The following is a 57,671-nucleotide window of genomic DNA, read 5'->3' on the forward strand; positions in this document are numbered from 1 at the left end:
CATTGCCGGCCGTGCGATGGATGCCCATGTGGCATATATCTATGTACGCGGTGAGTTCATGCGCGAGCGGCATCGGCTCGAAGCGGCCGTGCAGCAGGCCTATGACGCCAGGCTGATCGGCAAGAACAACATCCACGGCTGGGACTTCGATATCGTCGTCCACCACGGGGCAGGGGCCTATATCTGCGGCGAGGAGACGGCGTTGCTGGAATCCCTCGAAGGGAAGAAGGGCCAGCCGCGTCTGAAGCCGCCATTTCCGGCCGGCATGGGCCTTTACGGCTGCCCGACCACGGTCAACAATGTTGAATCCATTGCCGTCGTGCCTGAAATCCTTCGGCGCGGCGCGTCTTGGTTCGCCGGGCTTGGCCGAGAAAACAACACCGGCACCAAACTTTTCTGCGTCTCCGGGCACGTCAACAACCCCGCGACTTTTGAAGAAGAAATGGGCACCCCTTTCGATGTCCTGATCGAAAAGCACTGCGGGGGCATCCGTGGCGGCTGGGACAACCTACTCGCCGTGATCCCTGGCGGGTCCTCGGTGCCTTGCGTGACGGGGCAGAATATCAAGTCGGCGCACATGGACTTCGACGGCCTGCGCGAGGTCGGCTCCTCGCTCGGCACAGCGGCCGTGATCGTCATGGACAAATCCACCGACATCATCCGCGCGATCTGGCGCCTTTCGGCCTTCTACAAGCACGAGAGCTGTGGCCAGTGCACGCCGTGCCGCGAAGGCACCGGTTGGATGATGCGTGTTATGGAACGCATGGTGCGCGGCGAAGCCCAGAAACGTGAAATCGATATGCTCTTTGCCGTCACCAAGCAGGTCGAAGGCCATACCATCTGTGCGCTCGGCGACGCGGCGGCCTGGCCCATCCAGGGCTTGATCAAGAACTTCCGTCACGTGATCGAAGAGCGGATCGACGCATACACCTACAAGTCCACCTCGGATGGCGCCGTGCCGTCCGTCGCGGCGGAGTAAGAACGAATGGCGCAAATCAAGGTCGATGGCGAACTGATTGAGGTTCCCGATCACTTCACGCTGATGCAGGCCGCGGAAGCCGCCGGCGCGGAAATCCCGCGCTTCTGCTATCATGAGCGCCTGTCGGTGGCGGGCAACTGCCGCATGTGTCTGGTGGAAGTGAAGGGCGGGCCTCCTAAGCCGCAGGCAAGCTGCGCCATGAGCGTGCGCGACCTGCGCCCCGGCCCCAACGGAGAGCCGCCGGAAATGTTCACCAACACGCCGATGGTCAAGAAGGCCCGCGAAGGCGTGATGGAATTCCTGCTTATCAACCACCCGCTCGATTGCCCCATCTGCGACCAGGGCGGCGAGTGCGATCTGCAGGACCAGGCGATGGCCTATGGCGTGGATTCCTCACGGTTCCACGAGAACAAGCGCGCCGTCGAGGACAAATATATCGGCCCGCTGGTCAAGACGATCATGACCCGCTGCATCCTCTGCACCCGCTGCGTCCGCTTTACGACCGAAGTGGCTGGCGTGTCAGAAATGGGACTGCTCGGTCGTGGCGAAGACGCCGAGATTACTTCATATCTCGAGCGCGCGCTGACCAGCGAGCTGCAGGGCAACGTCATCGATCTCTGCCCTGTTGGCGCATTGACCTCCAAACCTTACGCCTTCCAGGCGCGCCCCTGGGAGCTCAACAAGACCCAGTCCATCGACGTGATGGACGCCGTCGGCTCAAACATCCGTGTCGATAGCCGCGGCAAGGAAGTGCTACGCATCCTTCCGCGCCTCCACGAAGAGGTGAATGAGGAATGGATTTCCGACAAGACCCGGTTCGTCTGGGACGGGCTGCGCACCCAGCGGCTTGACCGCCCATACGTCAGGAAGGGCAAGAAGCTGCAAGCCGCGAGTTGGAACGAGGCTTTCGCCGCCGTCGCCGATGCGGTCAAGAAGGCCGATGGCAAGCGCATCGGTGCCATCGCGGGAGGTCTCGCCGGTGTCGAGGAGATGTATGCCCTGAAGCTTCTTCTGGCTTCACTCGGCTCGCCCAACATCGATGCGCGCCCGGCAGGGTCGGCGCTCGATCCCAAGGCAGGCCGCGCGTCTTACATTTTCAATCCCACCATTGCGGGTATCGAACAGGCCGACGCCATTCTGTTGATCGGTACCAATCCGCGCCGCGAGGCAGCGGTGCTCAATGCCCGTATCCGCAAGGCATGGCGCAATGGCGACGTACAAATCGGTGTCGTCGGAGAAGCCGTCGACCTCACCTACGACTATGCCCATCTGGGTACCGGCATCGACTCCCTCGTTGATCTTGCAGCCGGCAAGGGCAACTTCGCCAAGGTGTTGAAGAAGGCCGCGCGTCCCATTGTTATCGTTGGGGAAGGGGCCCTCACCGGAGCCTCCGGCAAGGACGTTCTCGCCCTCGGTTCAGCCGTCGCCAAGGCCAATGGCGCGCTCAACGCCGATTGGAACGGTTTTGCCGTGCTGCATAACGCGGCCTCCCGCGTCGGCGCGCTCGATATCGGTTTTGTCCCCGGCCGGGGCGGCCTCGATACCGCCGGCATGATAAAGGCAGCGGGCGCAGGCAAGCTCGATGTCCTGTTCCTTTTGGGCGCCGACGAAATCGATATGTCCGCCCTCGGCGATACGACGGTCATCTATATCGGAACGCACGGGGATGCCGGCGCGCACCGGGCCGACATTATCCTGCCGGCGGCTGCCTATACCGAAAAATCCGCGACCTACGTAAACACTGAAGGTCGGGTCCAGATGGCCAACCGCGCGATCTTTGCGCCGGGCGAGGCCCGCGAGGACTGGGCAATCCTGCGCGCGCTCTCGGGCGTTCTTGGCCACACTCTGCCATTCGACTCCCTGCAATCCCTGCGGGCCAAACTTTATGCGGACCACCCGCATATGGCCCATATCGACGGCATCGCGGCAGGCAAGGCGGCTGACGTTGCAGCACTCGCAGGGACTGCAGCACCGCAAAAGACCTATACGCTGGTCTCGCCGGTCAGCGATTTCTACCTCACGAACCCCATCGCGCGGGCGTCTGCCGTCATGGCCGAATGCTCGCAGTTGATGGCGGGCCTCAAGCAGGCAGCGGAGTAAGGCAGCGATATGGACTGGATTTTGTTCGCGCTCGACTATCTGTTTGGTGCCCCCATCCTCGGGCTGGGCACGATGGTTGGCTTTGTCTGGAAAGCGCTGCTGCTGCTAGTGACGTTGCTGATCTTCACGGCTTACGTGTTGCTGGCCGACCGCAAGATCTGGGCCGCAGTCCAGATCCGCCGCGGCCCCAATGTCGTCGGCGCGTTTGGCCTGCTCCAGAGCTTTGCGGACCTTTTGAAGTTTGTTTTCAAGGAGCCGCTGATACCGGCCGGCGCCGACAAGGCCGTCTTCCTGCTTGCCCCGCTGGTCACTGTGCTCCTTGCACTTTCAGCCTGGGCCGTGGTGCCGGTCGCCGAAGGCTGGGTGCTGGCCGATATCAATGTCGGTATCCTCTATATCTTCGCGATTTCCTCGCTCGGTGTTTACGGCATCATCATGGGTGGCTGGGCGTCCAACTCGAAATACCCGTTCCTCGGCGCACTCCGCTCCGCCGCGCAGATGGTGAGCTATGAAGTCTCGATCGGCTTCGTCATCATCACGGTTTTGCTGTGCGTCGGTTCGCTCAACCTCACGCAGATTGTGCTCGCCCAGCGTGACATGGGCCTTGCCCACGCGCTCGGTGTGCCGTGGCTGACGTTCCTTAACTGGTTCTGGCTGCCGCTGTTTCCGATGTTCATCGTCTTTTTCATCTCGGCGCTGGCCGAGACCAACCGGCCACCCTTCGACCTGCCGGAAGCGGAATCCGAGCTCGTTGCCGGCTTCATGGTCGAATACGGCTCGACTCCCTACATGATGTTCATGCTGGGCGAGTACGTCGCCATCATCCTGATGTGCGCACTGACCACGATCCTGTTCCTCGGTGGTTGGACCTCGCCCATCGATTTGCCGCCCTTTACCTGGATTCCCGGTGTCGTGTGGTTCGTTCTGAAACTCTCGGCGGTCTTTTTCATGTTTGCCATGGTCAAGGCCTTCGTTCCCCGTTACCGCTACGACCAGTTGATGCGCCTGGGCTGGAAGGTCTTCCTGCCGCTTTCGCTGTTCATGGTCGTCGCCGTCGCCGCCATTCTCCAGCTTACGGGCTGGGGCTGGCATGGCGGCGTGGCATAAGGAGAGAATGCGATGAGTGCTCTACGCTTTCTCGACGCGCTTTTGCTGAGGGAGTTTGTATCGACCTTCTTTTTGTCGATGCGCTACTTCTTCGCGCCCAAGCCCACTATTAACTACCCCTTTGAAAAAGGTCCGATCTCTCCGCGCTTCCGCGGCGAGCATGCCCTGCGCCGTTATCCCAACGGCGAAGAGCGCTGCATTGCCTGCAAGCTCTGTGAGGCCATCTGCCCAGCGCAGGCGATTACCATCGAGGCAGGCCCGCGCCAGAACGACGGCACCCGCCGCACGGTGCGCTATGACATCGACATGGTCAAATGTATCTATTGCGGCTTCTGCCAGGAAGCCTGCCCGGTGGATGCGATCGTCGAAGGCCCCAATTTCGAATTCGCGACCGAGACTCGTGAGGAGCTCTACTTCTCAAAGGAACGCCTGCTCGCCAATGGCGACAGGTGGGAGCGCGAACTGGCCCAGAACATCGCGCTCGACGCGCCGTACCGCTAGGAGCCGGATGTGACGCTGCCGCTTTTCTTCTTTTATCTCTTCTCGGCCATCGTGGTCGCGTCGGCGATCATGGTGATTTCGTCCCGCAACCCGGTTCATTCGGTGTTGTTCCTTATCCTCGCCTTCGTCAACGCGGCGGGCATCTTCATGCTTGCAGGCGCCGAGTTCCTGGCGCTCATCCTGATCGTCGTTTATGTCGGCGCGGTCGCCGTGCTGTTCCTGTTCGTCGTCATGATGCTTGACGTGGACTTCGGCGAACTGCGCAAGGGCATCCTGCAATACGCCCCGGTGGGCATTGTAGTCGGGATCATCCTGCTGCTCGAACTCCTGCTTGTGGCGGGCTCGGCATTTCTCGTGCCGGAGGCAGCAGGGACGGGTGTTCTGCCCATTGACAGGGGCGTGGAAAACACGCGTGCGCTGGGGCAGGTGCTTTATACGAATTACATTTATCTCTTCCAGGCCTGCGGACTCGTGCTGCTCGTGGCGATGATCGGGGCAATCGTCCTGACCCTGCGCCACAAGCCGAACGTCAAGCGCCAGGATATCGCAAAACAGGTGGCGCGGACTAAGGCGGGCATTGAGGTCGTCAAGGTCGAGAGCGGAAAAGGGCTGTAAAGGGGGCTATGATGACACCAGTTATCGGGCTCGGTCATTTCCTGACCGTAGCGGCCATTCTGTTCACCATCGGGGTGTTCGGTATCTTCCTCAACCGGAAGAATATCATCGTCATCCTGATGTCGGTCGAGCTGATCCTGCTCGCGGTGAACATCAATTTCGTGGCCTTTTCCAACCATCTCGGCGATCTCGTCGGGCAGGTCTTCGCGCTGCTGATCCTGACGGTCGCTGCAGCTGAGGCGGCCATCGGTCTCGCGATTCTGGTGATCTTCTTCCGCAACCGTGGCTCCATCGCGGTTGACGACGTCAATATGATGAAGGGCTAGCGGGAATGATCCAGGCTATCGTCTTCCTGCCGCTGATTGGTTCGCTCATCGCCGGCTTTTTCGGGAGCATTATCGGGCACCGCCCGGCAGAAATCGTCACGACCGCATTGCTGATCGTCTCGGCGGTACTCTCCTGGGTTGTGTTCCTGCCGTTTTTTCTTGGCGACGGTCACGCCTATTCGGTCGAAGTCATGCGCTGGATCGAGGTCGGCGATCTTGATCTGCGCTGGGTGCTGCGCGTCGATACGCTGACCGCCGTCATGCTGGTCGTGGTCAACACCGTCTCCTCGCTCGTGCACCTTTATTCGATCGGCTACATGAACGAAGACCCGCACCGTGCCCGGTTCTTCGCCTATCTGTCGCTCTTTACCTTCGCAATGCTGATGCTGGTGACGGCCGACAACTTCCTCCAGATGTTTTTCGGCTGGGAAGGCGTGGGCCTCGCCTCCTACCTGCTCATCGGGTTCTGGTACAAGAAAGAGTCTGCGCGCGCTGCCGCGATGAAGGCCTTCGTGGTCAACCGCGTAGGCGATTTCGGCTTTGCTCTCGGTATCTTTGCGACCTTTTTCATGCTCGGCACGCTCGGTTTCGATGAGACCTTCGCCGCGTTGCCGAACCTGGAGGGGGCGACCATCTGGTTCTTCGGGGCGCATTTCGACGCGATCACGGTGATCTGCCTGTTGCTGTTCATGGGCGCGATGGGCAAGTCTGCCCAGTTCCTGCTCCACACATGGTTGCCGGACGCGATGGAAGGCCCGACGCCGGTGTCGGCGCTGATCCACGCCGCCACTATGGTGACCGCCGGCGTCTTCATGGTCGCGCGCCTCTCCCCGATGTATGAGATGAGCGAAACGGCAACCCTGGTCGTCATCTATATCGGCGCGATCACTGCGTTCTTTGCTGCCACGGTTGGTCTCGTCCAGAACGACATCAAGCGCGTCATCGCCTATTCGACCTGCTCGCAGCTTGGCTATATGTTCGTCGCGCTTGGCGTAGGGGCCTATTCGGCGGGCATTTTCCATCTTTTCACCCACGCCTTCTTCAAGGCGCTGCTGTTCCTTGGCGCCGGTTCGGTGATCCATGCCATGCACCATGAACAGGACATGCGGAACATGGGCGGCCTGCGGACCAAGATCCCCGTTACCTACTGGATGATGATGATCGGCACGCTGGCGCTCACCGGCGTCGGCATTCCCGGCACCATGTTCGGCTTTGCCGGGTTTTTCTCGAAAGATTCCATCATCGAATCCGCTTACGCCTTCGGGGGCAGCGTCGGTACGCTCGCCTTCTGGCTGCTGGTCCTCGCGGCACTTATGACGAGCTTCTACTCCTGGCGGCTGGTCCATCTGACCTTCCACGGCTCACCACGCGATCCGGCCCATGACGAAACGGCGCATCCCGACCCGGCTCATGCGGCTCTCGAGAGCCACGACGAACCGCTTGACGGCCACCATCATCACGGCAGTGCTCACGACAATGCGCATGAGAGCCCTCAGGTCATGCTGATCCCGCTCTACCTGCTGGCCATCGGCGCGGTCCTGTCGGGCGTGGTCTTCTACGATGCCTTCTTCGGCCATGCCGAACATGTCGAGCACTTCTTCCATGGCTCGCTGGTTGTCGACGCAGCGATCATCGACGCAGCCCACTACGTCCCCACCTGGGTCAAGTGGTCCGCAACCGTCGCAATGCTGATCGGCTTCGTTCTGGCCTGGTATATGTATATCCGCAACCCCGAGGCACCCAAGCGCCTCGCAGCGGAGCACCGCGGGCTCTACCAGTTCCTGTTGAACAAGTGGTACTTCGACGAGCTCTACGATCGCATCTTCGTGCGGCCGGCCCGGTGGCTGGGCACCGCGCTCTGGAAGGGCTTTGACGACTGGCTCGTGGATCAGACCGTCGTCGAGGGACTCGGCCGTCGGGTGAAGGATGTCACCGCGCAGGTCGTCCGGCTCCAGTCCGGCTATCTCTATCACTATGCTTTTGCCATGATTATCGGCGTGGCCGCGCTCATTACATGGGCTATCGCCGCCGGGGGACTTCTGGGATGAACCTCGACAACACCATCCTGACCATCGTCACTTTTCTGCCGCTGGTCGGGGCGCTCCTCATTCTGCTGACTCCCGGTCGCGACGCGTCCGCGATCCGCAACGTCAAGTGGATCGCGCTCATAACCACGCTCGTGACGTTCGGCTTCTCGTTGCTGATGTGGTCGATGTTCGATCCATCGACACCAGCTTTTCAGTTCGTCGTGAACTATGCCTGGCTGGGCGACGTCATTGGCTACCGCATGGGCGTCGACGGCATCTCGATACTGTTCGTCGTTCTGACCGGCCTTCTGATGCCCATGTGCATTCTTGCGAGCTGGGAGTCGATCGATCACCGTCAGCGCGAGTACATGGTGCTGTTCCTCGTGCTCGAAACGCTGATGATCGGCGTATTTACGACGCTCGATCTGGCCATGTTCTACGTCTTCTTCGAGGGCAGTCTGATCCCGATGTTCCTCATCATCGGGATTTGGGGCGGCAAGCGCCGTATCCAGGCAAGTTACAAGTTCTTCTTCTATACCTTCGTCGGCTCGGTGCTGATGCTCATCGCGATCATGGCGATGTTCTGGTACGCTGGTACGCTCGATATCGCACGCCTCCTGCGCGTCGAATTCCCCGAGGAAATGCAGTTCTGGCTATGGCTGGCCTTCTTTGCCTCGCTCGCGGTCAAGATGCCCATGTGGCCGTTCCACCGCTGGCTACCAGAAGCGCACGTGGAAGCGCCGACAGCCGGTTCGGTTATCCTGGCTGCAATCCTCCTGAAGCTGGGCGGCTATGGCTTCCTGCGCTTTTCGCTGCCGATGTTTCCGGATGCCTCGGCCTATTTTGCCAATTTCGTCTTCTTCCTTTCGGTCGCCGCGATCATCATCACCTCGCTGGTGGCTTTGGTGCAGACCGATATCAAGAAGCTGATCGCCTACTCCTCTGTCGCTCATATGGGTTTCGTGACGATGGGGATATTCGCGGGCAACGTCTATGGCCTGCAGGGCGCAATCTTCCAGATGATCTCGCACGGCATCGTGTCGGGAGCGCTCTTCCTTTCGGTGGGTGTCATCTACGACCGGATGCACACACGAGACATCGAGGCCTATGGCGGCCTTGTAGAGCGGATGCCCAAATACGCCTTCGCGTTCATGGTCTTCACCATGGCCAATGTCGGCCTGCCGGGGACTTCGGGCTTCGTCGGCGAGTTCCTGACGCTACTGGCTATCTTCCAGGTCAATACCTGGTTCGCAATCTTTGCGACGACCGGCGTAATCCTTTCCGCGTGCTACGCGCTCTGGCTCTACCGCAAGGTCATTTTCGGAGCACTGGAAAAGGAGAGTCTCAAGGGCATACTTGATCTTAACACCCGCGAGATGCTGACCATCGTGCCGTTGATCATCCTGACTATTCTTTTCGGCTTCTACCCGGCGCCTATTCTCGATGCGACTTATGCATCGGCCGCCGCGCTTGCCGATCACTATTTGACGACCAGCGGGCTTGCGGATGCCGCCGCGCAGGCCGGGACTATGGTTCCGGTCGAGCACGCCGCGCCGGCTGCTACGGGCCACTAGGAGATGACGATGACGTCCGAATTTGCCGGTTTCGCCTCTCTGGCCCCCGCCTATCCCGAGATGCTGCTTGCCGTCGGCGCCTTGGCGCTGCTGATGATCGGTGTTTTCGTCCGCTTCGAGGCTTCGCGCCTTGTTACCATTCTGGCCGTCGGCCTTTTGGCCGTAGCCGGAGCGATGATCCTTATTTCGAGCGAAGGCACGATTTTCTCGGGTGGCTTCATCAATGACGGCTTCGCCCGTTTCATGAAGACGCTTATCATCGCCGGTTCTGTCTTTGCGCTGATCCTCACCTTCTCAACTGCCGCCGACAAGGGGCTCAACAAGTTCGAGTACCCGGTTCTCGTCATTCTCGCCACGTTGGGCATGATGATGATGGTCTCGGCAAACGACCTCATGAGCCTTTACGTCGGTCTCGAGCTTCAGTCGCTCTCGCTCTATGTCGTCGCTGCCTTCAGACGCGACAGCGGCAAGGCGACCGAGGCGGGCCTCAAATACTTTGTGCTCGGCGCGTTGTCCTCTGGAATGCTGCTGTACGGCGCCTCGCTCGTCTATGGCTTCACCGGACACACCCAGCTTGACCGTATCGCCGAAGCCGTGGCGCTCGGGGAACGCAATGTCGGCGTGATCTTTGGCCTTGTGTTCCTGCTCGCGGGCATTGCCTTCAAGATCTCTGCCGTGCCGTTCCACATGTGGACCCCCGACGTTTACGAGGGCGCGCCGACGCCGGTTACCGCTTTCTTTGCCTCCGCTCCCAAGGTCGCCGCGATCGCGCTTCTGATCCGCGTCGTTTTTGATGCCTTTGAGCCGATCGCGCGCGATTGGCAGCAGGTGGTGATCTTCCTTTCCATCGCCTCGATGGTACTGGCCTCCTTTGCAGCCATTGGGCAAAACAACCTGAAGCGCCTATTGGCCTATTCCTCGATCGGCCACGTCGGCTTCGCCCTTGTCGGCCTCTCGGCGGGCAGCCTGACGGGTGTGGAGGGTGTCGCCATCTACATGGCCGTCTATCTCACCATGACAGTGGGAACTTTCGCCTGTGTTCTCGCCCTGAAGAACGAGAACGGCTACGTCCAGACCATCGAGGATCTGGCCGGGCTTTCTCGAAACAGGCCGTTCGTTGCCGGCATGCTGGCAATGTTCATGTTCTCGCTGGTTGGATTGCCGCCGCTCGCCGGGTTCTTCGCCAAGTGGTACGTATTCCTCGCTGCAGTTGAGGCGCAGCTCTTCGTGCTCGCCGTCATCGGCATGCTGGCAAGTGCCGTGAGTGCGTTCTATTACCTGCGCGTCATCAAGGTTATGTACTTCGATGAGCCGACCCAAGGCTATGCGGTGCCGGCAATTGAGCTGCGCGTCGTCATTGCGCTGACCGGCTTCCTCGTGCTTTCCTACTATTTCACGGTCGGCGCGCCCTTGGCGGAATATGCTCACAACGCGGCGGGTAGCCTGTTCTAGCGTGCCCGCGTTTCCTCTTTCTCCACTTGCGGTCGAAGCCGGCTACCGAGTCCTCGGCTTCGACAGTATCGGGTCTACCAACGCCGCAGCGTTGCTCGCGGCCAAGAGGGGGGAAAGCAGCGGTATCTGGTATGCCGCGCTGCAACAAACCGAGGGGCGCGGACGGCGGGGCAGGGCCTGGGAGAGTCCCCACGGCAACCTTGCCGCAAGCCTGATGATTGTACCCGACGCTGAGACGGCCAGCCTTGGCTCACTCGGCTTCGTCGCTGGCGTTGCGCTCAACAAGGCGCTCGGGCGCATCCTGCCTGCCGCCCGCCTACGTACCGGCCTGGATGGGGCAGACGCCGCCCCAGGACAATCGGCCAAGCGCCTTGCGCTCAAATGGCCAAATGACGTTCTCGCCGATGGGCACAAGCTTGCCGGCATTCTCCTCGAGGCACAAAAGCGCGACGATGGGCGCACGGCCACCGTCATTGGCTTTGGCGTGAACGTCGTGGCCGCACCCCAGGGTCTGCCATACCCGGCGACTTCGCTCCGCGATCTTGGCTCGCCCGCGAACGCCGAAACTGTGTTCGAGGCTCTGGCCGAAAGCTGGGTAGAGGCCTATACCCTTTGGGACAACGGAATCGGGTTGCCCGCCATTCTGGCCCTCTGGCGCGAAAATGCCGCCGGAATCGGAGCTGAAGTTGCGGTGCAGCGCAACAACGACGTCCTGCGCGGCGTTTTTGAAACGATTGATGATGCGGGCAGGCTGATTGTCCGCGACAATGAAGGGCACCGCACCGCTATCACCGCGGGCGACGTCCATTTCGGCACCACGGCGACACTGCGTCAGTAGTCTTCGCCGCACATGATTGAAAAAGATTGCTGGTTCGGCTCGCCCGAACCAGTCTATTGGGATTTGTTATGGCGAAAAAGAAAGTGACTGGCCACGAACTGGTCTTCGTGCCGCTGGGGGGCGTCGGTGAAATTGGCAGGAATATGGGGCTTTACGGTTTCGGCCCGGCCGATGAGCGGAAATGGCTGGTCGTCGATTGCGGGGTCAGCTTCGGTGGTCCTGAAACGCCGGGCATCGAACTCATAATGCCCGATCCGACCTTCCTCGAAGAGGAGGCCGAAAACGTTGTTGGACTTGTCCTCACACACGCCCATGAAGATCATTACGGCGCCGTGCTCGACCTTTGGCCCGGTTTCGACAAACCAGTCTTCGCTACCCCCTTCGCCGCCGCGATGCTGCGGGCGAAACGTATATCCAACGCCATCGATGAGGACGTCGATGTCGAGATATTCACGCCTGGCGTCCCCTTCCACCTCGGTCCGTTCCACATCGAAGCGATTGCCGTTTCCCACTCGATTCCCGAAAGCTGCGCGCTGCTGATCGATACACCGGCCGGCCGCGTGCTGCACACCGGCGACTGGAAGATCGATATCTCGCCCGTCGGTACACCGCAAACCGATATCGAGCGCCTGCGTGCCATAGGCAACGAGGGAAGGCCCCTTGCGCTCGTCTGCGATAGCACCAACGCAATGAAGGGCGGCGTTAGCCCCTCGGAAACCGAAGTTGCGATCCACCTCGAACGCCTTATCGCCACGGCGAAACACCGGGTTGCCGTAACGATATTTGCTTCCAACCTTGGCAGGATGATCTCTATTGCCCGCGCTGCCGCCAAGGCCGACCGGCAGGTGGTTGCGACGGGCAGGGCAGTCCATCGCGTGGCCGGAATTGCGCGCGAACTGGGATTGATGGAGGGCGTACCTGATTTTCTCGATCAGGACGCCTACGGCTATCTCCCGCGCGAAAAGGTCGTACTCATCTGCACCGGCAGCCAGGGCGAGGCCCGCGCCGCGATGGCGCGCATCGCAGCTGGTGAGCACCCGGTGATCGATCTTTCGCCGGGCGATATGGCCATCTTCTCTTCATGGGCGATCCCCGGCAACGAAAAGGCTGTCATCGACATCCAGAACCAGCTCATCGATCGCGGGGTCGAAGTTGTCACGGCACGCGAGGAGATGGTCCACGTCTCCGGTCATCCGCGCCGTAATGAGCTTGCCCAGCTTTACGAATGGACAAAGCCGAGCCTGCTCGTCCCGGTTCACGGGGAGCCGATGCACCTCGAGGCGCACGTTAAATTCGGTCGTGAGCACGGCATCAAGACCGCTTATTCCGTGCGCAACGGTGATATGGTCCGCCTCTTCCCCGAGCCCGCCCATTTCCCCGGAGAGGTCCCCACCGGCGTGCTTTATCTCGACGGCAATATCCTTTGCACGCCCGAGGAAAGCCGCGTCCGCGACCGTCGCCGGCTGGCTTTCGGCGGGTTGGTGGTTGTCAGTCTCGCCGTCAATGGTAAGGGACAGATCGTCTCAGGCCCGGTTATCGAACTCGACGGATTACCCGAAGTCGAGGATGATGATTACGCGCTTGCCGATGTTGTCCGCTCCGCCGCTCAGGGTACGATCAAAAGCTTCCCTGAAAAGCGCCGCGCCGATACCGGGCGTTTCGCCGAGGCAATCCGCCGCGCGGTGCGCTCGGAGGTCAACGCAGTCTGGGGGCGCAAGCCCATAGTCAAAGTCATTATACACAAGGTTTGATGCAGCCGTTCACCTACATCGCGATCTACTTCATCGTCTGGTGGATCTGCCTTTTCGTAACGCTTCCCTTCGGAGTCAAAGGGCAGCACGAGGACGGGCCAGTCACGGACGGAACCGAGCCGGGCGCGCCCATCAATCCGCTCATGTGGCAAAAGGTCGTGGCCACGACCTTCATTGCCGCTGTCGTCACGGCGCTCATCTTCTGGGGGCTTTCCAACCCCACTCTACAAGCCTATTGGAACCGATGATCGCGCCGCCCGCGATACCTCGCGCAAGACAAAAAAAAGCAGGGACAAAGCCCTGCAAATAAATGAGTTTCGCGACAATCCACTGGTCTTACGCGCACACATTGGGGCGGCCAGTTCTCCTCCCTTGACGTTGTCGGCGTCAGGCGGATTTGGCCCCGCCTTTCGTTTTATAGGGGCGGACCCTACCAAGGAGAATTTCCGCTGCCAAGCAAAATTTGCGGTCTTTTGTCACAACCGGAGAGAAAAATGCAGGCGCCACGCAAATACCGCCTTACCCTTGCCAGGAACGGGTGGTTTGCGCTTGATAGTGCGGCCCGAACAACCCGCTGAGTCGATCCCGGCACCGGAGTTTAAATGCGTCTATCGAGATACTTCCTGCCCGTCCTCAAAGAGACCCCGAAAGAAGCCGAGATCGTCTCCCACAGGCTGATGCTGCGTGCCGGCATGATCTCCCAACAGGCGGCAGGCATGTATGCCTGGCTGCCGTTCGGTTACAAGGTGCTGCGCAAGGTCCAGGACATCATCGAGCAGGAACAGAACCGTGCCGGCGCCATCGAATTGCTGATGCCCACGCTGCAATCGGCAGACCTCTGGCGCGAGAGCGGGCGGTATGAGGACTACGGCAAGGAAATGCTGCGCATGCAGGACCGCCACGAGCGCGACATGCTTTACGGGCCAACGAACGAAGAGATGATCACTTCGATCTTCAGGTCCTATGTGCAGTCATACAAGGACCTGCCGCTCAACCTCTATCATATCCAGTGGAAGTTTCGCGACGAGATCCGCCCCCGCTTCGGCACCATGCGCAGCCGCGAGTTCCTCATGAAGGACGCCTATTCCTTCGATCTTTCCAAGGCTGACGCCGTCAAGGCGTATAACCGCATGTTCGTCGCCTATCTGCGTACCTTCTACCGGATGGGTTTGACCGCAATTCCGATGCGTGCGGAGACCGGCCCCATCGGAGGTGACCTCAGCCACGAGTTCATCGTGCTCGCCGATACTGGCGAGAGTGGAGTCTTCTGTCACGCCGATATGCTCGACAAGCCCATCCCCAAGGTCGACACCGATTTCCTTGGCGATCTGTCGCCGATCGTCGCGGACTGGACCTCGCTCTACGCGGCGACCGAGGACATGCACGACGAGGCCGAGTTCGCGTCCAAGGTGCCCGAGGAAAAGCGTATAGCGGCGCGCGGGATCGAGGTAGGGCAGGTCTTCTATTTCGGGGAAAAATACTCCGCTCCTATGGGCGCGCAAGTGCAGGGGCCGGACGGCAAGCCCGTCACCGTACATATGGGCTCTTACGGCATCGGGTTGACCCGTGTCGTGCCGGCGATAATCGAAGCCAGCCACGATGATGACGGCATCATCTGGCCGGTCTCGGTCGCGCCTTTCGAAGTGGTGGTGATCAACGCGAAATCCGGCGATGCCCAATGCGATGCGGCAAGCGACAAACTCTACGATCAACTTCGCGCAGCCGGCATCGACGCCCTCTATGACGATCGCCAGACTGGGGCAGGCGGCAAGTTCGCAACTGCAGACCTGATCGGCATTCCCTACCAGATCATTGCCGGTCCGCGAGGCCTCGCGGCCGGTGAGGTCGAAATAAAGCACCGCAGGGGTGGCGAGCGCGAAACACTCTCCATCGACCAGGCCGCTGCGCGGCTCAAGTCGCTCGTCGAACCCGCGCGCAGGGATACGGTGTGACCGCGACCGCGCCGGCCCGGCTGGAGAAGGGTACAGGACCATTCACCCGCTTCGAGCGGCTGGTCGCGGGCAGATATCTGCGTGCGCGCCGAAAAGATACCTTCATCTCGGTCATTTCGGCTCTGACCATGGTGGGGATCGCCCTTGGCGTTGCGACGCTGATCGTGGTCATGAGTGTCATGAACGGCTTTCGCGACGAGCTCTTGAGCAAGATTCTTGGCCTCAACGGCCATTTTACGGCCTTTCCGATTGAAGAGACTTTCCACGATTACGAGGCAGTCAAGGATCGCATCGAGCAGGTGCCTGGCGTCTTGGGCGTCGTGGCGTTCGTCGAAGGGCAGGCGCTCGCCACAGGCCACTACAATTCAGCCGGTGTCGCCGTGCGCGGCATGTCATACGAGGACATCTCCAAGCTCCCGCTCCTCAACCGGAGCGCCGTTCTCGGCGGGTGGGAGGATTGGGATGATCTGGGCGGCGTCGCCATCGGCATCCGCATGGCCAACCAACTCGGACTGACGCTGGGCGATGCCATCACAATCGTCAGTCCGCGCGGCATCCAGACCCCTTTTGGCTCGACTCCGCAGATCCGCTCCTATCCGGTCAACGTCATCTTCGATGTCGGCATGGTCGAGTTCGACAGCTTCTTTGTCTTCATGCCCATCCGGTCCGCGCAGGATTATTTCCGGCTCTATTCCGACCGGCTGCGCGACGGCGTCGAACAGCCTGGCCTGATGGCGACCGACGAGGAAATCGATGCTGCCTATGAGCGCGTCTACAACGCTACCGCCATCGAGGTTTTCCTCGCAAATCCGGACGGGACGCGCGCCATCCAGACTGACCTCGAGATCGCAGCTGGCCGTCCGATGCTTTTCACCGACTGGCAGCGGCGCAATGAAACCTTCTTCTCGGCGCTGCAGGTCGAGCGTGTCGTGATGTTTGTCATCCTCTCGATGATCGTTCTGGTCGCCGCCTTCAACATCATCTCGAGCCTCGTGATGCTGGTCAAAGACAAGGCAGGGGATATCGCCATCCTGCGCACGATGGGGGCAACCCGAGCCTCGATCATGCGCATTTTCTGCATGACGGGCACGGCGATCGGCTTCATCGGAACGTTTGCCGGCTTTTTGCTGGGGCTCGTCCTTGCAATCAACGCTGAATCCATCCGCGCCTGGGTGTCCGATCTCCTGGGCATCGCCCTGTTCCCGCCGGAGGTTTTCCTGCTCTCAGCGCTCCCTTCGCGCGTCGATGCTGTGGAAGTAACGGTGGTTCTTGTGATGGCGCTTGGGCTTTCTTTCCTCGCTACCCTCTATCCCGCTTGGCGCGCCGCGCAATACGATCCCGTTGAGGCGTTGCGTTATGAGTGATTTCCTTCTCGAGCTCAAAGACGTGCGCCAGAGCTACGGCGATGGCGACGGAGCGGTGCATGTCCTCAAGGGCGCTGGTCTTGCCGTATCTCGCGGCGAACTCGTGGCGCTGGTCGCACCCTCCGGTGCAGGAAAATCTACCCTTCTACATATCTGCGGTTTGCTTGAACGCCCGAGGGGAGGAGAGGTGGCGATCCTCGGACAGTCCACTGCAAGGTTGTCGGACCGTCAGCGTACGCTGATGCGCCGCCATTCAATCGGCTATGTCTATCAGTTCCATCACCTGCTGCCCGAGTTTAGCGCAATCGAGAATGTGGTAATGCCCCAGCTCATCGCGGGCAAATCCGACCGCGCCGCAAAGGAGCGGAGCATGGAACTTCTCGAGGTCATGGGCATTGGTCACCGCGCCGAACACCGCCCGGCGGAGCTTTCGGGCGGCGAGCAGCAACGTGTCGCCATCGCCCGCGCCACGGCCAACAACCCGAGCTTGGTGCTCGCTGACGAGCCCACTGGCAATCTCGACCCCGCGACCTCCGAACGCGTCTTCGCCGCCCTTTCCCAACTGATCCGCGAACACGACGCTGGCTGCATCATTGCGACCCACAACCACGATCTCGCCCGCCGCGCCGACCGCATCGTGACGATTGCGGATGGCCACATTGAGCCGATGACGCTGTAGGGCGTAACGCTTGCACCGAAGGGATACTGGTCGCAGGCAATGAGCCAGCGCGGGGATTGCGCTGACAGCACCGAGCTCAGGCCTGCACTGCCGGCATTCCGTGCAAATGCCGGAATTCCAACCTTCTCCCATCATGCTTCCGTTCCCGTGCCGATACGCTCGGTCGCGGTGCGTTAATAATTTGTTTATTACTTTCCGTTGTGGCCAGCGCGCGATATGGACAGGAACAAACAATGAACATATAAGAACAAAGACGAAACACCATAGTAGGAGGCTTTAATGCTGAACATTGTGAAGGACTTCATGGCCCTGGCATCGTTGACCGCGTTTGGCGGTGTGCTCCTCGCTTACATGGACATGCTGGCTTATCTTGGCTGACCCTTGTGCATAAACCGCCCTCGCGGTTGGCGCGACGGGCTCGGGGTGGCACAAAGGGCAGTTGCCAGGAGAGAATCGTAAGCTATGTCCGGTCCCGGTTTCGTTCACCTGCACGTGCATTCGTCCTATTCTTTGCTGGAAGGGGCGCTGCCGCTCGGCAAGATTCTCGACCTCGCCGCAAAGGACGGACAGCCCGCGATTGGCATTGCGGACACCAACAATCTCTTCGGCGCGCTCGAATTTTCCGAAAAAGCCGCGGGCAAGGGCATCCAGCCGATCACCGGGTGTGAACTCGCCATCGATTTTGGCAGCGATGAGGATAACAAGCCCAACGAACGCGCCAACCTGGGAAAGGGCACCATCGTCCTGATCGCAGCGACGGAGCAGGGCTTCGCAAACCTCTCCACTATTGTGTCACGCGCCTATCTCGAGGGCAGCGACGGCAAGACCGCCGCGCATATCGATTGGCTCGAAGCTGCTGCCGAAGGGTTGATTTGTCTGACGGGCGGACCGGAAGGAGCAATCGATCCCTATCTTGCTGCCGGAGTTGACGCTGCGGCCGAAATGCGGCTCCTCAAGCTCCATGGGCTGTTCGGCGACCGCCTCTATGTCGAAATCCAGCGTCATGACCGTCCGATCGAGAACGCCGTCGAGCCGCGCCTAATCGATCTTGCTTATCGCCACGGACTGCCGCTGGTCGCCACCAACGAACCTTATTTCCCGGGACAGGACGATTTCGATTCTCATGACGCGCTTCTGGCCATAGCGGCAGGCTCGGTCGTCGCCCAGACGGAGCGGCGGCGGCTATCCGACCAGCATTGGTTCAAGTCGCGCGCCGAGATGATCGCGCTTTTTTCAGACCTTCCCGAAGCGGTTGAGAGCACGGTGGAGATCGCCCGTCGCGTAAGCTACCGCCCACGCACGCTCGATCCGATCCTCCCTAAGTTCGCAGCCGATCCCGGGCAGAGCGACGCCGAGGCCGTAGCGGCGGAGGCCGATGAATTGACCCGGCAGGCGGAAGAAGGGCTGGAAAAGCGCATCGAGATTTTCGGCATCGCCCCGGACACCACGCCCGAACAATACCGCGAACGTCTCGCCTTCGAGCTGAAGGTCATCCGGGATATGAAATTTCCCGGCTATTTCCTTATTGTTGCTGACTTTATCAAGTGGGCGAAGGCCCACGATATTCCCGTGGGCCCCGGACGCGGATCGGGCGCTGGATCTCTGGTCGCTTATGCTCTCACCATCACCGACTTGGACCCGCTCCGCTATAATCTCCTGTTCGAGCGCTTCCTCAATCCCGAACGCGTATCGATGCCAGACTTCGATATCGACTTCTGCCAGGAGCGTCGTGAGGAGGTCATCGACTACGTTCAGAAAAAGTACGGCGCCGATCAGGTCGCGCAGATCATCACCTTTGGAACGCTGCAACCGCGCGCTGCGCTGCGCGATGTAGGCCGCGTGCTTCAGATGCCTTATGGGCAGGTGGACCGCATCTGCAAGCTCGTACCCAACAATCCGGCGAACCCCGTCACGCTTGCCCAGGCGATCAACGACGAACCGCGCCTCCAAATGATGCGCGACGAGGACGAAACGGTCGCCGAACTCCTGCGTATCGCAGGAAAGCTCGAGGGGCTTTATCGTCACGCCTCGACTCATGCGGCCGGCATCGTCATCGGCGACCGCCCTCTGCATGAGTTGCTGCCGCTTTACCGCGATCCGCGCTCGGACATGCCCGTCACCCAGTACAACCTCAAATGGGTGGAACCAGCCGGCCTCGTGAAGTTCGACTTCCTTGGGTTGAAGACGCTGACCACGATCCGCTATGCGGTCGAGATGGTCAAATCCAAGGGCATCGATCTTGATATTGATGCCATTCCACTCGACGATGCGCCGACCTACCGGCTCTACGCCGATGGCGACACTTACGGCATCTTCCAGTTTGAAAGTCCGGGGATGCGGCGGGCGCTGGTCGATTTGAAGCCTGACCGCATTGAAGACCTGATCGCCATGAACGCCCTCTACCGCCCTGGGCCGATGGACAATATCCCGAGCTTCATCAACAGAAAGCACGGGCGGGAAAAGGTCGAGTACCCCCACGAATCCCTCTCCGCGGTGCTCGATGAAACCTATGGGATCATCGTCTATCAGGAGCAGGTTATGCAGATTGCCCAGCTCCTGTCCGGCTATTCGCTCGGTGAAGCTGACATGCTGCGCCGTGCGATGGGCAAGAAGATCAAGGCCGAGATGGACAAGCAGCGCGAGCGTTTCCGCGAAGGGGCGCTCCGGAACGGACTCAAGGAAGCGCTGGCCGACAACATCTTCGATCTGCTCGCCAAGTTCGCCAATTATGGCTTCAACAAGAGCCACGCGGCGGCCTATGCATGGGTGTCGTACCAAACGGCGTGGCTCAAGACTCATTATCCGCATGAGTTTTATGCCGCCTCGATGACCCTCGACATGGGCCAGACGGACAAGCTGGCCGATTTCCGCCGGGAGGCCGAAAAGAAGGGTATCGCGATTGTCCCGCCCTGCATTAACCGCTCCGAGGTCAATTTCTCGGTGCATGACGGGCGCGTCCACTATTCGCTTTGCGCGGTAAAGGGGGTCGGGCGGCAGGTCGCAGAACATATCGTCGAGGTTCGTGGGAGCCAGCCTTTCATCGACCTTTCCGACTTTGCCCGCCGCATCGACCCGAGAGTTATCAACAAGCGCACGCTCGAGACGCTCATCAATGCTGGAGCGTTTGATAGCCTCGTCAAGCGCCGCGAACAGGTGATCGCCGTCGCCGATGCCATTGTCAGCACCGCCCAACGCGAAACATCGGGCCGTGCCGACGGCATCGAGGACATGTTCGCCACCAGCCAGCCAGATGCGATCATGCTGCCCGAGCATGTCGAACCCTGGAGCCTCACCGAACGGCTCGCCCGAGAGCACGCTGCCATCGGCTTTTATCTCTCGGCACATCCCCTCGACGATTATTCCGAACTCTTTGAAAAACTCCGCGTCCAGCGTTGGGCGACATTCGAGCGCGCCGCCCATGCAGGCGCCGTAGCTGGGCGGCTCGCAGGTACGGTGATTTCGCGACAGGATCGCAAGACCCGGAAGGGATCGACCATGACGATCCTGATGCTTTCGGATCCCAGCGGGTCGTTTGAATGCGTCGCCTTTTCCGAGCAGATGTCCGATTACGGCCATCTGCTCGAACAGGGCAGGTCGGTTGTCATGGAGGTCGGGGCCGACGCCCGTCCCGACGGCGTACGCCTGCGCCTGCTTAAGGCCGAGGCCATCGATGCTTCTGTTGAAAAGCTTGGTCGCCGGATGACGATCTTTGCGGGCAGCGAATCGTGCATTGCACCGATCAAGTCCCAACTCCAGCCGGGCGGGGAAGGGGTGGTGAGCCTCATCCTTCTGCGCGACCAGGGGGAACGCGAATATGAGATCGAACTTCCGGGCCAGTTCCGCCTGAGCCCGCAGCTTGCCGGCGGCCTCAAGGCCATCAGCGGAGTCGTCGACGTACGGTTGAACTAGTCCGGGCTTGCCTTGTCGCAAGCCCTCCTGTATAGCCCGCAGCGTTAAATCCACATGCAAAGGCTGGTTCCGTGACCGAACGGGGCCGATCCGGTGGCGGGAAACCGTCCATGCGCCCTTTGCAGAGGCAAAACCGGAAAGGAATACGCAATGGCATTGCCAGATTTTTCCATGCGCCAGCTTCTTGAAGCCGGTGTCCACTTCGGCCACCAGAAGCACCGCTGGAACCCCAAGATGGAACGCTTCATTTTCGGCGTTCGTAACGATATCCATATCATTGACCTGAGCCAGACCGTGCCCGCGCTGTATCGCGCGCTGCAACTCGTCTCCGATACGGTCGCCGAAGGTGGCCGCGTGCTGTTCGTCGGCACCAAGCGCCAGGCCGCCCCGCTTGTCGCCGAAGCTGCCCGCCAGTCCGCTCAGTATTATGTCAATTCCCGCTGGCTCGGCGGTATGCTGACCAACTGGCAGACGATTTCCCACTCGATCGCCCGCCTTCGTGAGCTTGAAGCTCTCGAAGCCGAAGGCGCTTCGGGCCTCACCAAGCGCGAACGCCTGCAGCGCAGCCGCGAGCAGGAACGCCTCGAGCGCGATCTCGGCGGCATCAAGGATATGGGCAATGTGCCCAACCTGCTGTTCGTGATCGATACGAATAAGGAGGCCAACGCGATCAAGGAAGCCCGTCGTCTCGGCATCCCGGTCGTTGCCATCGTGGACACCAACTGTGATCCGGACATCGTTGATTTCCCGATTCCGGGCAATGATGACGCGGCGCGCGCCCTTGAGCTTTACCTGTCGCTCATTTCCAAGGCTGCAATTGACGGCATTTCGCGCTCCTCATCGTCAATGGGCCGCGATCTTGGTGCTTCCACCGAGGTGCTCGAAGAGCCCGCCCTGGCTGCCGAAACGCCAGAAAGCGAAGCCGTTCAGGCTTAAGGGTCCGTCATCGGACCGACACGCAACGCACGATATGAAACCGCAAGGTCCGAGCCTGCTCGGGCCTTGCGGCCGATAAAGAGGTAATCCAGATGTCAATTAGTGCTGCAGACGTAAAAACCCTCCGCGAAATGACCGGCGTGGGCATGATGGACTGCAAGAAGGCGCTCACCGAAACCAACGGCGACATCGAAGCGGCCGTTGATTGGTTGCGTTCCAAGGGCCTTGCCAAGGCAGCCAAGAAAGCCGATCGCGTCGCTGCAGAAGGTCTCGTCGGCATTGCCTCCGAGGGCAACCGTGCCGCTATCGTCGAGATCAACTCCGAAACCGACTTCGTGGCCCGCAACGAGCAGTTCCAGTCTATCGTCGCCAATGCTGCCAAGCTCGCGCTCGGGGTAAACGGAGACGTTGCCGCGCTTGCCGCTGCAGCCTATCCGGGCACCGGCCGCACGGTTTCCGAAGAGCTCACAGAAGCCATCGCCAAGATCGGCGAGAACATGACCCTGCGTCGCTCGTCCGTGCTCGAGGTCTCACAGGGCGTCGTCGGCACCTATGTGCACTCGGCGATTGCTGAAGGACTCGGCCGTATCGGCATTCTCGTGGGTCTCGAATCGTCGGGCGACAAGGGCGTGCTCGTAACGCTCGGCAAGCAGATCGCCATGCACATCGCGGCAACCAATCCGCTTTCGCTGTCCTCCGAGGATCTCGATCCCGCTGCGGTCGAGCGTGAGCGTTCAGTGTTCGTCGAACAGGCCAAGGCTTCGGGCAAGCCCGACAACATCATCGAAAAGATGGTCGAGGGACGGATCCGCAAGTACTACGAGGAAGTGACGCTTCTCGCGCAGGTCTTCGTCATCGACGGCGAGAACACCGTGGCCCAGGCCGTCGCCAACGCCGAGAAGGATGCTGGCGCGCCGATCAAGGTCACCGGCTTTGTTCGCTATGCGTTGGGCGAAGGCATTGAAAAGCAGGAAGCCGATTTCGCTGCCGAGGTTGCCGCCGCTGCTAGCTCCCAGTAACGTAGCCCGGATTTACTTCGGGATTCGTTGTTTGTGGTTGTCTAGAGCGGGGCAGGCATGTCCAAAACCGGCTATACACGCGTACTTTTGAAGGTCTCCGGCGAAGCCCTCGCCGGAGACCAGTCATATGGAATAGAGCCCCAGTTCCTTAATGACGTCGCCCGGCAGATTGTCGACGTCGCCCGCATGGGCGTTCAGGTGGCGATCGTTATTGGCGGCGGCAACATCTTCCGCGGCATGGCCGTGGCCGCAAAGGGCGGCGATCGCGTGATCGGCGACCACATGGGCATGCTGGGCACGGTGATCAATTCGCTCGCTTTAGGCGATGCGGTGCGCCGGGCAGGGGGACGTTCCCACGTTTTCTCGTCGGTGACGATGCCATCAATCGCGGACACCTTCACGCAACGCGGTGCCATCGCTGCGCTCGAGGGTGGCGCCGTGGTCATCTGTGCCGGCGGCACCGGCAATCCGTTCTTTACGACCGACACTGCCGCGGCGCTCAAGGCCATTGAACTGCGCTGCGACGTGCTCTTGAAGGGCACCAAGGTCGATGGTGTTTATTCCGCCGACCCCGAAAAGGATTCGCAGGCGGAGCGCTTCGAGACGATATCCCACGAGGAAGTCATTTCCCGAGATCTGCGTGTCATGGACACCGCAGCCTTTGCGTTGGCACGTGACAACCAATTGCCGATCATCGTTTATGCGCTTTCCACCCCCGAAGGACTTGCTGGCGTTCTCGATGGCCGTGCCCCCAGTACGCGGGTCGGTTAGTAGTATGTCTGGCGCACAAAGAGCTTTTGCGCCTGGTCCGAAGCCGTTATTGGGTGGATCTGGCGGTCGATATCAGAAGTCCCGTTCAGAGCCCTCCTGGCGCGGCGGGACAATATAAGGGAGAAGCACATGTCTGAAGCGTTCTCACTCGAAAACCTGCGCACTCGCATGAAGAAGTCGATCGACTCCATGAAGGGCGATCTCGCGGGACTCAGAACGGGCCGAGCTAGTGCCAGCCTGCTTGAACCCATCATGGTCGATGCTTATGGCTCGGCAATGCCGCTCAATCAGGTCGCGACGGTTTCGGTTCCGGAATCGCGCATGCTCAGTGTTCAGGTCTGGGACCGTTCGATGGCAGGCGCTGTCGAGAAAGCCATTCGGGAGTCCAATCTGGGCCTCAACCCGATGGCCGAAGGCGCCACCATCCGGGTCCCGTTGCCTGAATTGAACGAAGAGCGTCGCCGCGAATTGTCCAAAGTTGCGCACCAATATGCCGAGCAGGCGCGCGTTGCTGTGCGCCATGTACGCCGCGACGGCATAGAGTTGCTGCGCAAACTCGAAAAGGATGGCGAAATGGGGCAGGATGAGGCCCGCGTCAATTCCGACAAAGTGCAGAAAGCGACCGACGAGGCAATTGCTGAAATTGATACTCTCGTCGCCGCCAAGGAACAGGAAATCATGCAAGTCTAGCGGAGCTGTCTATCGGCTCTAAGACTGCGCAGGGGACGCCATGTCAATCAATCCGGCTATCGCTTCGGTCGAGACGGAAAGGTCTAACCTTAAGATTCCGGCACATATCGGCGTCATCATGGATGGTAATGGACGCTGGGCCCAAAAGCGCGGCCTGAGCCGGATGGAGGGCCACAAAGCGGGCGTTGAAGCCGTTCGGCGAGCGGTCGAGTTGTCCATCGACTATGGTGTCGATTACCTGACACTCTTCGCCTTTTCGTCCGAAAATTGGCGCCGCCCGCCCGACGAGATCAAGTATCTCTTCGGTCTGCTTCGTCGGTTCGTCGCTTCCGATCTCGCCCGGTTGATCCGCCAGAACGTACGCGTACGCATCATAGGCGACAGAGCGAGTCTCGAGTCCGGTCTGCGCAGTATCATAGAGGATGTCGAGGTTAAGACCGCAGCCAATACCGGGCTAAATCTCCTCATTGCCTTCAATTACGGTGCCAAGTCCGAAATCACTGCTGCCGTGAGGGCCCTGGCCGTCAAGGTCGCCTCGGGCGAACTCGACCCGGGAAGCATTGATGAAATCGCCTTAGGCAGCCACCTATCGACGGCTGGCCTGCCGGACCCCGATCTCATCCTTCGGACCAGCGGCGAAATGCGGCTGTCTAACTTCTTGCTTTGGCAGTCAGCTTATGCCGAACTGGTGTTCGTGGAGGAGAACTGGCCCGATTTCGACGAATCGGTATTCGTCCGGGCTTTGAAAGCCTTCACGGAGCGGGATCGAAGGTTTGGCGGAATAGGGACGTGAAGGACAAGCGGAGCAAGACGCGGACGAAAAAGCGCTCGATTTGGCCTTTCGGTCCCGATCTGCTCCCGCGATTGCTGTCGGCGATCGTTCTCATTCCTCTGACTGCAATTGCTCTTGTAGCGGGATGGATTCCCTTTGCGTTAGTGGTCGGCCTCGTTATGGCCGGAGCGTATCGCGAGTGGGAAAAGATGATTTCCGGCCGGGAAGCGGGCTGGCCAGGTACCTTCTTTATCGGGCTGCTGTCGATTGTAGCCTTGGCGCATCCCATGAATGGCGCTTGGGCCAGTGCGGTCGTCGTATCGGTGGCCGTGCTTGCCGCGCTGCTGATCAAGGCGCCAAACCGGCACTGGCGACTCGCCGGAGTGCTGTTTTTCGGGACAGTCGCCATCGCTTTCCTCGCGATCAGAGGCAGTTCGGCTGCCGGTATCTGGGCAGGGATTTTCCTTGTAACCGTGGTGTGGCTTACCGATACGGGCGCCTATTTCGCCGGCCGCCTTATCGGCGGCACCAAGCTCTCGCCAGACGTATCGCCGTCCAAGACGTGGTCGGGCGCTGCTGGGGGATTGGCCCTCGGCACGGCGGGCGGGATGGTGGTCTGGTGGTTGGCCGGATACACACTGGGCTCGCAATCGTCGGCCGCCATAGGTCTCCTGATCGCCGTGGTGGTTTCGATATCGGGCCAGTTGGGCGATCTTGCCGAAAGTGCCGTGAAGCGCCGGTTTGCGGTGAAGGACAGCGGAAACATCATTCCCGGGCATGGCGGGCTGATGGATCGTATCGACAGTCTTGCAGTCGCTGCTGTCGTCTTATGGCTGATCGGACTTGCCAACCGTGGTCTGGGTGCGGTTCCGCAGGGCATTCTCTTTTGGTAGGCGGTCACCTGAGGGCGCATTTGCACCATATTCTCGGCGCAGACGTTCGGCGGCATTCACCATGAAGGCATCGCGATGATCGGGTCTCTCCCCTTCTTTCTCAACTACATAATCCCGTTTCTCGGCGTACTCACCGTCATCGTGTTCGTCCACGAAATGGGGCACTATCTCGTCGCCCGCTGGAACGGAATTGCCGTGGATGCCTTCTCGATCGGCTTCGGACCGGAGCTTCTCGGCTGGACCGACCGGCGCGGTACACGCTGGAAGCTTTCGGCCATTCCGCTCGGCGGGTATGTCCGGTTTACCGGCGACATGAACGTTGCCAGCGTTCCCGATCCTGATGTGAACGATAAATACGACGAGCAGACGGCCAGGACACTCTTTGCCAACAAGAACGTCTGGCAGCGCATGGCCGTGGTCGTGGCAGGCCCGGCAGCGAATGTAATCTTCACGTTCCTGATTCTCTACGCCATGCTGCTCGGATACGGGAGGCTGACGCTCGATCCCGTCATTTCCGGTGTCGTTCCGGATTCGCCAGCCGCCATCGCCGGCTTCGAGTCCGGTGACCGGGTGCTATTTGTCGATGGCTTCAAGGTTCGCGGGTTCGAGGATTTCCAGCGGCTCGTCGCGACGGCACCCGAGCGGCAGGTCACCGTCGTGATCGAGCGGGCAAGCGAGGTGATGAACATTGTCGTCGTTCCTGCGAGCGAAACGACGACCACGCGATTTGGCCGCGACCTGAAGGTGGGACGCATTGGTGTGACACGGGACGTGGGGGAGAACGACATTGTCCTCTATCATCCCAGCCCAATCGAAGCGGTCGGCATGACCTTCGAGGAGATTCGTTTCATTATTGATCGCACTCTGGCGTTTTTCGGCGATCTTTTTGTCGGACGTGGGGATCTGGACCAGATTGCCGGGCCAGTCGGCATGGCCCAGGTCTCGGGCGAAGTAGCGACTCTGGGCCTGTTAGCATTGGTTAACCTAACTGCACTTTTATCGCTAAACATCGGCCTGATTAACCTGTTGCCAGTACCGATGTTGGATGGTGGTCACCTGGTATATTACGCCATCGAAGCCGTGCGCGGGCGCCCACTGAGCCAGCGGATTCAGGAAGTGGGATATCGTATCGGTTTTGCGCTGGTATGTACGCTGATGGTCTTTACGCTGGTCAACGATCTGATTTAGCTCGGACTGTCAATCAAGGGGTTAGCGGTGTTGCATGATTACATGCTCTCCAATCTTTTCCGCCTCCGGGCAGGGTCTTGTCCTTGCTCTGGCTGCAAAAAAGGGTAAAACAACTCCTCGGAGTATCGGGGGAATCCGTGCCTTTGTGCGATTCCCGGGACTGTCCCACAAGGCAAAGCAAGAATAATCATGACCAAATCGTACCAGCTTTTGCGCAGCACCCTTCTCGCTCTGGCGCTCGTTTCCGTTGCGCCGCTTACGGGGCAGGCGGTGCCGTTGTTCGGAACTACCCAGGCGCAAGCCCAGACGGTCAATCAGATTTCGGTCACGGGCAATGTCCGCGTCGATGAAGCGACCATCCTTTCTTACCTGGCAGTTCGCGCGGGCCAGCAGGCAACGCCGGCGAACATCGAGGCTTCGCGCCAGGCGCTTGTTGCCAGTGGGCTCTTCCAGAGCGTTACGGTGGCGATGTCGGGTTCGACTCTCAACGTTCGGGTCGTCGAAAGCAGCGCAGTTTCTTCGGTCGCCTTCCAGGGTAATCGCCGGTTCACCACGGCTCAGCTGAACACCATGGTCGATGTGGCGACCCGGCGCGTTTATACCCAGGAGGGTATCGCCGGCGATATTCAGACCATTCAGGCCGCCTACGACCAGGCAGGCTATACGAACGTTTCCGTTACCACGCGCACAGAAACGGCAGCCGATGGCCGTCTGCGCGTTGTGTTCGTCATCAACGAGGGTGATCGCGCCGGCGTGGCTGCGATCAACTTCACGGGCAACAACGCCATGGGCGCCAACCAGCTCAAGTCGGCGATTCTTACAAAGGAATCCCATCTTCTGAGCTGGCTGACCCGCGACGATCTTTACGACGAAGACCGCTTGGCGGTCGATCGCGAGTTGATTCGTCTTTATTACGCCGACCGTGGCTTCCCCGACGCCCGCGTTCTCTCTGCAGTTGCCGAGTTCGATGCCACGCGTAACGCCTATTTCATCAACTTCACGATCGAAGAAGGCGAGCGGTACCAGTTCGGTAATATCGCCATTGAAACCTCTATCCCGGGCATCAATGCCGATGCGTTGCGGGGCGGTATCCGCACCAACCGGGGAGACCGGTATTCGCTCTCCGATCTCAACAAGTCGGCGGAAGCTATCGCCGTCCGCGCGACCCAGCAGGGCTTCGCTTTCGCCGAGGTGCGTCCGCGCCTTGATCGCGACATCGCCACCGGCACCTTTAACGTGACCTATCTGGTGGACGAAGGCGCGCGCGTCTATGTGGAACGCATCAATATCGTGGGCAACACGCGGACGCGCGATTTCGTCATCCGCCGCGAGTTCGACTTTGCTGAAGGCGATCCTTTCAACCGCACGATGGTCACCCGTGGCCGTGCGGCCATCGAGGCGCTTGGCTTCTTCGAATCGGTGCAGGTCACTGCAGGCCCCGGCAGTGCCCCTGACAAGGTCGTGCTGAATGTCGCCGTCGTCGAACGCAGCACAGGTGATTATGGTATCGGCGGCGGGTATTCCACGACCGACGGCATCTTCGGCGAAATCTCTCTTACAGAACGCAATTTCCTTGGCCGGGGTCAGTACCTCCGCTTGGCCGTGGGGCGTTCGGAAACCGGCGAGACGTACGACTTCTCGTTCACCGAACCACGCTTCATGGGTCTCAGGATTTCGGCGGGCGTCGATGCCTATCGCCGCGTCGTCAGCGAAGAAACCCTCTATAGCTACGGGATCGAGACCACCGGCGCGCGCCTGCGGTTCGGCTTGCCCATCGTCGAGAATGTGACCCTCACTACGCACATCGGATATGAGCAGAAATATTTCACGGACGTGCGCACCAACCCGGCCGATCCGGTTGTAGAGAATCGCGGGCAGCCCGCGCCGCCGTACATCACCGACGGCATGACTCTCGACAAGCTAATGGTCGGCTATACGCTCGCCTACAACACGGTGGACAATCAGCGGCGTCCGACTGAGGGCATGGTGTTGTCCTTCTCGCAGGAATATGCCGGGCTTAGCCATAACTTCCTCAAGTCTGAGGTTCGTGCCCGCGCCTACTACCCGCTTTGGGAAGAAATGGGCGTCGTGGGCAGCATCCGTGGACAGGCCGGTGCAATCACCGACCTTGATGGTGCCGGTATCCATCCGTCCGAAGCCTTCATGCTCGGGCCCAATCTTGTGCGCGGCTTTGCTGGCGCCGGCATGGGTGCCCGGCTTTCGGGTGCAGGTCGCGACCCTGTGGGTGTGTTGGCGTATGCCGGCCTGTCAGCTGAGATCGACTTCCCGATCCCGATGCTGCCGGAGTCTTGGGGCATTCGCGGCGCAGTCTGGGGCGACGTTGCCTGGCTCGATAGCGCGCTTCCCAACGTTGCCGGGGCTCCGGTTGATGCTGTCAGCAATCCGATCAAGTCGTCAGTTGGCGCGTCGCTGATCTGGGATTCGCCGATGGGGCCGCTGCGTGGCGATTTCGCTCACGTCATCGACAAGGATACGCATGACCGCACGCAGGTCTTCCAGTTGACCATGTCGACTCTTTTCTAGCAGTCGGCAACGATAGACAGCTTCGAAACCGCGGTGCACGATGCCCCGCGGTTTCTTTTTCATCCATCGGGCCGAAATGATCGACACCCGCTTCCATCACTGCATCGATCCCCTTCCGCTTGCGCTTCTGTGTGAGAAAGCCGGTCACGCTGGTCTCCTCGAGACGCGTGCCGGGGAAATTCTTGTGCACGGGGCAAGCGACCTCGACGATGCAAGCGAGGCCTCGGTCTCGTTCGCAGCGAGCGAAGCCTATCGCGGACGTCTCGGCCGCACCGTCGCGGCGGCCGTCGTCGTCAAGGAAGGGTTGGTCGATGCTGTGCCCGCGGGAACGGTGCCTATCGTGGCCGCTGATCCATATGGCGTCTTCGTTGACATTCTCAACGTCCTCTACCCGGACGATACTGCCCGGGTCGCGGCTGGCACCGCCATCCAAAGCGTGCGCAAGCCAATGGTGGAGGAGGGTGTGGTCATCGGCACTGGGGCGGTACTCGGAGCGGGGAGTGAAATCGGCTCAGGAACGATCATTGGCGCCAATACGGTTGTCGGCGCCGGCGTAACCATCGGCCGCGATTGCGTGATCGGGGCGGGCGTCGTCATCGAATGCGCACACCTTGGCAACGGCGTTGTGCTTCAGCCGGGTGTCACCATTGGCGCGGAAGGTTTCGGCTTTCAGATGGGCCGTGACATCCACAAGAAAATCCCGCAGTTGGGTCGGGTCATCATCCAGGATCGCGTGGAAATCGGAGCCAACACCACGGTCGATCGCGGCACGCTTGGCGACACGACCATCGGCGAGGGGACCAAGATCGACAATCTCGTTCAGGTGGGCCATAACTGCCGAATAGGTCGAAACTGCGTGATTTCAGGCATGTGCGGCCTCAGTGGCTCGACCATCCTTGAGGACGGGGTCGTCATGGGCGGCGGCGCTGGAACTGCCGGGCACTTGACCATTGGTGCCCGTACTGTGGTAATGGCGCGTTCCGGCGTTACCCACGATATTGCTCCCGGCTCAACCGTCGGCGGAGCGCCTGCGCAGGACGTAAGAATGTGGAAACGCGAGATCGCTGCGATTCGGCGATTGGCAAAAGGGGACAAGACGTGAGCTTGGTGGGCGAAGAACGCGAGAACGAGTTGGCGCAGCTCTCAACGATGGAGATCGACGCGATACTGGCGGCGTTGCCGCATCGCTATCCCTTCCTGATGATCGACAGGATCATCGATATCGACGGCGATGAGTCTGCGGTCGGTATCAAGAATGTCACCTTCAATGAGCCGCAATTCCAGGGTCATTTCCCTGGCGAGCCGATTTTCCCTGGCGTGCTCATCATCGAAGGGATGGCCCAGACGGCAGGGGCCATCGTCATCAATCTTGAGAATCGGGCGGGCGGCAAGCACATCGTTTATCTGCTCACCATCGACAATGTGAAATTCCGCAAGCCCGCCAAACCGGGCGACAAGCTTGAATATCACATCAAGAAAATTCACCGCCGCAAGACTGTGGGCCGTTACGAGGCCAAGGCTATCGTAGATGGCGTGGTTTATGCCGAGGCCGAAATCGGGGCGATGATCGTTAAGGCTGAATCGTGACAGCCTCCATTCATCCAACCGCCATCGTCAGCCCCTCGGCAGTGCTCGGCGATGACGTGGTCATCGGTCCATACTGCATCATCGGAGACAATGTGGCGCTGGGAGACGGGGTCCATCTCCTGTCGCATGTGTGCATCGAGGGCCGCACGAATATAGGTGCGGGAACCAAACTCTATCCGTTCTCGTCCATCGGCCAGCAACCGCAGGATCTCAAATATGAGGGCGAGGAAAGCGTCGTCCTGATCGGAGAGAATTGTGTCCTCCGCGAATACGTGACGATAAATCCCGGTACGACCGGCGGCGGCATGGAAACCAGGGTCGGTAACGATTGCCTGCTCATGGTCGGCGTCCATATCGCCCACGACTGCCGCGTGGGCAATAATGTCGTCATGGCCAATCAGGCGAGCTTGGCCGGCCATTGCGTCGTCGACGACTATGTGCGCTTCGGTGGGATGTGCGGCGTCCACCAGTTCGTGCGCATCGGCGCCCATGCCTTTGTCGGTGCCATGAGCTTTGTCGACAACGACGTTATTCCCTATGGTTCGGTCCTGGGCAACCGGGCATATCTCGGCGGCCTCAATCTGGTAGGCCTCAAGCGCGCCAGGTTCGATCGGGAGTCGATCCACACCCTGCGCGCCGCCTATCGCATGATCTTCTCCAACGAAGGCACCTTGCGCGAGCGCGTCGAGGACGCTGCGGAGATTTTCAAGGGCGAAAAGCTCGTGGAGGACGTCATCACCTTCATCCGCAAACCGTCCGAACGCGCCCTTTGTATGCCGCGAAACGGTTCCGGCCTAGAGGAATGATCGGAGAACGACGTCTCGCACTGGTTGCGGGTTCTGGCGCGCTTCCCTTGCGCGCCATTGCGGCTGCCCGTGAGGCGGGCTGGCAGGTCCGCGTTCTCACGCTTCATCCGCGCGACGATCTGGCGGAGGAAAATCCCTTTCAGATCAAAGTCTCGCGTCCCGATCTGGTCCTTAGGGAAATCCGGGCCTTCAGGGCGACCCATGTCTGCGCTGTGGGCGGAATGCATCTGGGCGACAAGGATAGGGAAAACCTTGCCACGTTTGCGGGTGACGACAGTCGGGAGAACAGGGGCGACAGCAAGCTGTCCCAACTCGGCGCGCAACTTCTCAAGATGCTCGGCATCCCATTCATCGGCGTGCACGAGATCGTGGCGGACCTTCTGGCTGAGGAGGGTGTGCTCGGAACCATCGTTCCGGATGAATATCTTCTTGCTGCAATGCGCCACGCCTTTGCTGCAGCCCGGCGTGCAGGGGAGCTCGATCTCGGACAGGCTCTCGTGACATCGGGGTCACGCGTTCTGGCTCTCGAGGACATCGCGGGCACCGACGCGCTGATCGCACGCATCCGCATGTTTCGCGCGTCGGGGCTCGTTGGAGACGGCGCTGCGCGCCTCGTGCTTGCCAAAACCTCCAAACCCGGCCAACCCGTTCATATCGACTTGCCCGCTATTGGGCCCGATACCATTGCCGGTGCAGCGGAGGCGGGTATCGCGGGCATTGTCGTTGAGGCTGGGCGTACGCTGATGATCGAACGCGAGGATCTCATAGCCGCGGCGAACCGCGCCAATATAGCGATCGTCGGCCTCAGGGAATCCCATGACTAGTGCCTTCATTCTGGCGGGCGAAGCTTCAGGGGACCGCATAGGGGCCGAACTGATCGCCGGGTTGCGCAAGCGTGCCGATATCCGCTTTTCCGGCGTGGGCGGGGAAGCCATGACTCGCCAGGGGCTGGACTCGCTGTTCCCGATCGACGACCTCGCGGTCATGGGCTACGCCGACGTCATCGCTCGTCTCCCGCTCCTCCTGTGGCGCGCGCGCCAAGTTGTTCGCTTCATCGAACGGAATAGGCCCGACATTGTTATTTTGATCGATGCGCAGGTCTTCTCACAGGTGGTCGCCAGCCGGCTGCGCAAGCACGGCTATCGCGGGCGCATCTTTCTTTACGTCGCGCCTGCAGTATGGGCTTGGAAGCCCGAGCGGGCGAAAAAGATCGCCTCTTTATACGATGAGGTCTTCAGTGTCCTCCCGTTCGAGCCGCAAGCCATGCAAAGGCTCGCCGGCCCGCCCACTGTGTATGTCGGCCATCCAGCGCTCGCGCGGTTTCCTTTCCGCACCTATCAGCCCGAACGCGGGCCGCTGCTTCTGCTGCCGGGCAGCCGTCGCGGTGAACTCCGCCGCCACCTCCCGCTTATGCGCGAACTCGCCACGGGGCTGAGCCAGCACCCGGCGATAACGCGCTTCGTCATCCCCACGCTATCCTCGCTGCACGCAAAGCTCGTGCGCGAAGTTGCCGAATGGCCCGCGGATGTCGAGGTCGTCAGCAGCGAAACGGCACGGCTGCAGGCGCTTTCCGAGGCCGTAGCGGCCTTCGCAGTCAGTGGCACTGCAACGCTCGAACTCGCCCTTGCAGGCGTACCCCACATCCTGACCTATGTAGCCGAGCCCGCCCAGGTCCGCATGTTTGAAAAGGCCGATACAAACCATATTGGCCTGCCCAATATCATCGCAGGTCGCGAGGTGACCCCGGAAATTCTGTTCGTCAAAAAGGGCGACCCGGCCCGCGCCAAGGCCGCCATCGAGCAACTTCTGGACGACACCGCGGCGCGCGCGGGGCAGGTTGCAGCCTTCGCCGCCATTCGGACGCTCATGGAAAAAGGGGCGCCGGAGGCACCCCTTCATGATCCGGTAGAACGAATTTTGTCGTACCTTTAACGCGCGCTGATCGATACGTAATCCCGGCTCGTCGCGCCGTTGTAGAGCTGGCGCGGACGTCCGATCTTCTTTTGCGGATCGCCGATCATTTCTTTCCACTGGGCAATCCAGCCCACGGTCCGGCTAAGGGCAAAAATGGCCGTGAACATCGAGGTCGGGAACCCGATGGCGTCGAGAATGATGCCCGAATAGAAATCGACATTCGGATATAGCTTGCGCTCGACGAAATAGGGGTCTTCCAGCGCGATCTTTTCAAGAGCCTGCGCGACCTGGAGCGTAGGGTTGTTCTCGACACCCATAAGGCTCAGCACTTCCCGAGCCGATTCCTGCATGACGGCGGCACGGGGGTCGTAATTCTTGTAGACGCGGTGCCCGAAGCCCATTAGCCGGAACGGGTCGTTCTTGTCCTTGGCGCGTGCGATGAATTCCGGGATGCGATCCACGGTGCCGATTTCGCGCAGCATGTTGAGCGCGGCCTCGTTCGCGCCGCCATGTGCGGGCCCCCAAAGGCACGCCACACCCGCGGCGATACACGCAAACGGATTGGCATCCGAGGAGCCTGAAAGCCGCACCGTCGAGGTAGAGGCGTTCTGCTCATGATCTGCATGCAGCGTGAAGATGCGGTCCATCGCCTTGGCGATGACGGGATCGACCTTGTAGTCCTCCGCCGGCACGGCGAAGCACATGTGGAGGAAGTTCGCCGCGTAATCGAGATCGTTGCGCGGATAAACGAACGGCTGCCCGACGGAGTATTTGTAAGCCATGGCGGCGAGCGTCGGAATCTTGGCGATCATGCGGATCGAGGCGATCTCGCGCTGCACCGGGTCGGAGATGTCGGTGGAGTCATGATAGAATGCCGCCATTGCGCCGACCACCCCGGTCAGCACTGCCATCGGGTGCGCGTCACGCCGGAAGCCGCGGAAGAAATAGTGCATCTGCTCATGCACCATCGTATGCCGGGTCACGCGGTTTTCGAAATCGGCTAGCTCGGCCTTGGTGGGCAGTTCGCCGTAAAGCAGGAGATAGCAGACTTCGAGATAGGAGCTTTTTTCAGCAAGCTGGTCGATCGGATACCCGCGATAAAGAAGCTCGCCCACATCGCCGTCGATATAGGTAATCGCGCTGTCGCAGGCTGCGGTCGAAGTGAAGCCGGGATCGTAGGTGAAGAGGCCGGTTTTGGCATAGAGCGAGCGAATGTCGATGACATCAGGGCCGACCGTTCCACTGAGAACCGGGAACTCGTAGGTCTGGTCGCCCAAGGTGAGTTTCGCTGTTTTATCGCCCATGCAATATCTCCCGAGTTATGCGCTGCCCGCATTGCGCATAATAGCGCGCCGGCCCGCAATGAGCACGTTTCTCAACACTTTGAAATGTCGCTCCTCGGTAGCCGATTTAGCATGGCCGCGCAACTGCGTCACTATACTTGACGTATAGGTAAGACCAAAGGATAAGCGCGGAGACGCGAGCTTATCCTTTGTCGGTAACGTCGGCGATACGCGCCAGGCTCTCGGCCTTTCCGATCAGCACCATGACCTCGAAAATGCCCGGGCTTATCGTGCGCCCGGTAAGCGCTGCCCGCAAGGGTTGGGCAATTTTGCCCAGCTTGGCGCCGACACTTTCGGCATAGGCCCGCACGTCGGCGTCGATTGCCGCAACCGACCATTCGGATAGCGCGGCGAACCGGCCTCGAAGGGTTTCCAGATGCGCGATCGATTCAGGGGTGAGGAGTTCGCTTGCCTTCTCCTCGATGGCCAGGGGTCGCGAAGCGTAGATGAACTGCGCGAGATCGATCAGTTCGAGCACCGTTTTGGCGCGCGGCTGCAATTCGGGGATCGCAGCGATCGCTGTATCCTTGTTGTTGAGAAGTCCTGCATAATCGGCGTTCCGGCCCAATTCCGAGGCGGCATCCACCATGACCTCATAAAGCCGCACCGGCTCGGCGGCACGGATATAGTGGGCGTTGAGGCTGTCGAGCTTTGCGAAATCGAAGCGCGAGGCGCCCTTGTTGAGCGCCTTGAGCGAGAACCACTCGACCATTTGTTCCGTGGAGAAAATTTCGTTATCCCCATGAGCCCAGCCCAGGCGTGCCAGATAATTGCGCAGCGCTTCGGGCAGATAGCCCATCTGCCGGTAGGCCTCTACGCCCAGTGCTCCATGGCGCTTGGAGAGCTTGGCACCGTCCGGGCCGTGAATCAGGGGAATATGCGCCATCTCGGGCACATCCCAACCCATTGCCTGGTAGATGACGATCTGCCGGGCGGCATTGGTCAGATGATCGTCGCCGCGGATAATGTGGGTGACACCCATGTCGTGATCGTCGACCACGACCGCATGCATATAGGTCGGCGTACCGTCCGAGCGCAGGATGATGAAATCGTCGAGATTCTCGGCCTTGAACACCACCTCGCCCTGGACGTGGTCATGGACCACGATCTCGCCCGACTCCGGGGCTTTGATACGAATGACAGGATTGACGCCGGAAGGTGCATCGGAGGGATCGCGGTCGCGCCAACGCCCGTCATAGCGCGGCGGGCGGCCCTCGGCGCGCGCCTTTTCGCGCATCTCAGTCAGCTCGTCGGGCGTACAATAGCAACGATAGGCCATGCCTTTATCGAGAAGCGCATGGGCGATCTCGGCATGCCTGTCGGCGCGCGCGAACTGGGAAATTGGTTCGCCATCCCAGGTGAGCCCCAACCAGCTCAGCCCGTCGAGAATTGCCGCTACAGCAGCATCGGTTGAACGTTCGCGATCAGTATCCTCGATGCGCAGCAGCATCTTGCCACCCGTGTTTTTCGCATAGGCCCAGTTGAACAGGGCCGTGCGCGCGCCGCCGATGTGGAGAAAACCGGTGGGCGAGGGGGCGAAGCGTGTGACGACAGGCTTGGACATCCGATGATAACCGCTTGGATAAAATATCGGCCCGTGTGTACCATAGCGTCCGGCAAGCGCAAGGGCAGGGCGGCATGACCGAGGGGGCGGCACCGCGGCGGATCGCGTTCGGGCGGAAAGTTCCCCCCGACGGGCACCGCTGGCTGCCTGCTTTGGCAAGTCGTGTACAATATTTAGCCTCGGCGTTTTGGACCGCGACGAACGACGCGGCCGGCCAACGGCGCACGTTCAATCTGATTCCGTTCGCCATCGTGGCGGGGATCGTTGCTTTCCGGCTTCTGCCATTCGAACCCGACCTGTTCGTGCTTGCCTGTGGCGCCGGCATTGCTGTCGCCGCAATTTATTTCGTGCGCCGGACGCACTGGGCAGTCATGGGCCTTGCGGCGCTCGTGGGTTTCAATGCCTTGCCTTTTCATGGCGCCGTGTTCGGTACACCCATGCTCGCTGCGCCGAAATACGGCCAGTATACGATGCGGATCGATGCCGTCATTTTCGACGATGGCGAGGCGCAACGATGGCTGGTTTCAGGAATTGACGCCGAAGACCCGAGGGACGATCCCGGTGTGCGCCGCGCGCGCGTCGCTGTTCCCGGCAATCTGGCGGTGCAACCGGGTGACCGGGTCCATGCCCGCGTGCGGTTTTATCCCATTCCTGCGCCAGTTGCCCCAGGCAGCTACGATGCCCAATTTACCGGATATTTCGATGGCATTGGCGCCTATGGCGCGGTCCTCGATACGTCGGGGATAATCGCCAGCGGGGAGGGTGAGCTATTCCGGTTCACTGAGAGGCTCCGACGCGCCATCGCCGAACGGATATTGACTGTTCTCGACCCTGATAATGCTGGGATTGCGATCGCGCTCATCACCGGCGATCAGAGCCGGTTATCTGAGGATGATCGCACCCTTATGGCATCGGTCGGCCTCGCACACGTGCTGGCGATTTCCGGACTGCACCTTACGCTCGTGGCTGGAACGGCGTTTTTCGCATTGCGAGCGGCACTAAGCCTCTCATGGCAGGCAGCCCAGCAGCTTCCGGTCAAGCGCATCGCGGCCCTGGGAGGGATTTCGGTCGCAGTCGCCTATCTCGTTATTTCCGGCATGGGTATCGCTGCCATCCGCGCAACCATCATGCTGACGCTGATCTTTGCCGCCATTGTCTTCGGACGGCAGGCGCTGACCATGCGCAATGTGGCGCTTGCGGGCCTCATCATTGCGCTCACCGATCCTGCGAGCATTTTCCGCGCCAGTTTCCAGCTTTCCTTCGCTGCCGTCATTGCGCTCATCGCGGCCTATGAAATGGCCCGCGAGAACCGGGAGCGCCGCGCGCAGCAAGGCAACGCAGTTCTAAGACTCTTTCTCGATATAGCGATGACCAGCATCATCGCGGGGCTCGCAACGCTGGCCTTCACTGCCTACCATTTCCAGCAGACCGCGCCGTTCGGCCTGCTCGGCAATCTATTGGCCATGCCCATCGTCACCTTCATCGTGATGCCCTCGGCGCTTTTTGCGACGCTTCTCATTCCAGTCGGGCTCGACGAGCCATGCTTCCGAGTGATGGGTCTGGGTATCCAGGCAATGTTATGGTGCGCGCAAATGGTACGCGCCTTCAGCGGCGGCTTTGATCCCAGCCCGCTCCTCGCGCCCTCCGCGTTGATTGTCTGCTTCGCCGCGCTCGGCTGGCTCGGTTTTTACCGAACTCGAATTCGCCTGCTGGGACCACTGGTCGCGGTGCCCGTCATCTTTCTCTTCTGCGCTGAACAGGCCCCGGATGTCCTCGTCGCCGATTCTACGCAGGCCGTGGCGGTGCGTCATGACGGGCAACTCGCTTTGGTGGCTGGACGCGTGGGCACCTTTGCAGTGAATGTCTGGTCCGAACGCTATATGGAAACCATCCTGCCGAGTCACGAGCAGACGGGCTGCGATGCGCTGGGCTGCATCATAGACACCTCGCTGGGCTTCGCCCTGGCTCTTGCGAAGGACCCTGCCGCATTCGCGGAAGATTGTGATCTTGCCGATCTCGTCATCACCCGCATGCCCGCGCCTGCAGGGTGCAGCCAGTCAGCGACCGTAATCGACGCCGCAAGCCTTGAGCGTTACGGCACTCACGCGCTCTATTGGAACGAAAGCGCCCACCAGTTCGCCGTCAAAACGTCCATAAGTGACCCCGCCCGTCACTGGCGCATTCGCTACAGTGACGCGACACATCAGTAACGGCGCAAGAGGCCGACCAGACGACCCTGCACCTTCACACGGTCAGGCCCGAAAATGCGCGTTTCATAAGCCGGGTTTGCGGCCTCCAGGGCCACGGCGTTACCTTTGCGGCGCAACCGCTTGAGCGTCGCTTCCTCGTCATCGACCAGCGCGACTACAATCTCGCCATTTCCGGCGGTATCCTGCTTCTTGATCAGCACGGTATCGCCGTCGAAAATGCCCGCATCGATCATCGAATCCCCGCGCACTTCCAACGCGAAATGCTCGCCTCCGCCCAGCATTTCGGGCGGCACAGAAATGGTATGCGAATGGGTCTGGATGGCTTCGATGGGCACGCCGGCCGCAATCCGCCCCATGACCGGTATGGAAACCGGCTGGCCGGCATCGTTGTCCGCCGTCACAGCGGGGCGAGGAGGCACCTTGCCGAGATTACCTTCGATAACGCTCGGCTCGAAGCGAGACTTGCGCCCACCAAGCGAGGGGTTCATGGAATCCGGGAGCTTCATCACTTCGAGCGCGCGCGCTCGGTTCGGTAGCCGACGGATAAACCCGCGTTCCTCGAGCGCCGTAATCAGCCTGTGGATGCCCGACTTCGACTTCAGGTCCAGGGCGTCCTTCATTTCATCGAACGAAGGGGGAATCCCACTTTCCTTCATGCGTTCATGAATGAACATCAGGAGATCGTGCTGCTTGCGCGTGAGCATAGGTGGGTTCCCTTCCTCTTGGAGAGAATCTTCGGAACAAAGGCTGAACTCTTATACGTGTTCTTTAAATGTTCCGCAAGCGATTCCGCTGCTAGAGCAGGGTCACCTCCACGATTTCGCCCGCGTTTTTGCCTGTGTCGTGTTCAAGCTGGACGATAAGGCAGTCCGACCTTGCAAGCGAAGTAAGGTGCCCGCTGTCGGTTTCCCCCACTGGCGCGACGCCCGTCATCCCGCTTGCGTCCACCCTGCGGCAAGCCCTGATGAAGTGCCGCCTTGGTCCATTCGGAGCAAGAGATTCGGCGAGAGGGAGCATGAGCGGGGCAGGCGGCGTTTCGCCCAACAACGCCCGGATGGCCGGCATGACGAACACCGTGGCCGTCACCAACGCAGAGACCGGATTGCCCGGCAGGCCGAAGACCGTTGTATTGCCCTTGCGGCCCAGCATCAGCGGTTTGCCCGGCCGCATCGCGATCCGCCAGAAGTCGATTTCAACCCCATTTGCCTTGAGCGCCGCCTGGACGAGATCATGCTCGCCCACGCTCGCTCCGCCGGTGGTAACGAGGATATCGGGTGTGTCCTCAAGCGCACCACCGATGGCGTTGACCAGTATCTCCATATCGTCGGGGACAATCCCGAAATCGGCAATCCCTCCGGCGTGTGGCGAAAAGAGCGCGCGCAGCCCGAAGCTGTTGGAGCCTACGATCTTGCCAGGCGGGACGGGAGATCCGGGTGGCACCAGTTCCTCACCCGTCGCCATGATCGCAATTTTCGGCGCCTGGGTCACCGTGGCGAATGGTTGATTCGCCGCTGCAATGAGCGCGATATGGGCCGGTGCAAGCCGCGTCCCGATCGGGATCAGTGCATCACCATTGCAAAAATCATGGCCCTGGGTTCGGACATTCCGGCCAGGAGCGGTATCGGCGAGAAAGGTGATCGCATCCCCATGGGCTGTGGTCTGCTCCTGCATGACGACGGCGTCGGCCCCGGTGGGAATAGGTGCGCCGGTAAATATCCGAACGCAGGTGCCAGCTTCAACCTGACCCGTAAAGCCCTTTCCGGCTTGCGAGACGCCGCTCTGTATCAGCGTGACACCTTCGCGCACCTCGTCTGCGCGAACTGCATATCCGTCCATGGCGCTGGCGTCGAACGGGGGGTTATCCAACGTGGCCAGCACAGGAGCGGCCAGTACCCTGCCTACCGCTCGGTCCAGCGTGATGGTCTCGGCTTGCTTGGGTACGAGTGGAGAGACGATGCGCTGGAGCGCCTCATCGACAGAAAGAAGCATCAGGCCTCCCGCCGGAAATCGCCAGATTTCCCGCCTGATTTCTCGATAAGTTGCACATTGGTGATGGTCATCGATTTATCCAGCGCCTTGCCCATGTCGTAAAGCGTCAACCCGGTGACCGAAGCTGCCGTGAGTGCTTCCATTTCAACACCTGTGGGACCGGTGGTCTCCACTCGAGCACGGATAACGATCACATGCGGGTCTCGCCCCCGTTCGATATCGACCGAAACCTTCGAAATCGCGATCGGGTGGCAAAGCGGGATCAGGTCTGACGTTTTCTTGGCGGCCATGATCCCCGCCACCCGCGCCACGGCTACCGCGTCACCTTTCTTGAGCGCGCCGCCCAAAACGGCCGCAACGATTTCCGGAGTTGCATGAAGCTCGGCCTGCGCTACGGCGACCCGTTTGGTGTCGGGCTTGCCCGAAATGTCGACGATCCGCGCCGCGCCTTTCTCGTCGAGATGGGTCAGCCGCTCAGCCATGGCCAAAGAGCAGCGTTCTGGTCGCCGTCGTCACGTCCGGCTGCCGCATAAGGCTCTCGCCGACAAGGAACGTCCCCACCCCGGCTTCCGCCTCCAGGTGCTTGAGATCATCGTAGGTGAAGATCCCGCTTTCAGACACCAGCAGCCGATCCTCGGGCACCATTTTGGCGAGCGCGATCGTCGTGTCGAGCGTGACTTCGAAACTGCGCAAGTTGCGATTGTTGATGCCGATGAACTCGGCGCCCAGTTCCAGCGCGCGTTCCATTTCCGGCGCGTCATGGACCTCGACCAATGCATCCATGCCCCATTCACGTGCGGCGTCGAGCAGATAGCGCGCCGCTTCGTCGTCGACCGAGGCGAGGATGATGAGAATGCAGTCCGCTCCCCAGGCACGCGCCTCGGCAACCTGATAGGTTTCGAAAAGGAAATCCTTGCGCAGCACGGGAAGGTTCGTAGCGTCGCGCGCTTGCCCCAGATATTCCGGGCGCCCCTGAAACGAGGGTATGTCCGTGAGGACCGAAAGACAGGCCGCGCCACCGGCTTCATAAGCCTTGGCCAATACCGGCGGATTGAAATCCTCGCGGATCAGCCCCTTTGAGGGACTCGCCTTCTTGATCTCGGCGATAAGTCCATACTTGTTTTCGCTGCGCTTGGCCCTGAGGGCATCGGCAAACCCGCGGGGAGGAGCCTGCTCGTGGGCGGCAGCGACGATCTCGGCCCAGGGCCGCGCGGATTTCGCCGCCTCGATCTCCTCCCGCTTGTATGCCTCGATCTTTCGCAGGATATCGGTCATGCCGCGGCCTGCGAAGTTGCGACGAGCTTTTCGAGCGTTGCCTTGGCCTTGCCGCTGTCGATGGTTTCCGCGCCGAGCGCGACGCCTTCCTTGAGCGTTTCCGCCTTGTCGGCGACTACGAATGCGGCCGCTGCGTTGAGCAATACGATGTCCCGATACGGGCTCTTGGCGCCGTCGAGCAGCTTGCGAACTTCGCCCGCATTGTGCTCTGGATCGCCGCCGACAAGCTCATCGAGCGCGGCACGCGGCAGACCGGCATCTTCTGGCGTCACCTCGAACGATGTGAGGTTTCCCCCCTTGATCTGTGAGACGAAAGAAGGACCGGTCGTCGACAGTTCGTCCAGCCCGCTATCGCCGTGCACCACCCAGGCTGATTGCGCCTGGTTGGCGAGTAGGGCCGCCGCGACCGGCTCTACCCACTCGCGGTCGAAAACCCCCAGCACGTAGCGTTTGACGCCTGCCGGGTTGGACTGTGGTCCGAGCAGGTTGAACATGGTCCGCACACCCATTTCCATGCGGGTCGGCCCGACGTGTTTCATCGCCGGGTGATGGTTGGGCGCAAACATGAAGCCGATCCCTGCTTCGGCGATGCACTGCGCAATGCCTTCCGGTGAAAGGTCCAGCCGTATGCCAAGCGCCTGCAAGGCTTCCGCCGATCCCGATTTCGAAGACAGCGCGCGGTTTCCGTGCTTGGCCACCGGCACGCCGCCTGCCGCCACAACGAGCGATGCGCCGGTCGAAATGTTGAGTGTCCCCGCGCCGTCCCCGCCCGTACCGACAATATCGATAGCATCCTCGGGCGCGACAACGGGCACCATTTTGCGTCGCATGATAGAAACGGCAGCGGCGATCTCGCCCACGGTCTCGCCCTTCACCCGCATGCCCATCAGAAACGCGCCGATCTGCGATGGCGTCGCCTCGCCGGACATGATGATTTCCATCACGTCCCGCATTTCGGTACCCGTCAAATCCTTGCCCTGCGCGATGCGGTTGAGCGCCGATTTGATGTCCATGTTGCCTCCCCCTAGGCCGCTTTGTCCCGGTTGAAATCCCGCGCGATATTCAAGAAGTTCTGCAAAATCGCGTGCCCGTTTTCCGAGGCGATGCTTTCTGGGTGGAACTGCACACCGTGCACCGGAAGGTTGCGGTGCTGCAAGCCCATGATCTGTCCGTCGTCTGACCGCGCCGTAACAGTGAGATCTTCGGGCAGCGTTTCATCGCGGACCACCAGCGAGTGGTAGCGGGTCGCCTCGAACTGCCTGTTCAATCCCCGGAACACGCCACGCCCGTCGTGGGTGACGGTCGATACCTTGCCATGCATAGGAACCGGCGCCCGCACCACTTCGCCCCCGAACGCCTGGCCCATCGATTGCAGGCCGAGGCAAACCCCGAACAGCGGAATCTCGCCCGCAAACCGCTCTATCAGCGATAGGCAGATGCCGGCTTCGTTGGGTGTACAGGGGCCAGGCGAAATGACGATGGCGTCTGGCGATTTGGCTGCTATCTCGTCGAGCGTGATCTTGTCGTTTCTCACGACCTCGGTTTCCGCGCCGAGCTCGCCGATGTAGTGGACGAGGTTATAGGTGAAGCTGTCGTAGTTATCGATGACGAGAACGTGCATTACTGGCCCACCTTTGCTTCACCAGCATAACGTAGTGCTTCTTCGGCTGCGCTGAAAAGGGCCCGCGCCTTGTTTTCGCATTCGAGCTGCTCGAGTTCAGGCTTGGAGTCGGCGACGATCCCTGCGCCCGCCTGCACGTAAAGCTTGCCATCCTTGAGGATCGCGGTGCGAAGGACGATGCAGGTATCCATGCGTCCGTCGGCCCCAAAGTATCCCACGCATCCCGCGTAAACACCGCGCCGGACCTTTTCGAGCTCGTCGATGATCTCCATTGCGCGCACCTTTGGTGCCCCGGATACCGTGCCTGCGGGGAAGCCGGCCGAAAGCGCGTCGATGAAGTCGAATCTGGGATCCAGTTCGCCTACGACATTGGAGACGATGTGCATGACGTGGGAATAGTATTCGAGGAAGAACTTGTCAGTGACTTTCACCGTCCCGACCTTCGCTACCCGTCCGACATCGTTCCGCCCAAGATCGAGGAGCATCAGATGTTCGGAAATCTCCTTGGGGTCGGCCAGCAGTTCATCCGCCAGTTCCTTGTCGCGCTCGGGCGTCGCGCCGCGCTTGCGCGTGCCAGCGATGGGGCGGATGGTCACCTCGCCGTCATCGACCCGTACGAGGATTTCCGGGCTCGACCCGGCAACGGCAAAGCTGCCGAAATCAAGGAAATACATGTACGGCGAAGGGTTGGTGCGCCGCAGCGCGCGATAGAGCGCCGTGGGCGGCAGCGTGAAGTCGGCCGAAAATCGCTGGCTCAACACCACCTGAAAAATATCGCCCGCCGCGATGTAATCCTGCGCCTGGCGTACCATCGCAAAATATTCGTCTCGGCTCGTATTGCTCTCGACATCGATTTTTTCGAGGTCAGGTAGCGCGCCTCCGCGGGGCAGGGGTCTTTCGAGGCGCGCGATGGCATCCTCGATGCGGCTCTGCGCCAGCTCATAAGCCTGCCGCGCAGTAACGCCTTCGCGGGGGTAGATCGGAGCGGAAAGATAGAGTTCGTCCTTGAGGGAGTCGAACACCGCGAGCACCGAGGGTCGCATCATGATCGCATCGGGCAGGCCGAGCGGATCAGGGTTCTCGTCGGGCAGTTTCTCCATGAACCGCACCATGTCGTAGCCGAGATAGCCGAAGACGCCAGCCGAATTGGCGGGAAGCACCGAGGGCATCTCGATCTGGCTATCCGCGATCAGCGCCCTCAGCGTATCGAGCGGCTGGCCCTCGACCGGCGTAAAAGTGTCCGCATCGATACCGGCCCGACGGTTGATTTCCGCGCGCCCACCGACCACCCGCCACAGCAGGTCTGGTTCGAGACCGATGATCGAATAGCGTCCCTTCTTGGCTCCTCCTTCGACGGATTCGAGTAGGAAGGTGTGCGTCCGGCCTTCCGCGAGCTTGAGATAGGTGCCGACGGGCGTTTCGAGATCGGCAACCACGCGCCGGTAGAGCACCTGGCCCTTGCCGGCCTCGTAGCTCGCCGCGAAAGTCTCAAATCCGGCGTCCATCACACGTCCTATTCGAGACCGATCAGACGGCTGAACGTCTGCTCGTTTACGCGGATCGGCGTGTCCTGACGCAGCCCTTCGACAAATCCGGCAAAGACTTGGTCGGCAAAGCCCCGGCTGATCGAATCGGCAACCTGCGAGGTCTCGCCTGGGCTTGCCGGCATCACCGAGGTGACCTGGAAGACGATGACGTCGCCCTCGGCTGTCTGAACGTGCCCTGCTGCATCTTGCCCACCTGCAAAAGCCGCGCGGGCGAGATCGGGACCGACTGTCCCGTCAGACGTTCCGTTCCGCCCGAAAGCCTGCGAAGCCTGAGGAATAGAACCGGTTTCTGCGGCCAGCGAGAACATGTCGCCGCCCATGTCGAGCTGGGCCACCATCTCGTCGGCGGCGGTGAGAAGCGCATTGGTCGTCTGAAGTTCCTGCCATGCGGCAATGACCTCGTCGCGGACTTCGTCGAGTGACTGGTCGCGAACGGGCTGAACCTCGATCAACTCGAAAAATACCGCGCGGTTCGATCCGAGATTGATGGCGGGTGTAAAGCTCGCCTCGGGTGAAGCGGCAAAGACCTGGTTCACGACGCTGTCACGCGCAGACGGGGGAATCGTGCCTACCTCGTCGAGCGCGGCTCCTGACCGTGTCAGCTCAATCTCGTATATCCCGAGGCCATAAGCCTCGGCGATCGGGTCGATCGGCTGGAACGCGGCGCGTGCCTCTTCGATATCGTCATAGGCTTGCAAGAGCTGATCACGTCCCGCGGCAAGGCGCAGGCTCTGCTCAATTGTGTCCCGCACCGCTTCAACGGGTTGCTGGCCGCCCGGCACGATTTCAGACACCCAGATGGCACGTGGGCCGAGTGCGCCTGGAATGATCGTGAATCCGCCTTCAGGCAAAGCAAATGCCGCCTGGGCCAGCGCCGCATCGGTAAGCTGCGCTTGGGCGAACAACCCGAGCGGGCTGACATTGGTTTCGACACCTGCTTCGGTGATGAGATCGACGAAATCGCGGCCCTCGGCCAATCCTGCCTCAAAAACCTCACGCGTATTTTCGTCATTGAGAAGAAGCTGGCTGATCCGGCGCTGCTCTACGGTCACGTAGTTGGCTGCGGTACGCTCGTATTCGGCCTCGATCTGCGCCTCGGAAATCGCCACACCTTGCGCCAAGGCCTCGGGCGTCAACGGGAGCAGGCGGACCAAACGGGTTTCCTCTGTCCGGAAGCGCTCCTGGTTTTCAGCAAAGAACTGTGAGAGTTCTTCCTCTGAAGGCTCCTCGAAGACCGTGAAGAACACGGGATTGAGCTCGATGAACTCGATCGTGCGACGGTCGTTCTCGTAGGAATTGGCAATTTCGGCTGCAAATTGCGGCAGCGTCACCCCATCGAGCATCAGCCCAATCTGTTCGCGCTTTGCAACCTTGCGCTGGAGGTTGAGATATTCGGACTCCGTGTACCCCGCCTGCCGCAGCACCGATATGAAGGCGTTGCGATCAAAGGCGCCGAGCGCCCCGGCAAAGGAAGGATCCTGCCGCACCAGTTGGGCGAGCCTGTCTTCCGACGCGCCGAGATCAAGCCTGCGGGCGAGGATTTCGATGGCGGCATCGTTGGCCAGCCGTGCGAGTGTCGCATTCGGCAGACCGAAGGACAGCGCCTGTTGCGCGCTGGGCGAGATACCTGTTTGTGCGGCGAACTGATTGAGTTGGCCGCGATAGAGGCGGTCGAACTCGCGCGCGGTGACGTTCTGGTCGCCCACACGGGCAACGGTGTTGGTATTGAGATCGAGGAAGATGCTCGGCAGGCCGAACCCCGCCACCGCGAGGATCACGATAGCGAGAAATATCTTTGCGACCCAGCTCCGGCCGAAATTACGCAAATTGTCGAGCATGTTGTCCCATTCGATCGAAAAAGGCCGAGGTTTCCGTCTGGAACCCGGGGCCTATGGCTTTTGAGGCGCGCGCATAATAGACAGGGTCCATTCTGGCTCGCAAGGCACGTTCGGCTGCCGGGTTAAGCCATTGGAATGGACTGCGCAAGCTGTATTGAGGAGAGGGCATGAGCGAACGGATAAGGCCTCTTATTGCGGGCAACTGGAAAATGAACGGCACCAGCGCGGCGCTCAATGAAATCAGCCGGCTCCGTGAGTTGATCGCCGAGGCGAGGCGTATCGCTGCCGACATACTCGTTTGCCCCCCGGCAACGCTGGTCCACCGGGCGGCACAGATCGCCCAGGGCGATGCGATTGCATTGGGTGGCCAGGATTGTCATGCCTCCAGATCCGGTGCCTATACCGGCGACATTAGCGCCGAAATGCTCTCGGATGCCGGTGCCCGCTATGTGATCCTGGGACACTCCGAGCGCCGCGCCGGGCACGGCGAGACCAGCGCCGAAGTTCGTGCCAAGGCCGAGGCAGCCTTGGCAGCGGGGCTCGTGCCGGTCGTTTGCGTCGGGGAAACCGAAACCGAGCGTGCCGAGGGGTACGCCAACGCGGTTGTCGGCGATCAGGTCACCGAGTCGTTGCCCGATTTTGCCGCGGATGCGGAAATCGTCGTGGCCTACGAACCCGTCTGGGCCATCGGCACCGGCAAGACCCCGACTATCGATGACATTGCCCAAATGCACCGCCATATCCGCCAATTGCTCGTGGACCGCTTCGGGGCGGCGGGGGAGTCGGCGCGCATTCTCTACGGTGGTTCGGTAAAGCCCTCGAACGCCGGGGAAATTCTATCCACACCGAACGTCAACGGTGCCCTTGTCGGCGGCGCCAGCCTCAAAGCCGATGACTTCTTCGGCATCATTTCCGCAGCCTGATCGGCCGGTGCAAAAATCGCTGTCGCGAGTCTGGTCATCGCCGATCTTTGCGTGTAGAACCGCGCGCAACAAATTATGCACTTGAACTGAACGATCCCGATGCCGACATCGGGGTCGGCTTTCTATTGACAAGGACTGATCCGTCTTATGGCAACAGTATTGATTGTCGCCTATCTGCTGATCGTGGTCGCCATGATCGTGGTCATTCTGCTCCAGCGCTCGGAGGGCGGCGGGCTCGGCATGGGCGGTGGTGGCGGTTTCATGACCGCGCGCGGTTCGGCCAACCTCCTGACACGCACCACGGCAATCCTTGGCACGCTGTTCATGGCTACAGCAATTGCGCTGACCATTGTGAGCCAGATGGACCGCACCTCAACGACCATTCTCGACCGGGCAGTGCAGAATCCCGACGGCACCCCGGCTTCCGTGCTCGATGCGCTGGACGCTCTTGGCGCTGGCAATAATGACCTTTCGGCGCCTGCCCAGAACGTCCCTGCAGTTCCGAACGCGCCGGCGATGCCCGATTCTGACCTTTCCGCTCCCGAAACGCCAGCGGAAACGGACGCCACGGGCAACTGACCGCCCGGGAGACCAGGCCAAGGGATGGGGATGGAAACATCCCCTTCTTTTTTTGTGTGAGCGCGGCGAAATACGCGCTGCGAATCGATTGAGCATATGTAAGGTAAAAGCCCATGACTCGGTACGTTTTCATAACCGGTGGCGTGGTTTCCTCGCTTGGCAAAGGGCTCGCATCCGCCGCACTCGGCGCGGTGCTACAGGCGCGTGGCTACAAGGTCCGCCTGCGCAAGCTCGACCCCTATCTCAACGTCGATCCGGGCACCATGTCGCCCTACCAGCATGGCGAGGTGTTCGTCACCGATGACGGTGCCGAGACCGATCTCGATCTCGGGCACTACGAGCGTTTCACTGGCCGCTCGGCGAACCAGAAGGACAACGTCACCACCGGGCGCATCTATTCGGACATTCTCGCCAAGGAACGCCGCGGCGATTACCTAGGCGCCACCGTACAGGTGATCCCGCACGTCACCGACGAGATCAAGGCGTTCGTGACCTCCGACAATGACGATTACGATTTCGTGCTCTGCGAGATCGGTGGCACGGTCGGCGACATCGAGGCGATGCCGTTCCTCGAATCCATCCGCCAGCTTGGCAACGAACTGCCACGCGGGCAGGCGGTGTTCGTCCATCTGACCCTGATGCCGTTCATCCCGAGCGCGGGTGAACTCAAGACCAAGCCGACTCAGCATTCGGTCAAGGAACTGCGCTCGATCGGCATCCAGCCCGACATCCTGCTCGTGCGCTGCGACCGGCCGATCCCGGAAGGGGAGAAGCGCAAGCTTTCGCTCTTCTGCAATGTGCGGCCTTCAGCCGTGATCCAGGCCCTCGACGTGGCCTCGATCTACGACGTTCCCATCGCCTATCACGAGGAAGGGTTGGACGCCGAAGTGCTGGCTGCCTTTGGCATCGCCGATGCACCCGAGCCCAAGCTCGAAGGCTGGCGCGAAATTTCGCACCGCATCCATAACCCTGAAGGTCAGGTCAACATTGCCATTGTCGGCAAATATACCGGCCTCAAGGACGCCTATAAGTCGCTCAGCGAAGCGCTGGTCCATGGCGGTATCGCCAATCACGTGAAGGTCAACCTGAACTGGATCGATTCCGAGGTCTTCGAGCGCGACGATCCTGCGCCTTATCTCGAAGGCATCCACGGCATCCTGGTGCCAGGCGGGTTCGGCGAACGCGGCTCGGAAGGCAAGATCAACGCGGCGCGCTTTGCCCGTATCCGCGGCATTCCCTATTTTGGCATCTGCTTCGGGATGCAGATGGCGTGCATCGAGGCGGCGCGGAACACGGCCGGGATTCCCAAGGCGAGTTCGACCGAGTTCGGTCCGACCAAGGAGGCGGTTGTCGGCCTCATGACCGAATGGGTGAAGGATAATGAAAAGCGGGCCGGCTCCGACAGGGATCTAGGTGGCACCATGCGGCTCGGCGCATACCCTGCAACCCTCGTGCGCGGCAGTCGGGTAGCAGACATCTATGGCACCAACAGGATTTCGGAACGTCACCGGCATCGGTACGAAGTCAATATGAAGTACCGCAAGGTGCTCGAAGCCAATGGCCTCTTGTTCTCGGGCCTCTCGCCCGATGGCGAACTGCCTGAAATCGTCGAGCGCACGGACCACCCCTGGTTCATCGGGGTGCAGTACCATCCTGAACTCAAATCCCGCCCCTTCGAGCCCCACCCGCTATTTCGTTCGTTTATTTCCGCGGCGGTTGAACAAAGCCGGTTGGTTTAATGGCCGAGATCATCAACCTCCGGCTCGCCCGCAAGCGCAAGGAGCGGGCGGATATGGACGAGCATGCGGCAGCCAATCGCACAAAATACGGTCAGCCCAAATCCGCCAGGAAGAAGCGCGAGGCCGAAAAGGCCTTGGCTGCGAAACGGCTCGACGGACACAAACGAGAACCGGAAGCGTAGCCCCTTTTTTTTAACTGAACGAATTAGACGAATTTCGTACAATTCGTTCAGGTATAAATTTTGCTCATCCTGTTTCCCGAGCTTCGCCGGCCATTCCGCCAACGCGCCAGAATAGGCGGTCCTGGACCGATGGGGACAAACGTGAAGTGCCGGAACAAGAGCCGATCCCGTTCGTTGACTTGCCAGGCCGCGAAGCGGCGTCAATGCAAAGGAGATTGCTCATGCCTACCACTTCCGGACACACGACAGCGATCCGCGCCAGCAGGGCCATCGGCACCGATGTTTACAACGTCGACGGCCAGAAGATTGGCAAGGTAGAGGATATCGTCCTCGACAAGCTCGACAACTCGATCATGTTTGCCGTCGTTGGATTCGGCGGCTTCCTTGGGATGGGTGAGAAATACCACCCGCTTCCTTGGGGAACACTCGATTATTCCGAGGATACCGGCGGTTATATCGTTCCCTATACCCGCGAAGAGCTCGAGGCGGCGCCCGCCGACACCATTTCGGAGCTTACCATCGATGATGGCGAACGCGCGCGTCAGGAAGCCTACGACTACTACAAGGTTCAGCCCTACTGGCACTAAGAACCGGCTAATAAAAGTGAATCGTGCGGGCGGATGAGCGGTCATCTGCCCGTAATAATTTTGTGGCTAAAGGCTTCCTTCCCAGCCTTGGGTTGAATAGAAGACACTTCATTCTCCCATCTCCAGCACGAAGGGCCTTCCTATGTCCGCAATCGTAGATGTCATCGGCCGTCAGATTTTTGACAGCCGCGGCAATCCCACCGTCGAGGTCGACGTCGTTCTTGACGACGGAAGCTTCGGGCGCGCCGCGGTGCCCTCGGGCGCCTCCACCGGCGCTCACGAGGCCGTAGAACTGCGGGATGGCGGACAGGCTTATTTGGGCAAGGGCGTGCTGAACGCGGTCGAGAACGTCAACACCGTGATTGCGGCGGAGATCGAGGGACTCGACGCTCTCGACCAGATCGCCATCGATCGCGCGATGATCGAACTCGACGGCACACCCAATAAGAGCAAGCTGGGCGCCAATGCCATTCTCGGCGTTTCACTTGCCGTCGCTAAGGCGGCAGCCGACTCCTCGGCGCTCCCGCTCTGGAAATATCTCGGTGGCCCGAATGCGCGGGTCCTGCCAGTGCCGATGATGAACATCATCAATGGCGGTGAGCACGCAGACAATCCCATCGATATCCAGGAATTCATGGTGATGCCGGTCGGCGCATCCTCGATTGCCGAGGCTGTGAGGATCGGAACCGAGATTTTTCATACGCTCAAGAAAGGCCTCGCCGCCGAGGGCCATAATACCAATGTGGGCGACGAAGGCGGGTTTGCTCCAAACCTCAACTCAACTGAAGACGCGCTGGGTTTCATCATGAAATCCATTGAAAAGGCCGGTTACACGCCGGGCGATGACGTCTGCCTGGCGCTTGACTGCGCGTCGACCGAATTCTTCAAGAACGGCAAGTACGACATGAAGGGCGAGGGGAGGGTGCTCGGCTCGGACGAGATGGTGAAGTATCTCGAAGACCTGACGTCCCGCTTCCCGATTATCTCCATCGAGGACGGCATGGCCGAAGACGATTGGGACGGCTGGAAGGCCCTCACTGAGGCCATCGGCGGCAAAGTCCAGCTCGTGGGCGACGATCTGTTCGTTACCAACACCGAGCGTCTGTCGTCGGGCATCAAGATGGGCGTCGCCAATTCGATCCTCGTCAAGGTCAACCAGATCGGCTCGCTCTCGGAAACGCTTGAAGCCGTCGAGATGGCCCATAAGGCATCCTATACCTCGGTCATGTCGCACCGCTCTGGTGAGACTGAGGATTCCACCATCGCGGACCTCGCGGTGGCCCTCAATTGCGGGCAGATCAAGACTGGTTCGCTGGCGCGTTCGGACCGGCTGGCAAAGTACAACCAGCTCATCCGCATCGAGGAGTTTCTGGGCTCGTCGGGACAGTATGCCGGGCGGTCGATCCTCAAGGGGTAGGAATTTCGGGAAGTATTTCGTCCGGGGGCGCCGCGGCGCCCCTTCGGCCTTGCTCTCTAGATGTTAACCGGAGCGACTGGTCCAAGGATACGTTCTCCCCTCACAAGGGGAGGGCCATCCTCCAGGATTACAGTACTAAAGGGCACTGCACTACCTGCCGGCAACCACTCCTTAAGCCTGTTGGCCGATAATGCGACCCAGCATAATTATCGAGTCGGCAAACATATTCCATGCCCACCCGCGTCAAGCGCCCATCGATCCTCGTTAAACTTGGGACCACCCTGGGACTCGTCGGGTTCCTAGGCTATCTCGGCTATCACGTCTTTACCGGCGCTTTCGGAATTGAAAGCCAGAAAGACATGCTCGATGATATCGCCCTGCTCAAGGCCAGGCAGGCGGCGCTGCAGACCGAGATCAATTCCTACAGGCACCGCATTGCGCTTTTTGATCCGCAAAGGCTCGATCCCGATATGCTGACGGAGCGTGCAGGGGTAATGCTCGGTCTTGTGGCACCTGATCGCGTTATCATTGTACCGGACGATGAGATAACCAGTTTTTAGTTTATTTCGAACGTGAACTGAAAACAAGTTAAACATAAATTCGATTTCAATTTCAGTCGCTTGCGATCAAGCTGGAAGACATAACGCGCCTTTTGCCGTGACCTCGGCCGCTATAATGTGCTACAGCTTCAAAAAGGCTCCGCGCACCCCACGGTGTCGGCAACCATCCACATTCCAATGGAGATGTGTCCGCATGGCGCGAAAAGCAACGGCCACCAAGGCCAAGGCGACGACCAACGCCCCCGAATTCACCAAAGACCAGGAGCTTGAAGCTTTCCGCGAAATGCTTCTTATCCGGCGTTTCGAGGAAAAGGCCGGCCAGATGTACGGCATGGGCCTGATTGGCGGGTTCTGTCATCTCTATATCGGGCAGGAAGCGGTGGTTACAGGCATTACGATGGCGTCGAAAAAGGGCGAGGACGCCCAGATCACCGGCTATCGCGACCACGGGCACATGCTGGTCATGGGGCTCGACCCCGCCGGCGTGATGGCCGAATTGACCGGACGGCAGGGCGGGCTGTCGAAAGGCAAGGGTGGTTCGATGCATATGTTCTCGAACGAACACCGCTTTTACGGGGGCAACGGCATCGTTGGCGCTCAGGCATCGCTCGGCACCGGCTTGGCGTTTGCCTCCAAATATCGAGGCGACGGGTCGGTCTCGATCACATATTTCGGTGACGGTGCGGCCAATCAGGGCCAGGTCTACGAGAGCTTCAACATGGCCAAGCTCTGGAAACTGCCGGTCGTCTACATCATCGAGAACAACAAATATGCAATGGGGACGTCGATCGAGCGCGCTGCATCGACCACAGATCTTTCCCAGCGCGGCGTGAGCTTCGGCATTCCGGGCGAGCAGGTGGATGGCATGGACGTCCGGCTCGTTTACGAGGCCGCCAAGCGCGCCATCGAGCATGCAAGGTCCGGCAAGGGTCCCTATATCCTCGAAATGCTCACCTACCGCTATCGCGGCCACTCGATGTCGGATCCGGCCAAATACCGCTCCAAGGATGAAGTGACCGCCATGCGCACCGAGCGCGACCCCATCGAGCAGGTGCGCAAGCGTATTATCGAACTGGGCTATGCAAGCGAAGACGATCTCAAGGAAGTCGAAAAGGAAGTCCGGGCCATCGTGACCCAAGCGGCCGATTTTGCGACCAGCGACCCAGAACCCGATCCTTCCGAACTCTGGACCGATATTCTGGTGGACGAATAGGCGCGGGTAATCGCGCCACTCCCGCCTGATTTTCCTGCGAAGTTCCTTCCGACCGTCCGCACATGCTAGCAAGCAACGCGGTCAGACAAAATAACCGGAGCGTTTCATGCCCGATATTCTGATGCCGGCCCTTTCACCCACTATGGAAGAAGGCAAACTTGCCAAATGGCTCGTCAAGGAAGGCGACAAGGTCGGCCCTGGCGATGTGATTGCCGAGATCGAAACCGACAAGGCGACGATGGAAGTCGAAGCCGTTGATGAAGGTACCATCGGCAAGCTGCTCGTCGAGGAAGGTACCGACTCAGTAAAGGTCAATACGCCGATCGCCCAACTCCTCGTCGAGGGCGAGGAACCTTCCGACGCCGCACCCGCTGCAGCCGATGCGCCCAAGGAGAGCGAACAGCCCGGTCCCGATGCCGGCACGAACGGCGTCAGCCAGCCGACGGTCTCGTCCAAGCCTGATGCCGCTCCCGCCGCTCCCCAGTTCACGCCCAAGGGCGATCCCGACATTCCCGACGGCGTTGAGATGGTGACTGTCACCGTCCGCGAGGCGTTGCGCGACGCGATGGCCGAAGAAATGCGGGCCGACAAGGACGTGTTCGTAATGGGCGAGGAAGTCGCCGAATACCAGGGCGCTTACAAGGTGACGCAAGGCTTGCTTCAGGAGTTCGGGCCTGAACGCGTCATTGATACTCCGATCACCGAACATGGCTTTGCCGGCCTCGGCGTCGGCGCGGCCTTTGCCGGCTTGAAGCCGATCATCGAATTCATGACCTGGAATTTTGGCATGCAGGCCATCGACCAGATCATCAATTCGGCTGCCAAGCAGCTCTACATGTCTGGCGGGCAGGTCTCCGCCCCCATGGTCTTCCGCGGTCCGAACGGCGCAGCCGCGCGCGTCGGCGCCCAGCACAGCCAGGATTTTTCTGCCTGGTATTCGCACGTTCCCGGGCTCATCGTCATCGCGCCTTACACGGCGGCAGATGCCAAGGGACTTTTGAAGGCGGCCATCCGCTCCAAGAATCCGGTCGTGTTCCTGGAGAACGAAATCCTCTACGGGACCACGGGCGAAGTACCCAAGATGGACGACTTCGTACTGCCGATCGGCAAGGCACGCATCGCGCGCGAGGGCAAGGACGTGACCGTCGTGTCGTTCTCCATGGGGATGCGCTACGCGACGCAGGCAACCGAAAAACTGGTTGCAGCCGGAGTCGATGTCGAACTGATCGATCTGCGCACGCTCCGGCCGATGGATATCGGCACGATCGTCGAGTCGGTCAAAAAGACCGGTCGTATCGTCACAGTCGAGGAGGGTTGGCCGCAGGGCGGCATCGGCGCGGAAATCGCGGCCCAGCTCATGGAGCATGCCTTCGACTATCTCGATGCGCCAGTGACCCGCGTCACCGGCAAGGACGTGCCCATGCCGTACGCTGCGAACCTGGAGAAACTGGCGCTCCCGAGCGTCGACGAGGTCATCGCGGCGGTAAATGCCGTAACCTACCGCTAGCCCAAGGGAGGCCGAGATGCCCATAAACATCACAATGCCCGCCCTGTCGCCCACCATGGAAGAGGGCACGCTGGCCAAGTGGCACGTCAAGGAAGGCGACAGCGTCTCCGCAGGGGACGTCATCGCAGAGATCGAAACCGACAAAGCCACGATGGAAGTCGAGGCGGTAGACGAGGGGACCATCGGCAAGATTCTCGTGGCCGAAGGGTCCGAGAATGTGAAGGTCAACGCGGTGATCGCGGTTCTGCTTGAAGAGGGCGAGAGCGCGGACAGCGTAGGCGATGCCGCTCCTGCCCCTAAAGGCGATACCCCCAAGACCGAGGAAAAGAAGGCCGAAGCGCCCAGGACAGAAGAAAAGGCCGCGCCGGCGCCGGCAAAGGCGGCGCCCACTGTGCCCAGGGCTAGTGGCGAAAGGATTTTTGCCTCACCCCTTGCCCGGCGCCTCGCCAGGGAGGCCGGGATCGACCTATCTGCGGTTTCGGGAACGGGGCCGAAGGGCAGGGTTGTGAAGGCCGACATTGAAAAGGCCAGGGCGACCGGCATTGCGCCCAAACCCGCCGCAGCACCCGCTGCCGGGGCAGCGATGGCGAAGGGGCTTGGCCGCGATCAGGTCGTGGCCCTGTACGAAGAAGGCACCTACGATCTCGTGCCCGCTGACGGCATGCGCAAGACGGTGGCCGCGCGGCTGACCGAATCCAAGCAGACCGTGCCGCACTTCTATCTGACGCTCGACTGTCGGATCGACGATCTCCTGAAGGCCCGCGAGGACATCAACGCGGCCGCTCCCAAGGACAAGGACGGCAAGCCAGCCTACAAGCTCTCGGTCAACGATTTCATCATGAAGGCGTGGGCTTTGGCGCTCCAGCAGGTGCCGCAGGCAAACGCGACGTGGGCCGGTGATGCGATCCTTTATCATCATCGCTCGGACGTGGCCGTGGCGGTTGCAGTGCCGGGCGGGCTGTTTACGCCCGTCGTAAAATCCTGCGATACCAAAAGCTTGCGGCAGATTTCGGAAGAAGTGAAGGATCTCGCGACCCGGGCACGCAGCAAGAAGCTGGCCCCGCACGAATACCAGGGCGGTGCCTCGGCGGTTTCCAACCTCGGCATGTACGGCATCAAGCATTTCGGCGCGGTCATCAACCCGCCGCATGGGACGATCCTCGCGGTCGGTGCAGGCGAAGAGCGCGTCTATGTTGAGAAGGGCCAGATCAAGACTGGCAACTTCATGACCGTGACGCTTTCGTGCGACCATCGTTCGGTCGACGGTGCATTGGGGGCCGAAC

The 57,671-nt window shown here is 60.5% G+C and carries 50 protein-coding genes (2 of these 50 running past the window's edge); 40 read left to right on the forward strand and 10 right to left on the reverse strand.

All coding sequences use genetic code 11. The features are described 5' to 3' along the window. From nuoF to I2G20_RS03405, 29 genes are all read left to right on the forward strand, one after another. Positions 1-979, forward strand: the 3' portion of a protein-coding gene (gene nuoF / locus I2G20_RS03265) for an NADH-quinone oxidoreductase subunit NuoF (RefSeq protein WP_196258264.1). The gene continues 329 nt to the left of window position 1, outside the view; only the last 979 of its 1,308 coding nucleotides appear in the window; the start codon falls outside the window, past its left edge; it ends in the stop codon at positions 977-979. 6 nt (positions 980-985) lie between these two features. Further along, positions 986-3,079, forward strand: a complete 2,094-nt coding sequence (gene nuoG, locus I2G20_RS03270; protein ID WP_196258265.1) for an NADH-quinone oxidoreductase subunit NuoG — start codon at positions 986-988, stop codon at positions 3,077-3,079. A 72-nt stretch (positions 3,080-3,151) separates the two neighbouring features. After that, complete coding sequence (gene nuoH, locus I2G20_RS03275) at positions 3,152-4,186, forward strand: NADH-quinone oxidoreductase subunit NuoH (protein ID WP_196258787.1); 1,035 nt, start codon at positions 3,152-3,154, stop codon at positions 4,184-4,186. A 12-nt stretch (positions 4,187-4,198) separates the two neighbouring features. Next, positions 4,199-4,687 carry an NADH-quinone oxidoreductase subunit NuoI gene (gene nuoI, locus I2G20_RS03280; RefSeq protein WP_196258266.1) on the forward strand — a complete coding sequence of 163 codons (489 nt, stop codon included), beginning with the start codon at positions 4,199-4,201 and terminating at the stop codon, positions 4,685-4,687. Between the two features lie 69 nt (positions 4,688-4,756). After that, positions 4,757-5,302 carry an NADH-quinone oxidoreductase subunit J gene (locus tag I2G20_RS03285; protein WP_246472864.1) on the forward strand — a complete coding sequence of 182 codons (546 nt, stop codon included), beginning with the start codon at positions 4,757-4,759 and terminating at the stop codon, positions 5,300-5,302. Between the two features lie 11 nt (positions 5,303-5,313). After that, complete coding sequence (gene nuoK, locus I2G20_RS03290; RefSeq protein ID WP_196258268.1) at positions 5,314-5,628, forward strand: NADH-quinone oxidoreductase subunit NuoK; 315 nt, start codon at positions 5,314-5,316, stop codon at positions 5,626-5,628. 5 nt (positions 5,629-5,633) lie between these two features. Then, complete coding sequence (gene nuoL, locus I2G20_RS03295) at positions 5,634-7,676, forward strand: NADH-quinone oxidoreductase subunit L (protein ID WP_196258269.1); 2,043 nt, start codon at positions 5,634-5,636, stop codon at positions 7,674-7,676. After that, positions 7,673-9,229: an NADH-quinone oxidoreductase subunit M gene (locus I2G20_RS03300; protein ID WP_196258270.1), complete on the forward strand. Its 1,557-nt coding sequence runs from the start codon at positions 7,673-7,675 to the stop codon at positions 9,227-9,229. The genes nuoL and I2G20_RS03300 overlap by 4 nt, the downstream gene beginning before the upstream one ends. Positions 9,230-9,238: 9 nt before the next feature. After that, positions 9,239-10,681 (forward strand): NADH-quinone oxidoreductase subunit NuoN, encoded by a 1,443-nt coding sequence (gene nuoN / locus I2G20_RS03305; RefSeq protein ID WP_196258271.1) that lies wholly within the window; start codon positions 9,239-9,241, stop codon positions 10,679-10,681. Between the two features lies 1 nt (position 10,682). Then, on the forward strand, positions 10,683-11,519 hold the full coding sequence (locus I2G20_RS03310; RefSeq protein ID WP_343070299.1) for a biotin--[acetyl-CoA-carboxylase] ligase: 837 nt from the start codon (positions 10,683-10,685) through the stop codon (positions 11,517-11,519). A 68-nt stretch (positions 11,520-11,587) separates the two neighbouring features. Continuing rightward, a complete protein-coding gene (locus I2G20_RS03315) occupies positions 11,588-13,270 on the forward strand; it encodes a ribonuclease J (RefSeq protein ID WP_196258273.1) in 1,683 nt (560 codons plus the stop codon). Beyond that, positions 13,270-13,518, forward strand: a complete 249-nt coding sequence (locus tag I2G20_RS03320) for a DUF1467 family protein (RefSeq protein WP_196258274.1) — start codon at positions 13,270-13,272, stop codon at positions 13,516-13,518. Before I2G20_RS03315 ends, I2G20_RS03320 begins: the two co-directional genes overlap by 1 nt. Before the next feature lie 354 nt (positions 13,519-13,872). Then, entirely contained in the window at positions 13,873-15,222 is a 1,350-nt protein-coding gene (gene proS, locus I2G20_RS03325; protein WP_196258275.1) for a proline--tRNA ligase, read from the forward strand. Next, positions 15,219-16,586: an ABC transporter permease gene (locus tag I2G20_RS03330; protein WP_196258276.1), complete on the forward strand. Its 1,368-nt coding sequence runs from the start codon at positions 15,219-15,221 to the stop codon at positions 16,584-16,586. Before proS ends, I2G20_RS03330 begins: the two co-directional genes overlap by 4 nt. Then, positions 16,579-17,265 (forward strand): ABC transporter ATP-binding protein, encoded by a 687-nt coding sequence (locus I2G20_RS03335; RefSeq protein WP_196258277.1) that lies wholly within the window; start codon positions 16,579-16,581, stop codon positions 17,263-17,265. The genes I2G20_RS03330 and I2G20_RS03335 overlap by 8 nt, the downstream gene beginning before the upstream one ends. Positions 17,266-17,727: 462 nt before the next feature. Beyond that, entirely contained in the window at positions 17,728-21,174 is a 3,447-nt protein-coding gene (dnaE, locus tag I2G20_RS03340) for a DNA polymerase III subunit alpha (protein ID WP_196258278.1), read from the forward strand. Between the two features lie 150 nt (positions 21,175-21,324). Next, a complete protein-coding gene (rpsB, locus tag I2G20_RS03345; protein ID WP_196258279.1) occupies positions 21,325-22,110 on the forward strand; it encodes a 30S ribosomal protein S2 in 786 nt (261 codons plus the stop codon). Between the two features lie 92 nt (positions 22,111-22,202). After that, positions 22,203-23,129, forward strand: coding sequence for a translation elongation factor Ts (gene tsf / locus I2G20_RS03350; protein ID WP_196258280.1), 927 nt, complete (start codon positions 22,203-22,205; stop codon positions 23,127-23,129). A gap of 57 nt (positions 23,130-23,186) precedes the next feature. Continuing rightward, the gene (pyrH, locus tag I2G20_RS03355) at positions 23,187-23,900 is read left to right on the forward strand and encodes a UMP kinase (protein ID WP_196258281.1); all 714 of its coding nucleotides are present in this window, start codon (positions 23,187-23,189) and stop codon (positions 23,898-23,900) included. Between the two features lie 129 nt (positions 23,901-24,029). Continuing rightward, positions 24,030-24,590 carry a ribosome recycling factor gene (gene frr / locus I2G20_RS03360; RefSeq protein ID WP_196258282.1) on the forward strand — a complete coding sequence of 187 codons (561 nt, stop codon included), beginning with the start codon at positions 24,030-24,032 and terminating at the stop codon, positions 24,588-24,590. A gap of 40 nt (positions 24,591-24,630) precedes the next feature. After that, on the forward strand, positions 24,631-25,383 hold the full coding sequence (gene uppS, locus I2G20_RS03365; protein ID WP_196258283.1) for an undecaprenyl pyrophosphate synthase: 753 nt from the start codon (positions 24,631-24,633) through the stop codon (positions 25,381-25,383). Further along, the gene (locus tag I2G20_RS03370) at positions 25,380-26,255 is read left to right on the forward strand and encodes a CDP-archaeol synthase (protein ID WP_196258284.1); all 876 of its coding nucleotides are present in this window, start codon (positions 25,380-25,382) and stop codon (positions 26,253-26,255) included. Before uppS ends, I2G20_RS03370 begins: the two co-directional genes overlap by 4 nt. A gap of 75 nt (positions 26,256-26,330) precedes the next feature. Further along, positions 26,331-27,443 (forward strand): RIP metalloprotease RseP, encoded by a 1,113-nt coding sequence (gene rseP / locus I2G20_RS03375; protein ID WP_196258285.1) that lies wholly within the window; start codon positions 26,331-26,333, stop codon positions 27,441-27,443. 189 nt (positions 27,444-27,632) lie between these two features. Beyond that, on the forward strand, positions 27,633-29,987 hold the full coding sequence (gene bamA, locus I2G20_RS03380; RefSeq protein ID WP_196258286.1) for an outer membrane protein assembly factor BamA: 2,355 nt from the start codon (positions 27,633-27,635) through the stop codon (positions 29,985-29,987). A gap of 40 nt (positions 29,988-30,027) precedes the next feature. Continuing rightward, the gene (gene lpxD, locus I2G20_RS03385) at positions 30,028-31,089 is read left to right on the forward strand and encodes a UDP-3-O-(3-hydroxymyristoyl)glucosamine N-acyltransferase (protein WP_196258287.1); all 1,062 of its coding nucleotides are present in this window, start codon (positions 30,028-30,030) and stop codon (positions 31,087-31,089) included. A gap of 47 nt (positions 31,090-31,136) precedes the next feature. Then, a complete protein-coding gene (fabZ, locus tag I2G20_RS03390) occupies positions 31,137-31,574 on the forward strand; it encodes a 3-hydroxyacyl-ACP dehydratase FabZ (RefSeq protein WP_196258788.1) in 438 nt (145 codons plus the stop codon). Then, a complete protein-coding gene (gene lpxA / locus I2G20_RS03395; protein WP_196258288.1) occupies positions 31,571-32,380 on the forward strand; it encodes an acyl-ACP--UDP-N-acetylglucosamine O-acyltransferase in 810 nt (269 codons plus the stop codon). The genes fabZ and lpxA overlap by 4 nt, the downstream gene beginning before the upstream one ends. Next, the gene (lpxI, locus tag I2G20_RS03400; protein ID WP_196258289.1) at positions 32,377-33,204 is read left to right on the forward strand and encodes a UDP-2,3-diacylglucosamine diphosphatase LpxI domain-containing protein; all 828 of its coding nucleotides are present in this window, start codon (positions 32,377-32,379) and stop codon (positions 33,202-33,204) included. The genes lpxA and lpxI overlap by 4 nt, the downstream gene beginning before the upstream one ends. Beyond that, positions 33,197-34,312, forward strand: a complete 1,116-nt coding sequence (locus I2G20_RS03405; protein ID WP_196258290.1) for a lipid-A-disaccharide synthase — start codon at positions 33,197-33,199, stop codon at positions 34,310-34,312. The genes lpxI and I2G20_RS03405 overlap by 8 nt, the downstream gene beginning before the upstream one ends. On the opposite strand, the gene gltA is transcribed toward I2G20_RS03405, so the two are convergent. After that, positions 34,309-35,598: a citrate synthase gene (gene gltA / locus I2G20_RS03410; RefSeq protein WP_196258291.1), complete on the reverse strand. Its 1,290-nt coding sequence runs from the start codon at positions 35,596-35,598 to the stop codon at positions 34,309-34,311. The genes I2G20_RS03405 and gltA overlap by 4 nt on opposite strands. A gap of 181 nt (positions 35,599-35,779) precedes the next feature. Then, positions 35,780-37,201 (reverse strand): glutamate--tRNA ligase, encoded by a 1,422-nt coding sequence (gltX, locus tag I2G20_RS03415; protein ID WP_196258292.1) that lies wholly within the window; start codon positions 37,199-37,201, stop codon positions 35,780-35,782. A gap of 74 nt (positions 37,202-37,275) precedes the next feature. Between gltX and I2G20_RS03420 the strand changes: the two genes are divergently transcribed. Beyond that, the gene (locus tag I2G20_RS03420) at positions 37,276-39,411 is read left to right on the forward strand and encodes a ComEC/Rec2 family competence protein (RefSeq protein ID WP_196258293.1); all 2,136 of its coding nucleotides are present in this window, start codon (positions 37,276-37,278) and stop codon (positions 39,409-39,411) included. Here I2G20_RS03420 and lexA read toward each other — a convergent pair. The 8 genes from lexA to I2G20_RS03460 all read right to left on the reverse strand — a co-directional run bounded on the left by lexA (position 39,405) and on the right by I2G20_RS03460 (position 47,681). After that, the gene (lexA, locus tag I2G20_RS03425) at positions 39,405-40,115 is read right to left on the reverse strand and encodes a transcriptional repressor LexA (RefSeq protein WP_196258294.1); all 711 of its coding nucleotides are present in this window, start codon (positions 40,113-40,115) and stop codon (positions 39,405-39,407) included. The genes I2G20_RS03420 and lexA overlap by 7 nt on opposite strands. 91 nt (positions 40,116-40,206) lie before the next feature. Then, positions 40,207-41,400 carry a molybdopterin molybdotransferase MoeA gene (locus I2G20_RS03430; protein WP_196258295.1) on the reverse strand — a complete coding sequence of 398 codons (1,194 nt, stop codon included), beginning with the start codon at positions 41,398-41,400 and terminating at the stop codon, positions 40,207-40,209. Then, entirely contained in the window at positions 41,400-41,882 is a 483-nt protein-coding gene (gene moaC, locus I2G20_RS03435) for a cyclic pyranopterin monophosphate synthase MoaC (RefSeq protein ID WP_196258296.1), read from the reverse strand. Before moaC ends, I2G20_RS03430 begins: the two co-directional genes overlap by 1 nt. Beyond that, the gene (gene trpC / locus I2G20_RS03440; RefSeq protein WP_196258297.1) at positions 41,875-42,675 is read right to left on the reverse strand and encodes an indole-3-glycerol phosphate synthase TrpC; all 801 of its coding nucleotides are present in this window, start codon (positions 42,673-42,675) and stop codon (positions 41,875-41,877) included. The genes moaC and trpC overlap by 8 nt, the downstream gene beginning before the upstream one ends. After that, positions 42,672-43,688 carry an anthranilate phosphoribosyltransferase gene (trpD, locus tag I2G20_RS03445; RefSeq protein WP_196258298.1) on the reverse strand — a complete coding sequence of 339 codons (1,017 nt, stop codon included), beginning with the start codon at positions 43,686-43,688 and terminating at the stop codon, positions 42,672-42,674. Before trpD ends, trpC begins: the two co-directional genes overlap by 4 nt. Before the next feature lie 11 nt (positions 43,689-43,699). Next, entirely contained in the window at positions 43,700-44,296 is a 597-nt protein-coding gene (locus I2G20_RS03450) for an anthranilate synthase component II (RefSeq protein WP_196258299.1), read from the reverse strand. Then, positions 44,296-45,801, reverse strand: a complete 1,506-nt coding sequence (gene trpE / locus I2G20_RS03455) for an anthranilate synthase component I (protein WP_196258300.1) — start codon at positions 45,799-45,801, stop codon at positions 44,296-44,298. The genes I2G20_RS03450 and trpE overlap by 1 nt, the downstream gene beginning before the upstream one ends. Before the next feature lie 8 nt (positions 45,802-45,809). Further along, positions 45,810-47,681, reverse strand: a complete 1,872-nt coding sequence (locus I2G20_RS03460) for a peptidylprolyl isomerase (RefSeq protein ID WP_196258301.1) — start codon at positions 47,679-47,681, stop codon at positions 45,810-45,812. Positions 47,682-47,848: 167 nt separating this feature from the next. On the opposite strand from I2G20_RS03460, the gene tpiA reads away from it, so the two are divergent. The 10 genes from tpiA to I2G20_RS03510 all read left to right on the forward strand — a co-directional run. Then, complete coding sequence (gene tpiA / locus I2G20_RS03465; protein WP_196258302.1) at positions 47,849-48,604, forward strand: triose-phosphate isomerase; 756 nt, start codon at positions 47,849-47,851, stop codon at positions 48,602-48,604. A gap of 147 nt (positions 48,605-48,751) precedes the next feature. Then, positions 48,752-49,183 carry a preprotein translocase subunit SecG gene (secG, locus tag I2G20_RS03470; RefSeq protein ID WP_196258303.1) on the forward strand — a complete coding sequence of 144 codons (432 nt, stop codon included), beginning with the start codon at positions 48,752-48,754 and terminating at the stop codon, positions 49,181-49,183. Between the two features lie 113 nt (positions 49,184-49,296). Next, positions 49,297-50,922 carry a CTP synthase gene (gene pyrG, locus I2G20_RS03475; RefSeq protein WP_196258304.1) on the forward strand — a complete coding sequence of 542 codons (1,626 nt, stop codon included), beginning with the start codon at positions 49,297-49,299 and terminating at the stop codon, positions 50,920-50,922. Then, on the forward strand, positions 50,922-51,104 hold the full coding sequence (locus I2G20_RS03480; protein WP_196258305.1) for a DUF4169 family protein: 183 nt from the start codon (positions 50,922-50,924) through the stop codon (positions 51,102-51,104). Before pyrG ends, I2G20_RS03480 begins: the two co-directional genes overlap by 1 nt. Before the next feature lie 221 nt (positions 51,105-51,325). After that, positions 51,326-51,691, forward strand: a complete 366-nt coding sequence (locus tag I2G20_RS03485) for a PRC-barrel domain-containing protein (RefSeq protein ID WP_196258306.1) — start codon at positions 51,326-51,328, stop codon at positions 51,689-51,691. Between the two features lie 142 nt (positions 51,692-51,833). After that, complete coding sequence (eno, locus tag I2G20_RS03490) at positions 51,834-53,108, forward strand: phosphopyruvate hydratase (protein ID WP_196258307.1); 1,275 nt, start codon at positions 51,834-51,836, stop codon at positions 53,106-53,108. A 230-nt stretch (positions 53,109-53,338) separates the two neighbouring features. Then, positions 53,339-53,668 (forward strand): FtsB family cell division protein, encoded by a 330-nt coding sequence (locus tag I2G20_RS03495; RefSeq protein ID WP_196258308.1) that lies wholly within the window; start codon positions 53,339-53,341, stop codon positions 53,666-53,668. 193 nt (positions 53,669-53,861) lie between these two features. Continuing rightward, positions 53,862-54,881 (forward strand): pyruvate dehydrogenase (acetyl-transferring) E1 component subunit alpha, encoded by a 1,020-nt coding sequence (gene pdhA / locus I2G20_RS03500; protein ID WP_196258309.1) that lies wholly within the window; start codon positions 53,862-53,864, stop codon positions 54,879-54,881. A 106-nt stretch (positions 54,882-54,987) separates the two neighbouring features. Then, positions 54,988-56,388, forward strand: coding sequence for a pyruvate dehydrogenase complex E1 component subunit beta (locus I2G20_RS03505; protein WP_196258310.1), 1,401 nt, complete (start codon positions 54,988-54,990; stop codon positions 56,386-56,388). A 16-nt stretch (positions 56,389-56,404) separates the two neighbouring features. Then, positions 56,405-57,671: the 5' portion of a pyruvate dehydrogenase complex dihydrolipoamide acetyltransferase gene (locus I2G20_RS03510; protein ID WP_196258311.1), read on the forward strand. Its footprint extends 53 nt past the window's final position; 1,267 of the gene's 1,320 nt are visible here — the first part of the coding sequence; it begins with the start codon at positions 56,405-56,407; its stop codon lies off the right edge, out of view.

The sequence above is a fragment of the Pelagibacterium limicola genome (assembly GCF_015694405.1).
Lineage (GTDB): Bacteria > Pseudomonadota > Alphaproteobacteria > Rhizobiales > Devosiaceae > Pelagibacterium > Pelagibacterium limicola.

Coding starts and splice junctions, on each gene's coding strand:
- pyrG (WP_196258304.1), top strand. CDS start 49,297: ATGACTCGGTACGTTTTCATAACCGGTGGCGTGGTTTCCTCGCTTGGC.
- trpC (WP_196258297.1), bottom strand. CDS start 42,675: ATGACCGATATCCTGCGAAAGATCGAGGCATACAAGCGGGAGGAGATC.
- I2G20_RS03335 (WP_196258277.1), top strand. CDS start 16,579: ATGAGTGATTTCCTTCTCGAGCTCAAAGACGTGCGCCAGAGCTACGGC.
- I2G20_RS03450 (WP_196258299.1), bottom strand. CDS start 44,296: ATGCACGTTCTCGTCATCGATAACTACGACAGCTTCACCTATAACCTC.
- uppS (WP_196258283.1), top strand. CDS start 24,631: ATGTCAATCAATCCGGCTATCGCTTCGGTCGAGACGGAAAGGTCTAAC.
- I2G20_RS03320 (WP_196258274.1), top strand. CDS start 13,270: ATGCAGCCGTTCACCTACATCGCGATCTACTTCATCGTCTGGTGGATC.
- lpxD (WP_196258287.1), top strand. CDS start 30,028: ATGCCCCGCGGTTTCTTTTTCATCCATCGGGCCGAAATGATCGACACC.
- gltX (WP_196258292.1), bottom strand. CDS start 37,201: ATGTCCAAGCCTGTCGTCACACGCTTCGCCCCCTCGCCCACCGGTTTT.
- nuoL (WP_196258269.1), top strand. CDS start 5,634: ATGATCCAGGCTATCGTCTTCCTGCCGCTGATTGGTTCGCTCATCGCC.
- tsf (WP_196258280.1), top strand. CDS start 22,203: ATGTCAATTAGTGCTGCAGACGTAAAAACCCTCCGCGAAATGACCGGC.
- eno (WP_196258307.1), top strand. CDS start 51,834: ATGTCCGCAATCGTAGATGTCATCGGCCGTCAGATTTTTGACAGCCGC.
- pdhA (WP_196258309.1), top strand. CDS start 53,862: ATGGCGCGAAAAGCAACGGCCACCAAGGCCAAGGCGACGACCAACGCC.
- pyrH (WP_196258281.1), top strand. CDS start 23,187: ATGTCCAAAACCGGCTATACACGCGTACTTTTGAAGGTCTCCGGCGAA.
- rseP (WP_196258285.1), top strand. CDS start 26,331: ATGATCGGGTCTCTCCCCTTCTTTCTCAACTACATAATCCCGTTTCTC.
- I2G20_RS03300 (WP_196258270.1), top strand. CDS start 7,673: ATGAACCTCGACAACACCATCCTGACCATCGTCACTTTTCTGCCGCTG.
- tpiA (WP_196258302.1), top strand. CDS start 47,849: ATGAGCGAACGGATAAGGCCTCTTATTGCGGGCAACTGGAAAATGAAC.
- nuoK (WP_196258268.1), top strand. CDS start 5,314: ATGACACCAGTTATCGGGCTCGGTCATTTCCTGACCGTAGCGGCCATT.
- nuoH (WP_196258787.1), top strand. CDS start 3,152: ATGGTTGGCTTTGTCTGGAAAGCGCTGCTGCTGCTAGTGACGTTGCTG.
- trpE (WP_196258300.1), bottom strand. CDS start 45,801: ATGGACGCCGGATTTGAGACTTTCGCGGCGAGCTACGAGGCCGGCAAG.
- bamA (WP_196258286.1), top strand. CDS start 27,633: ATGACCAAATCGTACCAGCTTTTGCGCAGCACCCTTCTCGCTCTGGCG.
- I2G20_RS03505 (WP_196258310.1), top strand. CDS start 54,988: ATGCCCGATATTCTGATGCCGGCCCTTTCACCCACTATGGAAGAAGGC.
- nuoI (WP_196258266.1), top strand. CDS start 4,199: ATGAGTGCTCTACGCTTTCTCGACGCGCTTTTGCTGAGGGAGTTTGTA.
- I2G20_RS03405 (WP_196258290.1), top strand. CDS start 33,197: ATGACTAGTGCCTTCATTCTGGCGGGCGAAGCTTCAGGGGACCGCATA.
- frr (WP_196258282.1), top strand. CDS start 24,030: ATGTCTGAAGCGTTCTCACTCGAAAACCTGCGCACTCGCATGAAGAAG.
- proS (WP_196258275.1), top strand. CDS start 13,873: ATGCGTCTATCGAGATACTTCCTGCCCGTCCTCAAAGAGACCCCGAAA.
- secG (WP_196258303.1), top strand. CDS start 48,752: ATGGCAACAGTATTGATTGTCGCCTATCTGCTGATCGTGGTCGCCATG.
- I2G20_RS03485 (WP_196258306.1), top strand. CDS start 51,326: ATGCCTACCACTTCCGGACACACGACAGCGATCCGCGCCAGCAGGGCC.
- I2G20_RS03430 (WP_196258295.1), bottom strand. CDS start 41,400: ATGCTTCTTTCTGTCGATGAGGCGCTCCAGCGCATCGTCTCTCCACTC.
- I2G20_RS03285 (WP_246472864.1), top strand. CDS start 4,757: ATGGTGATTTCGTCCCGCAACCCGGTTCATTCGGTGTTGTTCCTTATC.
- lexA (WP_196258294.1), bottom strand. CDS start 40,115: ATGCTCACGCGCAAGCAGCACGATCTCCTGATGTTCATTCATGAACGC.
- rpsB (WP_196258279.1), top strand. CDS start 21,325: ATGGCATTGCCAGATTTTTCCATGCGCCAGCTTCTTGAAGCCGGTGTC.
- I2G20_RS03480 (WP_196258305.1), top strand. CDS start 50,922: ATGGCCGAGATCATCAACCTCCGGCTCGCCCGCAAGCGCAAGGAGCGG.
- nuoN (WP_196258271.1), top strand. CDS start 9,239: ATGACGTCCGAATTTGCCGGTTTCGCCTCTCTGGCCCCCGCCTATCCC.
- I2G20_RS03420 (WP_196258293.1), top strand. CDS start 37,276: ATGACCGAGGGGGCGGCACCGCGGCGGATCGCGTTCGGGCGGAAAGTT.
- trpD (WP_196258298.1), bottom strand. CDS start 43,688: ATGGACATCAAATCGGCGCTCAACCGCATCGCGCAGGGCAAGGATTTG.
- nuoG (WP_196258265.1), top strand. CDS start 986: ATGGCGCAAATCAAGGTCGATGGCGAACTGATTGAGGTTCCCGATCAC.
- lpxI (WP_196258289.1), top strand. CDS start 32,377: ATGATCGGAGAACGACGTCTCGCACTGGTTGCGGGTTCTGGCGCGCTT.
- fabZ (WP_196258788.1), top strand. CDS start 31,137: ATGGAGATCGACGCGATACTGGCGGCGTTGCCGCATCGCTATCCCTTC.
- I2G20_RS03460 (WP_196258301.1), bottom strand. CDS start 47,681: ATGCTCGACAATTTGCGTAATTTCGGCCGGAGCTGGGTCGCAAAGATA.
- I2G20_RS03315 (WP_196258273.1), top strand. CDS start 11,588: ATGGCGAAAAAGAAAGTGACTGGCCACGAACTGGTCTTCGTGCCGCTG.
- gltA (WP_196258291.1), bottom strand. CDS start 35,598: ATGGGCGATAAAACAGCGAAACTCACCTTGGGCGACCAGACCTACGAG.
- dnaE (WP_196258278.1), top strand. CDS start 17,728: ATGTCCGGTCCCGGTTTCGTTCACCTGCACGTGCATTCGTCCTATTCT.
- I2G20_RS03495 (WP_196258308.1), top strand. CDS start 53,339: ATGCCCACCCGCGTCAAGCGCCCATCGATCCTCGTTAAACTTGGGACC.
- moaC (WP_196258296.1), bottom strand. CDS start 41,882: ATGGCTGAGCGGCTGACCCATCTCGACGAGAAAGGCGCGGCGCGGATC.